The sequence below is a fragment of the Nocardia sp. NPDC059195 genome, from assembly GCF_042754695.1.
GTDB lineage: Bacteria > Actinomycetota > Actinomycetes > Mycobacteriales > Mycobacteriaceae > Nocardia.
The window spans coordinates 188,496-246,166 of the sequence record NZ_JBHZBG010000007.1; the positions used below are offsets into that span (position 1 = coordinate 188,496).

Consider the following 57,671-nt stretch of genomic DNA (forward strand, 5'->3'; position numbering starts at 1 on the left):
CATCAGCATGCGTCAGCCCTCCTTGTTCTCTGCCGGAGCCTCCGCCACTGCAGTGGCGGCGCGACCGACCTCGGTGCTGGTCGCGGTGGTGCCAGTGGCGCCGGACCGACGAGGGCGGCTCGGACGCTCGCGACGCGGGCGCTCCGGAGCAGCGGCGGCGGCGGTCAGTTCACGACGACCACCGACGATGTCACCCTTGTAGATCCAGACCTTCACACCGATGCGACCGAAGGTGGTCTTGGCCTCGTAGAGGCCGTAGTCGATGTCCGCACGCAGCGTGTGCAGCGGAACACGACCCTCACGGTAGAACTCCGAGCGCGACATTTCGGCGCCACCGAGGCGGCCCGAGCACTGCACGCGGATGCCCTTGACGTTCGGCGAACGCATGGCCGACTGAATGGCCTTACGCATCGCACGACGGAACGCCACACGGTTGGACAGCTGCTCGGCAACACCCTGAGCAACCAGCTGCGCATCCGACTCGGGGTTCTTGACCTCGAGGATGTTCAGCTGAACCTGCTTCTTGGTGAGCTTCTCCAGCTCGGCGCGGATGCGGTCGGCTTCCGCGCCACGACGACCGATCACGATGCCGGGACGCGCGGTGTGGATATCCACACGGACGCGATCACGGGTGCGCTCGATCTCGACCTTCGAGATGCCGGCCCGCTCCATGCCAGTGGCGAGGAGCTTGCGGATCTGAACGTCTTCCTTCACGTATTCCGCGTACTGCTTGTCCGCGTACCAACGCGACTTCCAGTCGGTGGTGATACCGAGGCGGAAGCCATGGGGGTTAATTTTCTGTCCCATTTACTTTGCCCCTCCCTTCCGGCGGCTACGAGTGGCAGCGCCGGTGGTGGGCACGCTCTCGACCTCGATGGTGATGTGGCTGGTGCGCTTGCGAATCCGGAACGCACGGCCCTGGGCCCGCGGCTGGAAACGCTTCATGGTGGCGCCCTCGTCGACAAAAGCAGTCGAGATGACCAGGGTGGCCGGGTTGAGGCCGAGGTTGTTCTCGGCGTTCGCCGCGGCCGAAGCCACGACCTTGGCCACGGGCTCGCTGGCAGCCTGCGGTGCGAACCGCAGGATGGCCAGCGCGTCCTCGACGCTCTTGCCGCGGACCATGTCCACGACGCGACGGGCCTTCATCGGGGTGCACCGAACGTGCTTGGCGGTGGCGCGTGCAGTCGGGTTCTGAATGGTCTCAGTCATCGCCGCTTGCTCTTCCGGTCGTCCTTGATGTGGCTGCGGAACGTCCTGGTCGGCGCGAATTCACCGAGCTTGTGACCGACCATGTTGTCCGAGATGAACACCGGGACGTGCTTGCGACCGTCGTGGACGGCGAAAGTGTGTCCGATGAAATCGGGGATGATGGTCGAGCGACGCGACCAGGTCTTGATGACCTGCTTCGTGCCCTTTTCGTTCTGCACGTCCACCTTCGCGAGGAGGTGGTCGTCGACGAACGGGCCCTTCTTGAGGCTGCGTGGCATTTCTTACCTCCTCCTTAGCGCTTCTTGCCGGTCTTGCGACGGCGAACGATGAGCTTGTCACTCGGGCGGTTGGGCTTGCGGGTGCGGCCCTCAGGCTGACCCCACGGGGAGACCGGGTGGCGACCACCGGAGGTCTTACCCTCACCACCACCGTGCGGGTGGTCGACCGGGTTCATGACGACACCACGGACGGTAGGACGACGGCCCTTCCAGCGCATACGGCCGGCCTTGCCCCAGTTGATGTTCGACTGCTCGGCGTTACCGACCTCGCCGACGGATGCGCGGCAGCGCACGTCGACACGGCGGATTTCACCCGAAGGCATACGAAGGGTCGCGTACGGCCCTTCCTTGCCGAGCAGCTGAATGCTCATTCCAGCGGAACGAGCCAGCTTGGCGCCGCCGCCCGGACGGAGCTCCACGTTGTGAATCGTGGTACCGGTCGGGATGTTGCGCAGCGGCAGGTTGTTACCCGGCTTGATGTCGGCCGTGGGGCCGGACTCGATCGGGCTGCCCTGCTTGATGCCCTTCGGCGCGATGATGTAGCGCTTCTCGCCGTCGGCAAAGTGCAGCAGTGCAATGTTGGCGGTGCGGTTGGGGTCGTACTCGATGTGAGCGACCTTGGCCGGGATGCCGTCCTTGTCCAGTCGACGGAAGTCGATGACGCGGTAGGCACGCTTGTGACCGCCACCGCGGTGACGCGTGGTGATGCGACCGTGCGCGTTACGACCACCGGACTTGGTGAGCGGGCGCAGCAGCGACTTCTCCGGCGTCGACCGGGTGATCTCGGCGAAGTCCGAGACGCTGGAGCCACGACGGCCCGGCGTTGTCGGCTTGTACTTACGGATTGCCATGAGTTCTTCTCGCTTTCTGGAGTCCCAGGCGCTTACGCGACCGGTCCTCCGAAGATCTCGATGGGCTTGCTATCGGCCGAGAGGGTCACGAGTGCGCGCTTGGTGTCCTTGCGCTTTCCGTAACCGAATTTGGTCCGCTTGCGCTTGCCCTGACGGTTGGCGGTATTGACGCTGGTGACCTTGACGCCGAAAACCTTCTCAACGGCGATCTTGATCTGCGTCTTGTTCGAGTCCGGGTGCACCAGGAAGGTGTAGGTGCCTTCCTCGATCAGCCCGTAGGACTTCTCCGAGATGACCGGCGCGAGCAGGATGTCGCGGGGGTCGGCGATGGTGGTCACTTGCTCTCCTCCTGGGCCGCCTCGGCGGGACCGTGAACGAACGCGTTCAGGGCCTCGACGCTGAACACCACGTCGTCGCTGTTGAGGACGTCGTAGGTGTTGAGCTGATCCGGGGCGATCGGCAGCACGTTCTCCAGGTTCGCCACGCTCTTCCACGCGGCGACGTCCTCGCGGCCGACGACGACCAGGAACTTCTTGCGGCCCGAGAGCTCGGCCAGGAAGTTCTTGGCAATCTTGGTCGACGGGTTCTGACCCGAGACCAGTTCGGTGATCACGTGGATGCGCTCGTTGCGGGCCCGGTCGGAGAGGGCACCGCGCAGGGCGGCCGCCTTCATCTTCTTGGGGGTCCGCTGGCTGTAGTCACGCGGCTGCGGGCCGTGGACAACGCCACCGCCGGCGAACTGCGGCGCACGGGTCGAGCCCTGACGGGCGCGGCCGGTGCCCTTCTGGCGGTACGGCTTCTTGCCACCACCACGGACCTCGCCACGAGTCTTCGTGGAGTGGGTACCCTGGCGAGCGGCGGCCAGCTGCGCGATGACGACCTGGTGCATCAGCGCGACGTTGGCGGTCACGTCGAAGATCTCCGAGGGGAGTTCGACGGTGCCTTCGGTCTTGCCGCCTGCGGCCTTAACGGTCAGCGTCAGGTTGGCCTTCTTGTCGAGGCTGGTCATGCGTGCGCACCACCCTTCACGGCGCTCTTGACGATCACGATGTTGCCCTTGCGGCCGGGGATAGCACCCTTGACCAGGAGCAAACCGTTCTCGGCATCGACCTTGTGAACCGAGAGGTTCTGCGTGGTGACGCGGTCGGAACCCATACGACCCGACATGCGCATGCCCTTGAACACGCGGCCGGGAGTGGCACAGCCACCGATGGAACCCGGGCGACGGTGCACAGCCTGCGCACCGTGCGAGGCGCCCTGGCCCTTGAAGCCGTGACGCTTCATGGTGCCGGCGAAGCCCTTGCCCTTGCTGATTCCGGTCACGTCGACGTAGGTGCCCTCTTCGAAGACATCAGCCGAGAGTTCCTGGCCGATCTCGAAGGTGGAGGCATCCGCGACGCGGATCTCGGTGACGTGGCGACGCGGGGTGACACCGGCCTTGGCGAACTGGCCGGAAGTCGGCTTGTTCACCTTGCGCGGGTCGATGGCGCCGAAAGCGATCTGCACGGCCGAATAGCCGTCGCGCTCCACGGTACGAATCTGGGTGACCACGTTCGGTCCCGCCTTGATGACGGTGACCGGGACGACGCGGTTCTTCTCGTCGAAGACCTGGGTCATGCCGAGCTTGGTGCCCAGGATGCCGGCTGCGGGCCGGTTCTTGTTGTCAGTCATTGTGTCTCGAGTCCCCGTCACTGAATGTTGACGTCGACGCTGGCCGGCAGGTCGATGCGCATGAGCGCGTCAACCGTCTTCGGCGTCGGGTCGAGGATGTCGATGAGGCGTTTGTGCGTGCGCATCTCGAAGTGTTCGCGCGAGTCCTTGTACTTGTGCGGCGAACGGATGACGCAGTAGATGTTCTTCTCGGTCGGCAACGGCACAGGCCCGACCACACGGGCGCCGGTGCGGGTCACCGTTTCCACGATCTTGCGCGCTGACGCGTCGATCGCCTCGTGGTCATAGGCCTTGAGCCTGATGCGGATCTTTTGTCCCGCCACGCTAAGTGTCCTTTTCTCCGCTTTCCTTCGTGGTCACAGGAGCTGGCTCCCGCACCACCCTCAATTTGCACAGCCCGAACACAGAAAGACGCCTCAGCGTGGTTTCCCACTAAAGACCCGCAACCAGGGCGCACCAAAAGGCACTACCTAGTCCTCGCCGCTGTTCATCTGTCATGGTTCTCCGGCCCACGCGGTCGGGCGTGTCGCCCTAACGCTTATTCTCCGACCCTGGTCAGTTGCTCACCATCGGCCGGAAGTGCGTGGTACCGAACGTATCCACACCGGCGAACCGGCGAGATACAAACTACTGCTCCCCTCGCCCAGGCCATCCGCTCCGAAGAGCGGGGATCCTGCGCAAGGCAACCCGAACAGTATGCACCATGCCGACGACGTCCTTCAAATCGGGGGCCATGAGGTATCGATCACGCCACCAAAGGGGCTACTACCTGGACCGCACCGCCGGCTGGGCTGTACCGAGCAATGGTAGCTGGCTCGTCGCCATGCCTGGTCACCGGAGGGTTCCCCGCTACCTTACTTTTGAGTAAGATAGCGGACATGACACAGGAAACCGCGACCTACCGCGGCTGGAAGAAGCTGCCCGACAACCGCATCGGACACGCGCTGTTCTCACTCGGCATGGTCGCCAAGGTCCCCTACTTCGGCACCGTGCTCCCCCAGGTGATTCGCCTCGAACCCGGCGTCTGCGAGGTGACCTCGCCGAAGTGGTTCGGCATCCACAATCACCTCGGCACCTTCCACGCGATCGCGGCCTGCAATCTCGCCGAGGTGGCGATGGGCATGCTCAGCGAGGCCACCGTTCCCACCACCCATCGCTGGATCCCCAAGTCGATGAACGTCCAGTACCTGGCCAAGGCGGAATCGAGCCTGCGCGCGGTCGCGAAACTCGACGAGATCCCCGACTTCGGCGCGATCACCACGGGCCAGGAACTGACCGTCCCCGTCTCGATCTACGACAAGGACGGCATCGAGGTCGTCCACGCCGACATCACCACCTGGGTGACGCCGCGCTGATTCCGCCGGGTAAACCGTTGCCTCGGTACGGCTCCCGAGCAGCCGGTGTTCGACACGCCCGGATACCAGCCCGCCACCGCGGGCTGCCTGTTCGATGGCGGAGACGCTGCGCGAGTTCCTGAGTGACTACCCGATCACAGGGTGCTTGCGTGGCGCGGACGCTGCCGATTGAATGCGGACGTGAGCGTTGCGCGGGAATTCGATATCTGTGTGGTCGGGCTCGGACCGGCCGGGCGCGGGTTGGCGCATCGGGCCGCGGTGGCCGGGCTGCGGGTCGCGGCGGTGGATCCTCGGCCTGAGCGACTGTTTCCCCCGACCTTTTCCTGCTGGGTGGACGAACTGCCGGAGTGGTTGCCCGCGAGTGCGATCGCGCAGCTGATCGCGGCGCCGACGGTGTGGACCAAGGGTGAGCATCGGATCGAGCGGCCCTATTGCGTGTTGTCGAAGGCTGGGTTGCACGCCGCGCTGGCGCTGGATGACGCGACCGTTTTCGCGGACCGGGCGCGGCGGGTGGATGCGCACGAGGTGGAGCTCGCGGACGGCACGGTGATCGCCGCGGGGGCGGTATTCGATACGCGGGGACTGCCGACGTTGGGCAAGCGCAGGGCCGCGTCGGCGCACGGGATCTTCGTGGACGCGCAGACCGCGGCACCGATGGTCGCCGAAGGCGAAGGGCTGCTGCTGGATTGGCGGCCGGAGAACGGAGCGGGTCCTGATGAGCCGCCGTCGTTCCTCTACGCGGTGCCGCTCGGGGACGGGACGGTGATCTTCGAGGAAACCAGCCTCGGGTTACGTGGCGGGATGCCGCAGCACGAGTTACGCAAGCGCACCTTGAACAGGCTCGCGGCCCACGGTATCCAGCTCACCGGCGGCGAACCGCACGAAGCCGCCCACTATCCCCTGGATCAGCCGCCCCCGAAGAAGGGGACCGCTGTGGCGGTGCCTTTCGGCTCACTCGGCGGGATGATGCACCCGTGCACGGGCTACAGCGTGGCCGACTCACTCGCGCTGGCCGACACCGCCGTCGCCGCGGTGCAGCGCGGCGAGAACCCGATCGAAGCCCTCTGGCCGTGGCGGGCCAGGGCCGTGTACTGGATGCGCATGCGTGGCCTGTGGGGTCTGGGCCGGCTCACCACCGACCAGTCCATCGCCATGTTCGACGCCTTCTTCACCGAATCCGCGCGCGGCCAGCGCGCGTTGCTCTCGGCCCATGACGACTACACCGCGCTCGGCGCGGCCCTGTTCAACACCGTCGCCCACACCTGGCCGTTCCGCTGGCGCTACGACCTCGTCGGTTGGACCAACCGCGACCGCTGGCTCGACTACCCCTTCGACCGCGCCGCAGCACTCGACGGGGAACCGGCGTAATCGTGCAATCGGCCTCGCATCAATCAGAAAACTGATTCTCGGAAGCCCGATTGCACGATTACGACAGTCGCTACGAGGACTCGGCGGCCTTCTTGTAGCCGACGATCGCCGGATAGGCGAAGACCGCGACCATCCCCACCGTCCACGCGACGGTCTTGAGCAGCGGTTCAGCGACCGGCCCACCGTAGGACAGCCCCTTCATCGCATCGATCGCGCAGCTCATCGGCTGATTCGCGACCACATCCTGCAACCAGGTCGGGTAGGCGAAGACCGGAACGAAGCCGGTGTTGAAGAACATCAGCAGCGTGTTGAGGATGCCGATCAGGCTGATCAGCATCACGCCCTCGGTGATCGTGGCCAGCGCCGTCACCATCACCGCGAACCCGATGCCGAACAGCACCGGAACCAGGACCAGCGCGATATTGGCGAACGGGTCCTCCATGAACAGGAACCCCAGCGGGACCGCGACCAGCAGCACGATCAATGTGGTGATCAGGATGCGCAGCATCTCGGCCAGCAGCCGACCGGTGAGCAGCGAAGCCTTGTTCAGCGGCATCGTATAGAACCGGCTGAGCAGTCCCGATGCCTTCTCCCGCTTGAATCCGAGCGCACTCACCACCGCGCCGGTCATGGCGGCGACCAGGGTGAGCAGCGCGGCCTGGCCGTAGATGCTGGGGGCACCGGTGGCCGCGGTGATCGAGTCACCGAGCACGATGCGGAACATCAGCAGGGTCACCGCCGGGTAGGCGATGGTCTGGATGGTCGTCGACGGGTCACGCAACCACACCATCAACAGCCGTTTGGTCTGGATGAGGCTGTGGGTGAACCACACCGACAGCGATCCCTCCGGCTTGGTACGCACCACCGGCAGATCGGCCGCGGCCTCCTCCACGGAGGCCTTCTCGATTGTTGTCATGATCGCCTCACACTCGCCCACACCGCCAGTGGGAGGAAGAAAACAGCCAGTCCGCCCAGCCACGCCAGCGACACCCACGTGCCGGCCCAGCTCAGGTGGCCCGCGGCCATATCGCTGAGCGTCTGGGCGAACTGGGAGATCGGCTGATTGCGCGCGAACGGGCGCACCCACGACGGGAAGCTGGCCTCTGGCACGAACCCGGTCGACATCATGCCGAAGATCAGAATCGGCAGGGTGAGGGCCTGGCTGAGCGCCTCGGGGTTCTTGGTCATGCTGCCGAGCGCGTCGGCGCCGAGCGTGAGCACCACGCCGACGGCCAGCGCGAATCCGCAGAACGCGAGCGCCTGCACCCAGCCGCCGGTGAACCGGAAACCGATCACATAGCCGTAGCCGACGGTCGCGATCAGCGAGACGATCGACCGCACCAGACCCGCGCAAATGCGCGACATCAGCGGAACCAGCGAACCGATCGGCATCGTCTGGAGCCGGGTACTCAACCCGGTGAGCGCTTCGAACGCCGCGAGCTGCGCGTTCGACATCATCGTCATGGCCATCGTCTGCAGCACGACGATCGGCATCACGTACTGCGCGTAGTCGATGCCCTGGACCTTCATCACGTACCGCAGGGGCAGGTAGAAGGCCACGGTGACCACGAGTGGGGTGAGCACCGCGACGATCAGCTCACCCTTGGTGGCCATGGTGCGCACGATGCGCCCGGTCAGCGCGCGCCACTGCGCGAAACTGCTCGGGTGCACAGCGGGAAGCTCGGCGAACAACGTGTTCGCCGCGGGGGTGGAGACGCTCACTAGTGGCCGCCCGAATGACCGGTGATCGAGAGGAACACGTCGTCGAGCGAGGGCCTGCGCAGGGCGATGTCGGCCAGGTCGATGCCCGCGTTGTCGAGCCTGCGCAGCGCCTCGGCGAGGGTGGCCGCGCCGTCGGGGGCGGGGATGGACAGCTTGTCGGCGCCGTCGATATCGGCGGCGACGGCGGCCGGGACCAGGTCGCCGAGGGCCTGCACGGTCGCCGGGAGGCGGCTCAGGTCCAGCGGGACGATCTCGCAGTAGCTGCCGCCGGTCTTCGCCTTGAGCTGGTCGGCGGTGCCTTCCGCGATGACGGTGCCCTTGTCGATGACGATGATGTTGTCGCTGAGCACGTCGGCCTCTTCGAGGTACTGCGTGGTGAGCAACACCGTGATGCCCTGATTCTTGAGCGCGGTCACCAGATCCCACACGCCCTGACGGCTGCGCGGGTCGAGACCGGTGGTCGGCTCGTCGAGGAACACCACCTCGGGCCGTACCACCAGCCCGCAGGCGATGTCGACGCGACGGCGCATGCCGCCGGAGTAGTTGCGCACGGCCCGTTTGCCCGCGCTCACCAGGTCGAACTCCTCGAGCAGCACCTCGGCGCGCTTGCGAGCGGCCGACTTGGTCAGGCCCATCAGCCGACCGAACAGCTCGAGGTTCTCCCGGCCGGTCAGGTTCTCGTCGAGCGCGGCGTACTGGCCGGTCATCATGATCGACCGGCGCACGGCCGCGGCGTCGGTGAGCACGTCGTGCCCGGCGACCACGGCGGTGCCGGAGTCGGGGCGCAGCAGCGTCGACAGGACTTTGACCATCGTGGTCTTGCCCGCACCATTGGGTCCGAGGATGCCCAGCACACTGGCCTTCTCGGCCTGGAAACTGATGCCCTGCAGGGCGTGCACGTCACCGAACGACTTGCGCACGTCGGACACCAGCACCGCGGGTTCACTGTCGCGCGACGCGACGCCACCTGCGGGCGAATCCACTGAGATCGAACTCGGCATCAACTCTCCACCATCGGCCGGGTGCGCACGGCCTGAACGAGACGAGCGCACGCGGAAAAAATCTTCCCGGTAAGTGATCCATACCGTTCGGCGCGATGTTACCGGTCCGGCGGTTTTCCCGGCCCGGGTCTGCGTTGATGCGCCCGGTTTGCCGGGCGTTCTTCGCCGAAGGCAGTGGGGTTGCTCACGTGGGCAGTGCAAGGGCAGTGCGCCGACCTTGTCGGCCGGGCTGTGCACCCATACGCTGACAGCGGGGAAACACTCGTCTCACCGGCCCGCGTGCGGGCGTGTTCGATCTGGGGAGGTGACCATGGTCGAGTCGGCTTCTACCGCCGCCGCGCCTACCGGTCGATCCGATGTGCTGACGGCATTCGATCCGCGCACCGGTGAACAGCTCGCGCAGTATCCCGTGCAGGGCACGGCCGAGGTCACCCGTGCGGTGCGCACCGCACGCGCCACCCAGAACTGGTGGGGGGAACTGACTTTCGGTGACCGCAAGCGCTTGCTGCTCGAATGGCGTCGCCAGATCGCCCGCAACGCAGGCGAGTTGGTGGAAATTCTGCGCAGCGAGACCGGCAAGCCGGAGGCCGACGCCACCCTGGAGGTGATGCTGGCGGTGGAGAATCTGGATTGGGCCGCCCGCAATGCCGAGCGCACCCTGGGCAGGCAACGCCTGTCCAGCGGCTGGTTGACCCGCAATCAGCATGCCTCCGTCGGCTATCTGCCGCTGGGCGTGATCGGGGTGCTCGGTGCGTGGAACAACCCGGTGTTCACGCCGATGGGTTCGATCGCCTACGCCATGGCCGCCGGTAATACGGTGGTGTTCAATCCGCACGAACTCAGCACCGGTGTCGGCACCTGGCTGGCCGACAGCTGGGCCGCGGTATCGCCCGAGCAGCCTGTGCTGCAAGCGGTTACCGGAAATTCGCGGACCGCTACCGCCCTGTGCAAGGCCGGGGTGAACAAGATCGCCTATGCCGGGCCGCAGGCGCGCGGACGCGAGGTGATCGCGCTGTGCGCCCAGACGCTGACGCCGGTGGTCGTGGAGAACAGCGGCAAGGGCAGCATGATCGTGCACGTCGACGCGGTGCTCGACGCGGCCGCGGAGGCGGCGGTGTTCGGCGCGATGGCCAACGCCGGGCAGAACTCCTCGGGCATCCAGCGCTGTTATGTCGCCGATTCGGTGTTCGACGACTTCCTGGCCACAGTGGCCGAGCGGGCGGCGAAGCTGCGTCCCGGCGCCGACAACCGCTCCTCCTACGGGCCGATGATCAATGCCACCCAGGTCGACGTGGTGCGCAAACAGGTCCGCGACGCGCTCGCCCGCGGCGGGCACGCGGTGCTCGGCGGGCTCGATTCGTTCCGCGACCCGTATGTGGAACCGATCTTGCTGGCCGAGGTTCCCGAGGACAGCATCGCGATCACCGGCGAAGGGATCGGCCCGGTGCTCGTGGTGAACCGGGTCGCCGACCTCGCCGACGCGGTCACCCGGGTGAACGCGGCGGGCAACGGCATCGCCGTCACCATCTTCACTCTCGATATCCCCAGCGCGGAGCTCATCGCCGAACAGATCGAAGTCGGTGTGGTGACGGTGAATTCGTCGACCGCGTTCACCGGCATCCCGGCCCTGCCGTTCGGCGGTGTCGGCGAATACGGCCAGGGACACAGCCACGGTCAGCAGGGTCTGCACGAATACAGCCGCACCATGTCGATCGCCCGCAGGCGCTACCGGGCGCCGATCCGGCTGTCCACCTTCGACCGTCGCCCGGGGCATTTACAGCTGGCGAAAGCGCTGTTCCGCCTACGCCACGGCCGCGGTTAGTTCCCGTCCGCCGAGCCGCTGCCGAGCAGCACCGCGTCGGTGAGGGCGGCCAGGCGCGCCAGTTGTTCGGGACGCGAGTCGAAGCGCAGCAACCGACCGACATCGATGATCTGGCCGACGGCGGCGTGCACGCGGAAGCGGGCTTCGATCGAGTCGCCGTCGAGCAGGTTCGCCCATTCGAGGATGTTCTGGCGCTGGATGGCGCGCAGGCGGTGCTGCTCGGCCTGCGGGAGGTTGCTGAACTCCGCGTAGTAGACCGGCATGATCTCGGGCGTCGCGAAGGTGAGCCGGGCGTGCTGGTCGGCGATGCGGCGGGCGGCGTCGGCGCGGTCCTCGCCCTCGGCCAGCGCTTCGCCGATCGCGACCGCGAGCCGGTCGGCGGTGCGATGGAAGGCTGCCGCGAGCAGATCGGCCTTGCTGTCGAAGTGGCGGTACACGCTCGAGGCATTGATGCCGACGGCGGCGCCGATCTCCTCGATGCCCGATTCGTGATACCCGTTGCGGCCGAAGATCCGGATCGCCTCGGTGAGTAGCTGTTCACGTTTCGAGGTGACCGGCAGGCCACGGGTCTGCTTGTCGGGCTCGGCCTCGGCGGGGGTCGGCGGCAGCTCGGCGCGCACGATCGCCCAGGCCATCTCGAGCTGCACCGCGAGCATGCGTCCGTGCGAGAGGGTGGTGCGGTGCGCGGCGATACTGGCCAGCGAACTCAACGCGCCGACCGCGAGCAGGATGACATCGTCGGCGCTCGCCGCCGGCCGCACCTCGGCGATGCGCGCGGCGACGTTCGCCTCGAGTTCGCGATAGAACGCGCGAATGCGCACCCGGTCCTCGCGCTCGAGGTAGCGGCGTTCCCAGCGGTAGAGCCCGGCCTCGCGGCGGATGTCGATATTGCGTTCGGCGACGGCGGTGAGCAGCGCGTCGAGCCGGGCCTCTGGGCTCAGCGACGGATCGTCGGCCGCTGCGGCGACATCGCGCAAACCCCGAGCACCCTCTTCGGCGGCGGCGACGAGCAGTGCGTATTTATTGGCGAAATGGCGGTACAGCGCCGGCCCGGAGATGCCGACCTCGGCGGCGATCTCGTCCACGCCGACCGGGTAGTAACCGCGCGCGCTGAACGCGCGGGCGGCGGCCCGCATGATCTGTATCTTGCGGTCCTTCGGCCTGCGGCGTACGACGCGGGCAGGTGCGGTCGTCGGCTCGCCGGCCTGTTCGGCCTCACTGCGATCGGCGACCATGCACTCACTTTCCGTTGCGCGAACCGGATTGGACCAGTCAACCTAAGTTAACCACAATTCGCAAACGGTGAGGGCAGGTCGAGGAAATGGAACCGCCCCGGCAGCGAAGTGCTCGCTACCGGGGCGGTTCGGGAGAAACTGGTGTCTAGAGGCCGAGCCCGCGAGCCAGCGTCGGCCACGACAGCTTCAGCTCGTCCTTCCAGTAGCCCCAGGAGTGGGTGCCGTTGGGGCGGAAGTTGAAGGTCGCCGGGATACCCAGCTCGTTGAGCCGGTTGGCCAGGTTGTGCGTGCAGTAGTTGGTGCCGGCCTCGATGATGCCACCGATGACGATCTGGTTGGCCAGGCCGAAGGCACCGGGCAGCGCGTACGGACCATCGAGGGTGTCGTACGGGCCGGGCAGGCCGTTGCCGGTGGAGACGTAGAGATCGACGCCCCGCAAACCTTCGGCATTGACGTAGGGGTCGTTCTTGACCCATTCCTCCGAGCCCTGCGGACCCCACATGTTCATGGTGTCGCCGCCGCCCCAGGTCTCGACCGTGACCTTCACGAACTCCGAACCGACGGGGTCGGAGGTCTGCGCGCAACCGCTGTACGCCGCGGCCGCCTGGTAGAGGCCGGGCTTGGCGATCGGCAGCGCGAGCACAGTGGTGCCCGAGGTGGACAGACCCGCGATGGCATTCACGCCGTTGGTGCCGAGCGCGCCGTCGACCAGCGGCGGCAGCTCCTCGGTGAAGAAGGTCTTCCACTTATTGCGCCCGAGGACCGGGTCGTCGGCGATCCAGTCGGTGTAGTAGCTCCACGAGCCACCGATCGGCTGGATGACGTTGACGTTCTTGTCGCCGAGGAACTCGAGTGCGTCGGTCTTGGCCACCCACGAGGCCGAATCCTCGCCGCCGCCCGCACCATTGAGCAGGTACAGGGTGGGGCGCGGGACCGAGGCGTCGGCGGGGCGCTGCACGTCGACGATGATGTTCTGGTCCATGGCCGCGGAGTACACGTGCAGTCGCAGACTGCGCGCGTCTTTCACCTCGGCCTTGACGATCTTGGAGCCGTCGTCGGAGACGGGGTTGGCGAGCAGGCTCTTGGAATCGATGATCGGGTCAGCTGATGCCGGGCTCGTGCCGATACCGGACATCAGTCCCGCCGCCACTGCCGTTGCCGCGATCATCGCCGCGGCCCTGGAGCCACGACGCCGGGTGGGCCGACGCATCAATTTCGCACCTTCGCTTCGTCTCGAATTCCGACTCGGTCCGTGCTCCCAACAGGGCACGAAGTTGCAACACGCCAGACCCTACGGGTTATCCGGTAGTTACAACAGGGGTAATCGTTACAACAGCGCGGTCACATCATGCCTCACCGGCACCGCTGATGTCATCGCGCCCCTGCGCACTGTGATTGCGCCCGTCGTGATGTCATCGCGCTCCGGCCGCACGGTCACCGGCGTCGAGCAACTCCGCCAGCCGTGGCCCGATCTCGGCCAGCGCCGACGGCGAAGTCATCTGATCATGCACCACCGCGACCGGCCGGTCGCGCACCGCGCCGTCGACATACGGGGCCCAATTCGCCGCCGCCGCCTCGTGTCCGAGCGCGCTGAAGTACTCGAGCCTGCCGCGGAACACCGCGGGCCGGTGCTCGGCGATCAACTCGGCCGAGCGCACCGCGCTGCGATAGATCCGGCGCACCCGTTCCGGAGTGAGCACGGCCATGTTGGCCGGGATGATCGCGTGCAGCGCGGCCAGTGCGTCCTCGCTGAGTTCGCGCACGCCCGCGGCGGGCAGCGCCGCGCTGATGTCGACGCCGAGTTCGGCGAGTGCGTCGCGGACCGCGGAGTGGAAATCGGGCACGTCGATATCGGGATGGGAATCGAGCATCGCCAGCAGCGACACCTGCTCCCCCGCCGCCTGGAGTTCGGTGGCGACGGCATGGGCGAGCACACCGCCGAGCGACCAGCCCATCAGCCGGTACGGCCCGTGCGGCTGCTGGGTCCTGATCTCGGCGGCGTAGCGGCGCGCCATCTCGGCGAGCGTGCCCGGCAGGTAGCCCGCCTCGCTCAGCGCGGGTGACTGCAGACCGAAGATCGGCCGCCGTGCCGGAATGTACTGCGCCAGACCGGCGTAGCACCAGGACAGCCCGTACATCGGGTGGATGCAGAACAGTGCGCCGCCCGCCTCGGTGCCGTGCGGTACCCGGTTGCGGATGGCCAGCAGGACACCGAGGGCGTCGTCGGATTCGAGGTCGGAGGTGAGGTCGTAGTCGCCGCCGGCGGACTGGGTGGCGTCGATCCGGGCGGCCAGCGCGGCGACGGTGGCGTCGGTGAAGAACCACTGCACCCGCACCTCCGCGCCGACCCTGGTGCGCAATCGGCTGATCGCCTTGGTGGCGACCAGGGAGTTGCCGCCGAGTTCGAAGAAGTCGTCGTCGAGGCCGACCTTGCCCGCGCCGAGCACCTCCGCGTAGACCTCGGCGACGGCACGTTGCAACGGCGTGGTCGGCGGGCGGTAGGCGCGAGTGGTGAAGGCGGGGACGGGTAGGGCCTTACGGTCGAGCTTGCCGCTGGCGTTGAGCGGCAAGGACTTCAGCGTCACCAGGCTCGCCGGAACCATGTACGACGGCAGCGCCGCCCTGGCATGGGCGAGCAATGCCGATTGATCGAAACCGGCAGTGGTGGCGCCGCTTTCGATCGAGTAGCCCTCGGGGCGAGCCGACGCTCGAGTTTCCTCGAGCGGCGCCTCGGCAGGCACCACATAGCCGACCAGACGGTCACCCGTCGGGCCGTGCACCAGCGCGACCGCGGCGTGCCGGACGCTGTGGTGGTCGCGCAGGACGGCCTCGACTTCACCGAGCTCGATGCGCTGACCGCGCAACTTCACCTGGAAGTCACTGCGGCCCAGGTATTCCAGGCTCTCGTCGGCTGTCCAGCGCACGACGTCGCCGGTGCGATAGAGCCTGCCGCCACCGGGATGGGCGACGAAGCGTTCGGCGGTGAGCGTGGGCGCACCGAGGTAGCCACGGGCCAGCTGCACGCCTTCCAGGTACAACTCCCCCACCGTGCCGGGCGGGACCGGCCGCAGTTGACGATCCAGCACATGGACGCGCGTATTGGCGACCGGTACGCCGATCGGAATACCCACGGCAGGCCCGGCTTCGACCGGCGCCGCGGTCACCACGGTGGCCTCGGCGGGCCCGTACCAGTTGACCAGCGACGCCGCGGGTAGCACCTGAGCGAACCGGCGGGCGGTCGAGGACGACAGCGCCTCGCCCGCCGCGAATACCCGCCGCAGCGAGGGGAATTCGCCGCTGCCGCGATCGGCGAGGAAAGCATCGAGCATCGACGGCACGAAATGCACGGTGGTGACGGCGCGTTCGGTGATCACCTCGGCCAGGTAGGCCGGGTCACGGTGACCGTCGGGGGCGGCGATCACCACGGTGGCGCCGGTGTGCAACGGCCACAACAACTCCCAGGTGGAGATGTCGAAGGTGACCGGGGTCTTGTGCAGGACCACGTCGCCGGGGCCGTGCGGGTAGGTGCGCTGTGCCCAGCGGAACTGGTTGACCAGCTGACGATGGGTGAGCATGACACCCTTGGGCGTTCCGGTGGACCCGGAGGTGTGGATGACGTAGGCGAGATTGTCCGCCTTCGGCATCGCGAGATCCGCCACTTCGCCACTGACAGCGTCGATCTCGATGATCGGCGGGCCCGAGGTGGAGGTGAATCCGGCGGTGGCGAGCACACAGATCGGGGCCGCCGCGGCCAGCACCCGCTCGGTCCGTTCGGCCGGATGGTCCGGGTCGACCGGAACGTACGCCGCCCCGGTCCGCAGCACCGCGTAGATCGCGGTCACCAGATCGATTCCGCGCCGCATGGCGACGGCGACCAGCGTCTCCGGCCCGGCGCCACGTGCGCGAAGACCGGCGGCGAGCTGGCGCACCCGTTCGTCGAATTCCGTGTAGGTGTAGTTGGTTTCACCGTCGACCAGCGCGGTGGCGTGCGGGGTGCGCTTGACCTGCGCGTCGAACAATGACAGCAGGGTGGCCTCGTCGAGCAGTTCGGGCGCGTCGGTGGCATTGACCGTCGCCAGGGTCGCGCGCTCCTCCGCGAGCAGCACATCTATCTCGGCGATCCTGGCCTGCGGGCTGGCGGTGAATCTCGCCAGCAACATCGAAAAGCGTTGCGCCATGGCATTCGCGGTGTCCTCGCCGAACACATCGCGCAGGTACTTCACCGATACCCGGAGCTGGCCGTCGGCGACAACCTGCACGGTGAGCGGGTAGTGGGTGCCGTTGGCGGCGTCCATCCCGGTGACAGCGGCCGATCCGGACGCGGCCTGCGCGAGCCCCGCGCGGTCGACCGGGAACGACTCGAAGACGACGAGCGAATCGAACAGCGCGTCGATACCGGCGATCTCCTGGATCTCACCGAGACCCAGATAGTGATGATCGAGCAGCGCGGCCTGCTCGTCTTGCAGCCTGCGCAGCAGCTCGGCGACGGTATCGCCGGGACGCAACCGCACCCGGACGGGAATCGCGTTGAGGAACAGCCCGACCATCCGCTCCACACCGTCGAGCTCGGCCGGCCTGCCCGAGACGGTGGCGCCGAACACCACGTCGTCGCGATCCACCAGCCGGGCGATGAGCAGACCCCACGCCGCCTGGACCACGGTGTTCACCGTGACGCCGAGGCTCGCGGCGAGCTCGCTCAGTGCGGTGGTGTCGGCGGGTGAGAGGGCGAAGCCGGTTTCACCTGTGCCCGTGGCGATCTCGCGGCCCTGATCGACGGGCGCGAGCGGAGTGGGCTCGGCCAGGCCGGTGAGCGCGGTGCGCCATGCCGTCCTGGCGGCTTCGAGATCCTGATCGACGAGCCAGGCCAGGTAGTCGCGGTAGGGCGCGACCTTCGGCAACCGCCTGCTCCGACCGCCGACCACGTACGCGGTGAGCAGTTCCTGCAACAGCAGCGGCGTCGACCAGCCGTCGATCAGGATGTGGTGGCTGGTGACCAGCAGATGCGCGGTCCCGGCGGTGCGTACCAGGGTGAACCGCAGCAGCGGCGCGGCGGCCATGTCGAAGTGCGCGCCCAGATCGGCGGCACGAATGCGCTGGTAGGCGGCATCGTCGGCATCGATGACCTGCCACGGCACGTCGATGTCGTCGAGCACCACCTGCAGCGGGGTGCCCGCGGCATCGGTGGCGAACGCGACGCGCAGGTTGTCGTGCCGGTCGAGCACGGCCTGCGCCGCCTCGTGCAGTCGCTCGGCGTCCACGGACAGGTCGAGATCGAGGACGAACTGGGTGATGTAGGGGTCGACCGAGTTCTCCGCGAGCAGCGCGTGGAACAGCATCCCCGACTGCAGCGGGGTTACCGGCCACACGTCACCGATCAGCGGGTAGCGGCGGGCCAGTCGCGTCAGCTCGGTCTGACCGAGCCGCACGAGCGGGAAGTCCGACGGCGTGAATCCACCCGCACCGGGCCGTAATCCGTGTTCGGCGAGTCCGCCGAGCGCGCGGATCCAGTGTTCGGCAAAGGTTTTGACCGCGTCCGCGGTGAGTACGGCGGTGGCGTAATCGAATCGGGCGACCAGCCCGTCATCGGTGGCGTCGACGGTGAGTGCCAGCGCCAGGTCGTCGGCGGCGACATCGGTGTGCACCCGCGCCGGGCGCAGGTCGCGCAGGCGCACCGCGAATCGGCCGCGGTCCAGCGTGCGGACGCTGTCGGAGGTCTCGGCGTCGAGGTAGCGGAGCAGACCGAAACCGGCGCCGTGGGCGGGGACCGCGCGGCGCAGTTCCTTGATCTGGGCCAGGGCCGCCCCCGCGGCGGGACCGCCGACGAGCGCGTCGGCGACGTCGACCCCGTCCAGGCGCAGTGCCAGCGGGTAGTCGGTGGTGAACCCGCCGACCACGTTCTCGGCATCGGGCCGACCGAGCAGGCGCTGGTCGGCGCGCAGCCGCACCACCGTGCCGATCACCCGTGCCGCGGCGGTGTCGGCCGCGGTGTGCAGGGCCAGCGCGGCGGCGGTGAGCAGCACCTCGTCGACGGTGGCGCGGTAGGCCTCGGCGACCGTGCGCACCGCGGTGGTGCCCTCACCGGTGATGCTCAGTGAGACCCGGTTGCGCTGGTGCAGATCGGCGGATTCACCTGCCCTGGACCGGATCGCGCGGTGCCAGTACTCGCGTTCCCCGCGCGCCGCGGCCGTGGCCGGATACTCGGCGAGTCGACGGACCAGGTCGCCGAGTCCGGCATCGGGCGCGGCGGGTGCGGCGTGGCGGCCGCGGCTCCACGCCGTGGTGAGCTGGTCGACAACGGCGCGCCACGAATTCTCGTCGAGGACAAGGGCATTCGCGACGACGACCAGGGTGGTCGAGCTACCGGCGTCGCCGGTGAGCACGAAGTGGATATTGCGGCCCTCGTCCGGGTCGAGCGCGGCGGCCGCCGCGGCGACGATGTCGTCGACGGGCAGCGAGGACTCCCCGTCCTCGGAGTCGAGCCTGCGGAAGGCGCGGCCGGTGCGTTCGTCGACCGGCGGGATACGCAACACCGGGGTATCGCCGGTGCGGTCGAGCAGCGCCCACAGCATCGGATGCTGGTTCATCACCGTGGCCGCGACGGCCGCCACGGCCTCGTCCGGGCAGTCGGCAGGCACCTCGAGCAGCACCGCCCGGGGTTCCACCGCGGTCTCGCCCGCTTCGATGAGCGCAGCGGCGGTCGCGGTGAGCGGGAGCGAGGCGGACGGGACGCTCGGTTCGACGGTGACTTCGGCGCGTTCGGCGAGCGCGGCGACGGTGCGCGCGTCGAACAGGTCACGCGGTCGCAGGGCGACTCCGGCCGAGGTGGCCCGTGATACCACCTGGATGGCGGTGATGCTGTCGCCGCCGAGGGCGAAGAAGTCGTCGTCGAGTCCGACCCGGTCGTGGCCGAGGACGTCGGCGATCACCCGTGCGATGGTCTTCTCGGCGAGGGTGCGTGGCGGGCGGTATTCGCCGCGGACAGCCGCCGGGTCCGGCAGCGCGCGCCGATCCAGCTTGCCGACGGGGGTCAGCGGAATCTCGTCGAGGACGATGATCGCGGCGGGCACCATATAGTCGGGCAGCACCTGTGCGGCGAGCGCGGTGAGCGCGGCGGTGTCGAGATCTCTGCCCTGATCGGCCAGCACATAGGACACCAGCATGGTCGAGCCGGTGCCGTTGTCGCGGCCGAGCGTGGTGACCCAGGCGACGCCGGGTGCGGCGGCCAGCACGGCGTCGATCTCACCGAGTTCGATCCGCAGACCACGGATCTTGACCTGGAAGTCGTTGCGGCCCACGAACTCCAGGACATCGCCACGCCGGCGAACGAGGTCGCCGGTGCGGTAGAGACGAGCGCCTGCGGACCCGAACGAGCCGGCCGAGCCCGAACCCACAGCGGAGAGTGACCCGGCGGCCACGGAGCCGAAGGGGTCGGCGATGAAGCGTGACGCGGTGAGAGCGGGGCGTCGGTGGTAGCCACGGGCGAGCTGGATGCCGCCGAGGTAGAGCTCGCCGGTGACGCCTTCGGGGACCGGGCGCAGGCGTTCGTCGAGGATCAGGGCGCGGATGCCGCGGATCGGCCCGCCCATGTGGCCGGTGTCGCCGGGGTGCAGCGCGTCGCTGATGGCGGTCATGACGGTGGTTTCGGTGGGCCCGTAACCGTTGTGGAAGTGCCGCTGGGGCAGCGTATTCCAGCGCGCGACCAGCTCGGCGGGTACGTGTTCGCCGCCGACGATCAGGGCGCGCAGACCGGGGACGCCGTCGGGGTCGAGGGTGGCCAGTACCGAAGGCGTCAGGAAGGTATGGGTGACGCCCTCGGTGCGGATCAGCTCGGCGAGTTCGGTACCGCCGACGAATCCGGCGGGCGCTACCACGAGAGTGCCCGCGCCACCGATGGCGAGCAGCAGTTCCAGCATGGACGCGTCGAACGATGGTGAGGCGAAAGCCAGTGCGCGCGTAGCGGAGTCGAGGCGGTAGCGCTGCTTCTGCTCGGCGCAGAAGTTGGCGAGTCCGGCGTGGGTGACGACGACACCCTTGGGCAGTCCGGTCGAGCCGGAGGTGTAGATCATGTACGCGGCATTGCCGGTGTTCGACGGGGCGAATAGTTCGATTTCGCGCAGGCCGACGGTCGCGCACCCGGCGATCTCGGCGGTGAACGCCCGGTCGTCGAGCGCGACCCAGCCGCCGTCGCCGGGCAGCGCGGGCAATCCGGCGAGTTCGGCGGCCAGGGTGATGCCGAAGACAGCGCCAGAGTCGCTGACCATGTGACTGATCCGCTCGGCGGGGTAGCCGGGGTCGATCGGCACGATCACCGCGCCGGTGCGCGCGATCGCCCACACCGCGAGCACCGATTCGACCGATCGCCGAATCGCCACGGCGACAGCGACTTCCGGACCGGCGCCACGGGCGATGAGACCGCGGGCCAGCTGGTTGGCGGCGGCGTCGAGCTCGGTGTAGGTGAAGCCGCGACCGTCGCCGCGCAGGGCGATGCCGGTCGGATTCGCGCGTACCGCGTCGTCCATCAACTGCGCGAGCGTGCGTTCCGGCTCGGCCGCCGGGCCCGCGAACGTGGTTTGCGCGAGGAATTCGGCGGGGTCGAGCAGGTCGATATCGCCGACGGCGAGGTCGGGGTCGGCGGCCACGGCGGTGAGCAGACGGACGAACCGCCGACCGAAGCTCCGCACGGTGTTCGCATCGAACAAGTCTGTCGCGTAACTGAATTCGGCGTGCATACCGCCGTTGTCCTGCTGTTCCCGCACGGTGAGCAACAGGTCGAACTTGGCCTCGGCGGTGCGGGCATCCAGTGCGCCGACCGTGATCCCCGGCAGTTCGAACGCGACCGGGGCGAGGTTCTCGAACGACAGGGCCACCTGGAACAGCGGATGCCTGCCCGCCGACCTCGCGGGCTGGATCGCGTCGACCACCCGCTCGAACGGGACGTCGGCGTGGGCGAAGGCGCGCAGATCGGTGTCGCGGGTCTGCGTCAGCAGCGCGGTGAACGGCTCGCTCTCGGTGATCCGGCTGCGCAGCACCAGGGTGTTGACGAACATGCCGACCAGATCGTCGAGTTCACGGGCACCGCGGCCCGCGATCGGGGTGCCGATGGCGACGTCGTCGGTGCCGCTGAGCCTGGCGAGCAGCACCGCGAGCGCGGCCTGCACGACCATGAACACCGTGACGCCCTGTGTGCGGGCCAGTCCGGCGAGCTCGGCGTGCAGTGCGGCATCGATCTCGAAGGTGCTGGTGGCACCGGCGAAGGACTGCATCGCCGGGCGTGGACGGTCGGCGGGCAGCGCGATTTCCTCGGGCAGACCGGCGAGCTCGTCGTGCCAGTAGGCCAGCTGTGCGGCCGCCGTGGAGGCTGGGTCGGCTTCGTCGCCGAGTGAGCCCCGTTGCCACACCGCGTAATCGGCGTATTGCAGCGGCAGCGGCGACCAAGCGGGCGGCGCGCCTGCCGTGCGCGCGGTGTAGGCGAGGACGAGGTCGCGGGTGAGCGGCCCCATGGAGAAGCCGTCCGCGCTGATGTGGTGGGCGACGAAGACAATGACGTGGTCGTCGGCGCCGACGCGCAGCAGTCGCACCCGGACGGGAGGTTCGGCGGTGACGTCGAATCCGATGGCGACGATGCCGCGCACCTCGTCGAGGATGTCCTCGGGGGCAAGGTCGACGGGCGTCAGGTCGACCCGCATCCCGTCGGGTGCCAGCACATCCTGGAACGGCATATCCGCACGAGCTCCGCGATCGGCGGAGCCCTCGAATTCTCGGTCATTCGAGCCGACGATCCCGGTCGACGAGGCGGAGCCCGCCGGGACCGCCGAACTCGCGCGCGACCGGGTAGCGGTCCCTGCGCCGCTGACCACCGGGTAGCGGGTGCGCAGTACCTCATGGCGGGCGAACAGGTCGGCGACGGCCAGGCGCAGAGCGCGCAGGTCGAGGGCGCCGGTGAGGCGGATCGCGGCCGGGATGTTGTAGACGGTGGCATCGGGATCGAGCCGGTTGAGCAACCACATCCGCTGCTGTGCCAGCGACAACGGCACCCGCTCCGGGCGCGGTCCGGCGAGCAGCCGCGGCGTGGTGGCCTCGTCCGATCGGTGCACGCGCAGTGCGAGATCGGCCACCGTCGGCGCCTCGAACAGCAACCGGACGCCGACCGCGCGATCGAGCGCCGTCCCGATCCGGGCCGCCGCCCTGGTGGCGAGCAGCGAGTTACCGCCGAGGGCGAAGAAGTCGTCATCGGCGCCGATGGAGGCGACACCGAGGATCTCACCGTAGACCTCCGCGACCAGCTGTTCGGTGGGGGTCGCCGGGGCACGGAAGGTAGCGGCCTCGAATACCGGCGCGGGCAACACCTTTCGATCCAGCTTGCCGTTGATGGTGTAGGGCAGCTCGTCGAGAACAACGAAGGCGTCGGGCACCAGATACGTCGGCAGCTTGTCGCGCAGCACGGACTTCAGCTGTGCGACATCGAGATCCGCGCCGACCACATAGGCGACGAGCCGATCACCGAAGTGAGCGTCGGTGCGGGCCAGCACCGCGGCCTGAGTCACCCCGGGCAACCCGAGAAGGACCGCTTCCACCTCACCGGGCTCGACCCGGAACCCACGGATCTTCACTTGGAAGTCACTGCGGCCCAGATAGATCAGCTCGCCCACGCCGCGCGCATGACCAGGCTCGCCCGGTATCGGAGCGACTGCGGCGAACCCTGTCGCTTCGATCGCGGGACCACCCGTGGTGCGGGCGACGAGGTCGCCCGTGCGGTACATGCGCGCGCCGGGCTCGAAGGGGTCGGCGACGAAGCGTTCGGCGGTCAGGGCCGCCTTGCGGAGGTAGCCGCGAGCCAGCTGGACGCCACCGAGGTAGAGCTCGCCCCTGATACCGGGAGCGACGGGACGTAGGCGCTCGTCGAGGACGTACACGCGGCTGTTCCACTCGGGTGCGCCGATCGGCACGGTCAGCACATCCGCGGTGGTGACACGGTGGTCGGTGATCGAGACGGCGGCCTCGGTGGGGCCGTACAGGTTGTCGATCCTGGTGCCGGGCAACGCCTTCAGCAGACGCTGAGCCAGTGCGGCGGGCAGGGATTCACCGATCGCGAGAATGCGGGTCAGCGGGGAGCCATGCGACTCCCAGTAGCCCGACAGTGCGTCGAGCAGGGACGGCACGGCGGTCAGGGTGGTCACGCCCGCATCGGTGATGAGAGCGTCCAGGTAGGCCGGGTCGCGGTGGCCGTCGGGGGCGGCGATCACCAGGCGACCACCACAGACGGCGGCGGACCAGAATTCCCATACCGACAGGTCGAAGGTGGCGGGTGTCTTGAGCAGGAAGACATCGGCCGCGGTCGTCCCGAATTCGCCACGTAGCCACTGCAACTGGTTGATCACCGCCGCGTGCGGTACCGCCACGCCCTTGGGGCGACCGGTGGAACCCGAGGTGAAGATGACGTAGGCGGTGTTCTCCGGGTGCAGCGGTGCGCGGCGGTCGGCATCGGTGATCGGGCTGGGGTCGGCGGAGGCGATCACCGGGTGGTCGACCCGCACCACGGGCGCGGCATCGGTGCGGAAGCCGTTGGTGAGTACACAGATCGGGGCGGCCGTGTGGAGGATGTAGTCGGTACGATCGGCGGGCTGATCGGGGTCGATGGGCACGTAGGCACCGCCCGACCTGGTCACCGCGTACATGGCGACCACGAGATCGATCGACCGCGGCAGGGCGAGCGCGACCAGCGACTCCGGGCCGACCCCGATCGAGATCAGGTGGCGCGCGAGCCTGTTCACCCGTGAATCGAACTCGGCGTAGGTGAGTTCGAGGCGACCCTCTGGCAGGTCGGCGACGAGCGCGACGGTCTCGGGGCGAGCGACCAGCGGCAGCTCGGCGAGTGTGCCACCGGGAACAGCGAGATCGGCCGCACCGCTGACATTTTCGGATGCTCGCTCGGCGGCGGTACGCAGGTCGACGTCGCCGACCACCACGGCGGGTTCGCGCACTACCGCGTCGAGCAGCAGCGTCAACCGGTCGGCGAAGGCCGTCACGGTCGCTGCGTCGAAGAGATCGGTGGCGTAGGTGAAGAAGCCCTCGATGCCGGTGGGCGCGCCGTCCGCGTCGTAACCGTCGCCGACAATCAGGTGCAGATCGAATTGCGACACCGCGAGTTCCGCGGTGACCGGCGCGATCCGCAAGCCGGGCAGCTCCAGTTCGGCACGGTCCACGTTCTGGAAGGACAGACCCACCTGGAACAGCGGATGTCGCGCGGTGGAGCGCGGCGGATCGAGCACCTCGACCAGCCGCTCGAACGGAATGTCAGCGGCGGCGAACGCGGCGAGATCGCTCGTGCGCTGGGCGGCGAGCAGATCGGCGAAGGTGGCGCCACCGTCGTAGCGGGTGCGCAAGACGACGGTGTTGACGAACATGCCGATCAGATCGTCGAGTTCGCGCTCACCACGCCCGGCGACGGGAGTACCCACCGCCACCTCGGTGGTGCCGGAGAGCCGAGCCAGCAGCACGGCGAAAGCGGTGTGCAACACCATGAATACGGTCGCGCCACCAGCACGCGCGATCCGGGCGAGCGCGGCGTGCGTATCGGCATCGATGCGCACCGGCACCCGCCCACCCGCGAGGGAGGCGACAGCGGGACGCGGGTAGTCGGCGGGCAGTTCCAGCAAGTCCGGCAGATCCGCGAGTTCGGCACGCCAGAACGAGAGCTGTCGGGCAGCCGCCGAATCCGTCTCGTCCTCGGTGCCCAGCCGATCCAACTGCCACAGCGCGTAGTCGGCGTACTGCACCGGCAGCGCTGCCCAGTCCGGGGCATGACCGGCGGCCCGAGCGAGATAGGCGGTGGTCACATCGCGCACCAGCGGCGCCATCGAGGAGGCGTCGGCGGCGATGTGGTGCACCACCACGGCGAGCACGTACTCAGTGGGCGCGTCCGGCTCGATCCCGGTGACGTCGAGCAGCTGGACCCGCAGCGGCACCTCGGTCGTCACATCGAACGCTGTCGACGCGAGCGCCGTCACCTGCTCGATCAGCCCGGTCACCACGGCCGACGGCCCATCGAGCGGCGCCACTGCCGAAGGCTGGTCCAGGTCGATCCCCGCCGAGCGGCCCGGACCGATCCTGCGCACAACGAGATCGAGGTCGACTTCCTCGACCGGCAGGATCTGCTGGATCGGGCCGTCGGCGGTGTCGGGGTAGATCGTGCGCAGGACCTCGTGGCGGGCCAGCACGTCGCGCAGGGCGGTGGTCAGGGCCGCGACGTCGAGGGTGCCGGTCAGGCGTAGCGCGAAGGGCAGGTTGTAGGCGGCCGCTCCGTCGTCGGCGCCCTGGTCGAAGCGGTTGAGGAACCACATGCGGCGCTGGGCGGGCGAGAGTGGCAGCTCGCTGGGACGAGGCAGGGTGCCCAGACCGCTGGTCGGTTCCGGCACCGCATCGGGGTCGAGGACTGCGGCGAGTCCGGCGACGGTGGAAGTTTCGAAGACGGTGCGTACGGCGACGCGCCCACCGGTGGCGGCACCGAGACGGGCGACCAGGCGGGTGGCGATCAGGGAGTTGCCGCCCAGCGCGAAGAAGTCGTCGTCGGCGCCGATGTCGTTGCGGCCGAGCACTTCCCCGAACAGATCGGCGACCAGCCGCTCCTGCGCGGTGCTCGGTGCGCGGAACGCCCGTGCGGTGAAGCTAGGTGCGGGTAGCGCCTTGCGGTCGAGCTTGCCGCTGGCGTTGAGCGGCAGCTCACCGAGCACGGTGATCGACGCCGGAACCATATAGACCGGAAGGGTTTTCGAGGCCACCGCCTGCAACCGAGCCGGCTCGGCGGGGTAGCCAGGGGCGGGCACCACGTAGGCGACCAACTGGTCGCCCAGTTCGGTCGAGACGACCAATGCCACTGCCTGGCTGACGGATTCGTGCGCCAACAGCGCGGTCTCGATCTCGCCGAGCTCGATCCGCTGACCACGGAACTTCACCTGGAAGTCGATGCGTCCCAGGTAGTCGAGCCGGTGGGGCGCGTTCGAGGTAGGCCGGCGCCACACCACCAGGTCGCCGGTGCGATACATGCGCGCGCCCATCGCGGGGCCGGATCCGGCACCCCTGGCTGACCCGCTGCCGATGACCGACGCGAACGGATCGGCGACGAATCGATCGGCGGTCAGGCCTGGTCGCGCGACGTAACCACGGGCGAGCTGATCGCCCGCGAGATAGAGCTCTCCCGCGATGCCGGGGGGCACCGGCCGCAGCCGCTCGTCGAGGACGTAGACGCGAGAGTTCCACTGCGGCAGCCCGATCGGCACCGAACGCTCGCCCGGTCGCGCGGGCCAGTAGGTCACCGAGACAGCGGCTTCGGTCGGGCCGTACAGGTTGTGCAACCTGGCCGAGCTGATCGCGGCCATGGCGTCGACGGTCTCCGCGGGGAGCGCCTCGCCGATGACGAAGATCTCGCGCAGCGACTCCAGGCCCGCGTGGCCCTCGGACCCGGAGTCCGCGGCTGCCTGCGCGGCGAACATCGTGAGCATCGACGGGACGAAGTCGGTGACGGTGACCTTGTGCTTGCCGATCAGATCGATCAGGTAGGCGGGGTCACGGTGGCCGTCGGGCGTGGCGAGCACCAGTTTCGCGCCGACGCGCAGCGGCATGAAGTAGCCCCACAGCGACACGTCGAAGGTGGTCGCGGTCTTCTGCAGGTACACATCACCCAGTGCGAGCGGGTATTTCGCCAGCATCCACACCAGCTGGTTGTGGATGGCGGTATGCGAGATCGCGACACCCTTGGGCTTGCCGGTGGAACCCGAGGTGAAGATGACGTAGGCCGGGTGGTCGGGGTGCAGCGGGGCGCGCAGTTCCGAGGGAAGGACCGGATCACCCGATACGCCGGCGACATCGAGTTCGTCGAGCAACAGCAACGAGGTGCCGGGCGCGACACCGATGGCGTCGGCGCGGGTGCTCAACACGCACGCGGGCCGGGCGGTGTCGAGGATGTAGGCGATGCGCTCGGCCGGATGATCGGGATCGAGCGGCACGTAGGCGCCACCCGCGGCGAGCACCGCGTACATGCCGATCACCAATTCGGGCGAACGCCGGATAGCCAGGCCGACAAGGCTTTCCGGGCCGACGCCCTTCTCGATCAGCAGCCGGGCGAGGGTATTCACGCGCTCATCGAACTGCCGGTAGGTGAGCTCGGTGTCCGCGTAGACCAGCGCGGTGGCATCCGGATGCGTCTGCACCGCACGGCGATACGCGTCGAGCATCGGTTCCGGCGGCACCGGATGACCGGTCTCGTTCCAGCTCACCAGGGTCTGCGCCCGCTCGGCCTCGGTGACCAGGTCGATCTCGGCGATGGCGAGATCGGCGTCGGCGGTGACCGCGTCGAGCAGGCGGGTGAACCGGGCCGCCAGGGTTTCGATGGTGTCGGCATCGAACAGATCGGTGGCGTAGTTGAACGACGCGGCCATCGGTTCGGCCGGATCGGCGCCGGGCACGATCGTGAGCTGCAGGTCGAAACGTGCTACCGCACCATCGAATTCGACAACGGTGGCGTCCAGGCCGGGTAGGCGCAGGCTCGGCAGGTCGAGGTTCTGGAAGAACAGGGCAACCTGGAACAGCGGGTGATGGGCCTGCGAGCGAACCGGATCGAGCAGTTCGACCAGGCGCTCGAACGGCAGATCCGCGTGGGCGAAGGCGGCGAGGTCGGCGCGTTTGGTCGCGCGCAGCAGTTCGGCGAAGCTCGCACGCGGGTCGAGGTGCGAACGCAGCACCAGCGTGTTGACGAACATGCCGATCAGGTCGTCGAGTTCACGGGCTCCGCGCCCGGCCACTGGGGTGCCGATGGCGATGTCTTCGGTGTGCGCGACGCGGCCGAGCAGCACCGCGAAAGCTGCGTGCACGACCATGAATTCGGAGGTGCCGCTGCGCTGGGCGAGCCCGGCGAGCGCGGAGTGCACCGAAGCCGGGATCTGGAAGCCGAATTCGGCACCGCGGCCGGTGAATACGGGCGGGCGCGGGCGATCGGTCGGCAGGTCGAGCCGGTCGGGCAGACCGGCGAGCGCGCTACGCCAGTGCGCGATCTGGTCGGCGGCAACCGAATCCGGGTCGTTCTCGGAACCGAGCAGCTCGCGATGCCACAGCGTGTAGTCGGCGTACTGCACCGGCAGCGCCTGCCATCTGGGCCGCGAACGGTTGCGGCGAGCGAGGTAGGCACCGAGCAGGTCACGCAGCAGCGGCGCGACCGAAGCACCGTCGGCGGTGATGTGGTGCAAGGCCACGGCCAGCACATGATCGTGCGGGCCGAGCTCGCCCAGCGCCACCCGGAACGGCACACCGGCGGCGACATCGAACCCGGTACCGGCGAATTCGGCCAGCCACAGCGGTAATTCGTCCTCGGTGAGCGAGTCGACCAGCACATCGGGGACAGCCTCGGCCATCGGGAGGACGACCTGGTGGCCGACACCGTCGACCACGGCGCCGTCATCGCCGGAGCGCGCGGCACGCTCGTCGCCGGTGTAGACCGGGTACCACGTGCGCAGGGATTCATGCCGGCCCACCAGGTCCGACAGCGCCGCGTGCAGTGCGCGCGCGTCGAACGGTCCGGACAGGCGCAGCGCGAACGGGATCGTCTCGGCAGTGGAACTCGGATCGAACTGGTTGAGGAACCACATCCGCTGCTGTGCCGGCGAGAGCGGGATCAGCTCGGGACGGCCGCGAGGGACCAGCGGTGCGTGCCCGCCCGCACCCTTCAGCGGCTCGAGCAGCACGGCAAGTCCTGCGACAGTGGGACTTTCGAAGACGTGACCCGCGGGCACCCGCGCCGAGAGCTCCGCCCCGAGGCGCGCCGCCGCCCGCGTGGCGAGCAGCGAATTGCCGCCGAGGGCGAAGAAGTCGTCATCGGCACCCACCGGGTTGGTCGGCGTGAGCAACTCGGTGAAGATGTGCGCCACAAGCTCTTCCATCGCACCCGAGGGCGCCCGGAATTCCTCGGCACGCAGGGTCGGTGCGGGCAGCGCGGCCCGATCGAGTTTGCCGACCGGCGTCAACGGAATGGTGTCGAGCACGGTCAGCGCGGTCGGCACCATATGCGCGGGCAGACCGGCCCTGGCGTGCTCGAACAGCTGGTCGGTGTCGATTCGCGCGCCGGGTGCGGCGTGCACATACGCGGCGAGAATCGTTGTGCCGTTGTCGAGTTCGTGCCCCACGGTCACCGCGAAGTCGACAGTGCCGTGCTCGGTCAGCACGGTGTCGATCTCACCCAGCTCGATCCGGAAGCCACGCACCTTCACCTGGAAGTCGTTGCGCCCCACGAACTCGATCGCACCGTCTACCCGGCGACGCACCAGGTCGCCGGTGCGGTACATCCGCCCATCGCCCCCGGCGAACGGATCGACGACAAAGCGCGACGCGGTCAAACCAGGCTGACGGTGATAGCCACGCGCCAACCCGTTACCGGCGATATACAGCTCGCCGATCATCCCGTCGGGGACCCGGACCAAGCGCTCGTCGAGCACGTACTCGGTCACCCCACGCAGCGGCGCCCCGATGTTCATCGTGTCGCCGACCACCAGCGGCGCGCTGATATTCGTCACGATGGTGGTCTCGGTCGGCCCGTAACAGTCGTGGAACCGGCGTGCATCCGTGGCCCAGCGCCGGATCAGGTCCGGCGGGCACGCCTCGCCACCGGTCGTGACCACGGCCAGCGCGTCCAGCCCGACCGGATCGAGCGAGGCCAGCGCGGCGGTGGTGATGAACATGTGCGTGACGGCTTCCCGACGCAGCACCTCGGCCAGCTCGGCGCCGCCGAGAATGCCCGCGGGCACGAGCACCATCGTGGCCCCGGCACCCACCGCCATCAGCAATTCGAGGACGGCCGCGTCGAACGAGGGCGACGCGAAATGCAGGGTGCGCGAGGTCGGCTCGATCGCGTAGTGCGCGCGCTGCTCGGCGCAATACCCGGCCAGCCCGGCGTGGGTCACCACAACGCCCTTGGGCAGGCCGGTGGATCCCGAGGTGTACACCACGTAGGCGGGGTGCTGTAGCCGCAGCGGGCGCACCCGGTCGGCGAAGGTCACCGGATCACCGGGCTGATCGTCGGTGGCGCGACGCACGGCGTCGTCGTCGAGGCACAACCAATCGAGCGCACCGGGCAATCGGTCCACCGCCGCACCGACCGCGACGCCGAGCACCGCACCGGAATCGCCCAGCATGTGACTCACTCGCGCGGGCGGGTAGTTCGGGTCGACCGGCAGGAAAGCCGCGCCGGTCTTGGTCACCGCCCACATCGCCAGCACCGATTCCGGCGAACGCGGAATGCCGACGGCCACCACGTCCTCGGGCCCGACACCACGGGCGATCAGCAGCCGGGCCAACCGGTTGGACCGTTCGTCGAGCTCGGCATAGGTCCAATGCACCGGCGCGGACACGCCGTCGTCCCACGACAGCGCGAGGCCGCCGGGGTTGGATTCCACCGCCACGGACAGCAGTTGCGGCAGCGACTTTCCGCGCTGCCGGGCTCGGGCGCCGGACGCCCTGTTCGCCCGGGTCACGACAGGTCCATCCGATCGTCGGAGTCGACTTGCCGTTGCCCGGTCATGCACACCTCGTACCGATATCGACGCGCACTGCCACGTTCGCGCACCGCGCGCGGACCAGTCAGTGTTCGTTCCACCTATCCATCCATCCCGATCACCGTGCGCCGCTCGTGCGGCTGCCCGGCGTTGCCGATCATCTCACTGAGCGCGACAATCCTCGCACCTGTCCCGTCTCCGGGTTCGGCGACGGCCACCGCGGACTCGGTGAACACGTGGCTCACCTCGTCCGCACCCCCCTGGTCTGCCCCCATCACCAGCGTCGCGCCCGCGATCGCGGCCGCGACGATCTCGAGCACGCCCGCCACCGAATCCGGTCGGCCCGCCGCTCGCGTGCGTGATTCGAAGTTGAGCCCGGTGCGCTCGGCGACCTGCTCGGCCGCGGTCGCCAGCTCGTCGTAGCTCAGCGTGCGGCCACCGCCGACGAAGGCCACGTCGTCACCGCGCAGGGCGCGGGTGCGGTGGGCGTAGCCGATCGGGCGCGGTGATTCCGCGGCCAGTTCGGCGCGCAACGCCGGATCGGCGAGGTCGTACCAGTCCAGGCCGTCGGGTGCGTCGAGGATGTCGATGGTCAGGCCCAGTTTCACCTCGAGGCTGCCCGGCAGGCCCGCGTCCATCGTCATCAGCGGCACCACCGCGGCACCGGCCTTGAGCACCGCCCAGGTCGCGATCGCCGCGTCCACCCCGCGGTCGAGGCGGATCGCGACTCCGGTGCCGGGCCCGGCGCCGCGGGCGATCAGCGAGCGCGCCAATTGCGAGGAGCGGGCGTCGAATTCGGCGTACACGATCTCGGATTCACCCAGATCGAGAGCGGGCGCGTCCGGGTCCTCCTCCACCGCCGAGGCCAGTTCCTGCGCCAGCGCGGCACCGTTGGCCGACGGTGCGGGCGCATAGGCCGCGGCGGTCAGTTCGCGTTCGCGTTCGCTGGCGTCGCGCAGGTCGATATCGCCGACTCGCACCGCGGGATCGGCGACGACCGCGGTGACGATCTCGGTGAGCCCGCGTGCGAAGGCCGCGACGGTGTGCTCGTCGAAAAGGTCGGTGGCGTAGGTGAACACGACGCCGATCTCGTCGGGTTCGCCGGTCGTGGACAGGCGCGGTTCGACATTGACCTGGAGGTCGAACTTGGCCGGCCGGGCCGCGAGGTCCATCGCCTCGATGGTGAGGCCGGGCAGGCGCAGCACCGGCGTCTCGTTGTTGTGGAACGAGAGCACCACCTGGAACAGCGGGTTGTGCGACACGGTGCCGGTCGGGGCCACCTCCTCCACCACGCGCTCGAACGGCAGGTCGGCGTTGGCAAACGCGGCGAGGCCGACTTCGCGGGCGGCGCTGACCAATTCGTCGAATCCGTGTCGCGGGTCGACTTCGGTGCGCAAGGTCAAGGTGTTGACGAACATGCCGACCAGGTCGTCGAGTTCGGGTTCGCCGCGACCTGCGATCGGGGTGCCGATCGCGATATCGGTGCTGCCGGAGATCCGGGCGAGCAGCACGGCCAGTGCCGCGTGCACGACCATGAACAGCGACGCGTTGTGCCTGCGGGCGATCTCGGCGAGGCCGACGTGCACGTCGGCGGGCAGAGTGGTGCTCACGTCGGCGCCGCGCAGCGAGGCGTGCGAGGGGCGCGGATGGTCGTGCGGGAGTTCGACCGCGCCGACCTGGCCGGACAGGGTGTGCCGCCAGAATCCCAGCTGCCGCGCGGCGGTGGAATTCTCATCCGATTCCGAACCGAGTACCTCGCGCTGCCACAGCGCGTAGTCGGCGTACTGCACGGGCAGTGGCGCCCAGGCGGGTGAGCGGCCTTCGACGCGGGCCCGGTAGGCGATCACGAGGTCACGGGCCAGCGGAGCGAGGGAGGCACCGTCGGCGATGATGTGCTGCACCACCACGGCGAGCACATACTCTTCCTCCGCGAGCGGGTCGTCGGCGGGAGACGTGAACAGCCCGGCGCGCAGGGGAACTCGCTCAGCGACGTCGAAACCGCCCGCGAGCAGGCGGATTACCCGCTCACGCGGATCGTCGCACTCCTCGAGCGCGAGGCCGGTCGGCAACACCGCGCTCACGGGCAGGATCTCCTGGTACGGAACGGCTTCGGCGTCGTCGGCCGGGAAGCGGGTACGCAGCGCCTCGTGCCGTTCGAGCACATCGGCGACGGCGTAGCGCAACGCCGAGGTGTCGAGCGCGCCGCGCAGCCGCAGGACCAGCGGGATGTTGTACGCCGGTGAGTCGGGGTCGATGCGGTTGAGCAGCCACATCCGCTGCTGCGCGGGCGAGAGCGGAATGACGCCACGATCCTGCGCCGGGATCAGCGGCGGTCGTGGCGCGGCCACCGAGCCCGGGCGCACGCGGGCGGCGAGCGAGCTCACGGTCGGCGCCTCGAACAGGTCACGCACCACCAGATCGGTGCTGAGCGCATGGTCGATGCGGGCGACGGCCCTGGTGGCAAGCAGCGAGTTGCCGCCGCGGTCGAAGAAGTTGTCGTCCAGGCCGATCTCGGGCACGCCGAGCAGGGTCGCGAACACCTCGGCGACGCTGAGTTCGATGGGCGTGGTCGGCGCGCGGAAAGTGGTGGCGGCGGTGAACTCCGGTGCGGGCAGTGCGGCCCGGTCGAGTTTGCCGTTGGTGGTCATCGGCAGTTCGGGAACCACCACGACGGCGTCGGGAACCATGTAGCCGGTGAGGAATTCGGCGACCGCGGCACGCACTTCCAGCGGGTCGAGAGCGGTGGCCGCGGCGTCTTCGCCGGTGGACTCCGCACCGCCGTCGCCCCGTCCGAAGCGTGCCCCAACCGGGCCCTTCGCCCCGGCGACATCGTCCACGGCACCTGTCGCCGCGACGACGTAGGCGATCAGGCGGTCACCGGCGTGCTCGTCGGCGCGCACGATGACCGCGGACTGCCCGACGCCGGGGACGCGGAGCAGGGCGGCCTCGATCTCGCCCGGTTCGACACGGAAACCACGCAATTGGACCTGCTGGTCGCCGCGGCCACCGTATTCGAGGGTGGGGGTGCCCCGGAAACCGATCCAGCGGCCGAGGTCGCCGGAGCGGTAGCGGCGGGCGCCCGGCTCGCCGAACGGGTCGGCGACGAAGCGGGTGGCGGTGAGACCCGGCTTGCCGAGGTAGCCGCGCGAGAGTTGGTTGCCCGCGATGTAGAGCTCACCGGCGACGCCGAAGGGCACCGGGCGCAGCCGGTCGTCGAGGACGACCACCGACAAGCCCGGCAGCGCGCGGCCGATGAGGCTGCCGGGTAGTTCGGCGGCATTGTCACGCGGCGCTACCTCCGCGTCCGCGTGGTCGGAGTTCGCACCACTTCCCGCCCGGTCGGCCACGATGTCCGCGGTCCGCGAGGTCAGCACCTGATGGGAGACATGGACGGTCGTCTCGGTGATGCCGTACATGTTGACGAGTTCCGGTGCGCCCGCGCCGTTTCCGTAGCGGTCGTACCAGCGGTTGAGCTTGCGGGGGTCTAAAGCCTCGCCACCGAAGACCACGTAACGCAACGGTAGCGGCGTGGCGCCCGCGGCCTGCGCGGCGCGGTCGGCCTCGTCGAGTTGGGCGAAGGCGGTGGGGGTTTGACTCAGCACCGTCACGTGTTCACGGGCCAGCAGTTCGCGGAATTCGATCGGCGAACGGGAGGTGAGATGGTCGACGACGACCACCGACGAGCCACCGGCCAGCGCGCACCACAGTTCCCAGATCGAGAAGTCGAAGGCGAAGGAGTGGAACACCGTCCACACATCGTCCTCGTCGAAGGAGAACAACATCTGGGTGTTGGCGAACAGCTCGAGCACATTGCGATGGGTCACGCCGACGCCCTTGGGCAGACCGGTGGAACCCGAGGTGTAGATGACGTAGGCGAGGTGATCCGGACGCAGCGGGGCGCGGCGTTCGCCGGAATGCAGGGGGGCATCGGTGTAGACGGGTTGCTCGTCGAGCAACACCACGGGCAGGCCCGCGAGAGGCGGCAGCAGTTCGCTCTCCGCCGAGGTTGTCAGCAGCACAGCGGGTTTCGCGTCAGCGACGATGTAGTCGAGGCGCTGCGCGGGGTAGCTGGAGTCGATCGGCAGATAGCCCGCACCTGACAGGAGCACCGCGAGCAAGGCGACCGGTAGCTCCTCGGTGCGCGCAACAGCAACGGCGACCAGGGTTTCCGGGCCCGCGCCCTGCGCGATGAGCGCGCGGGCGAGAGCCGATGCCCGGCCGAGGAGGCCGGCGAAAGTGAGGGACCGCTCCCCCGCCCTGATCGCGATCGCCTCGGGCCGCTGTCGCGCCTGGGCGGTGATCAGGTCGGCGAGCGTCACCTCTGGCACCGAGATGCCGGGCGAAGTGCCTTCGCGCAGCACGAGTTCACGCTCGCCGGGGGCGAGCACGTCGATATCGCCGACCGGCTTCGCCGGCTCGGCCACCACCGCGGCGAGGACCCGCGTCCAGCGGTCGGCGAAGTCGGCGACCGTGGCACGGTCGAAAAGGTCGGTGGCATAGACGAAAGTGGCCGCCATGCCCTGCGGTGCGCCGTCGGCGCCGATGTGTTCGGCGAGCTCCACCTGCAGGTCGAACTTCGCCAGCGGCACCGTGAAGTCGGCGGCGGACACGGCGAGGCCGGGCAGCGCGAGATCGGTGCGGGCCAGGTTCTGGAAGGTCAGCATCACCTGGAACAGCGGGTGCCGTGCGGTCGAACGCACCGGTTCCAGCAGATCGACGAGCCGCTCGAACGGCACGTCGGCGTGCCCGAAGGCCGCGAGATCACGGGATCTGACCTCGGTGAGCAACTCGGCGAAGTTCGCCGCCGGATTCACCTCGGTGCGCAGGACCAGCGTGTTGACGAACATGCCGATCAGGTCGTCGAGTGCCTGTTCACCACGACCGGCGACCGGGGTACCGATCGCGATGTCGCGGGTGCCGGAGAGCCGGGCCAGCAGCATGGCCAGCGCGGTGTGCACAACCATGAACAGGGTGGCGTTGTGCTCGCGGGCCAGCGCGGACAGACCGGCGTGCACCGAGGCGGGCACCTGAACGCTCAGCGACCCGCCTGTCCGGTTCGACACGGCGGGACGCGGCCGGTCGGTGGGCAGTTCGAGCTGTTCGGGCAGGCCGGACAGAGTCTTTCGCCAGAAGGCCACTTGCGCGGCGAGCAGCGAATCCGGGTCGTTCTCGGCGCCGAGCAGTTCGCGCTGCCACAGCGTGTAGTCGACGTACTGCACCGGCAGCGGCGGCCACTGCGGCGCGCCGCCACCGCGGCGTTCGGCGTAGGCGGTGAGCAGATCCCTGGTCAGCGGCGCGAAGGAGAATCCGTCGGCGGCGATGTGGTGCACCACGCAGACCACGACGTGCTCGTTGTCCGAGATCGCCAGCACCCGCACCCGCACCGGCGGACCGGCGGTCACGTCGAAGCCGGTCAGCGCCGCGGCCCCGATCGCCTCGGTGAGCCCGTCCTCCGCCACCTCGACGACCTCGAACTCGGGCACCGCGGCAGGGTCGCCCGCCGCCAGCACCAGCTGGTGGCCTTCACCGTCGAGCACCGCGCCGTGCCCCGCGGAACCGACGCCGTCGGATACCGGATAGACCGTGCGGAGCACTTCGTGGCGCGCGATCAGGTCGTCGATCGCGGCGCGCAGGGCGGGCAGGTCGAGGCGGCCGGAGAGGCGGACCGCGACCGGGATGTTGTCCACGGCCGAGGCAGGATCGAAGCGGTTGAGGAACCACATCCGCTGCTGGGCATAGGACAACGGCACCAGCTCGGGGCGCGCACGCGCCGTCAGCGGGAGCGCGTGCGCCGTCAGCCGTTGCTGCTCGGCCCGATTGGCGAGTGCGGCGACGGTCGGCGCTTCGAAGACCGCTTGCACCGGTACCCGCACGTCCAGCGCGGCACCGATGCGCGCGACCGCCTGGGCCGCGAGTAGCGAGTCGCCACCCAGTTCGAAGAAGTCGTCGTCGGCGCCGACCCGGCCCGCGCCGTCACTCAGCAACAGCGCGGCGAACACATCGGCGACCACCTGTTCGGCCGGGGTGGCGGGCGCGCGGAAGCCGCGCGCGGTGATCACCGGCGTCGGCAGCGCGGCACGATCGAGCTTGCCGACCGAGGTCAGCGGCAGCGCGTCGAGGACCATGATGACCGACGGAATCATGTACGCGGGCAACGATTCCGCGAGGAACTCCGCCACTGCCCCGGTGTCGACCGGCTGGCCGGCGCGCGGCAGCACATAGGCGACCAGCGCCGTCGCGCCCGATTGCATCGTCTTGCCGAGCGTCACCGCGTAATCGAGGTCGGGGTGGGCGGTGAGCGCGTTGTCGATCTCGCCGAGCTCGATCCGGAACCCGCGCACCTTCACCTGGAAGTCGGTGCGGCCCAGGTATTCCAGCGTGCCGTCGTGTTCGAATCGGCGCACCAGGTCGCCGGTGCGGTACAGCCTGCCCGGGCCGAACGGCGAGGCGACGAAACGTTCCGAAGTGAGTCCTGGCCTGCCGAGATACCCCTGTGCGAGCGCGGGGCCGGACAGGTACAGCTCGCCGACCACCCCGGCGGGCACCGGGCGCAACCGCGCGTCGAGCACGTACAAGCCCATGCCGGGCACCGCGTTGCCGATGGTGATCGGCGCGTGCGCCCGCAGCGCCGCGGTGCTGGTGGCCAGGATCGTGGCCTCGGTGGGCCCGTACCCGTTGTAGAACGCACGCCCACCGGTTGCCCAGCGGCCGACCAGCTCCGGACCGAACCGGTCGCCCGCGACGATCACGGTCGCCAGATCCGGCAGCCCGGCCGGGTCGACCGACTCGAGCGCGCCCGGGGTGATCAGCAGGTGGGTGATGCGTTCGCGGCGCAGCAGGTCCGACAGTTCGAAACCGCCGAACACCCGCGGCGGCGAGATCACCAGCGTCGCACCGACACCGAATGGCAGCAGCAGCTCGAGCACCGACACATCGAAATTCGGTGAGCAAACATGCAGCACATGCGAATCAGGCTCGACGCCATAGTGTTCGCGCTCGGCGGCGACCAGCGTGGCCAGCCCGGCATGGGTCACCACGACGCCCTTGGGCTTGCCGGTGGAGCCCGAGGTGTAGATGACGTAGGCGGGATGCAGTTCGTCGATCGGGCGGACCCGGTCGGCGTAGCTCACCGCGTGCGCGGGCCGCACGGCGATGCGTTCGGCGACCACGGGGTCATCGAGTTCGATCCAGTACGCGGTGGTGCCGAGGCAGGCGCGATGGGCCGCGGTGGTCAGGCCGATGGTCGCGCCGGAGTCGGCCACGATATGGGCGATCCGGTCGGCCGGGTAGGCCGGGTCGACCGGCACATACGCGGCGCCGGTCTTGGCGATCGCCCACACCGCGAGCACGGATTCGATCGAGCGGGCGATCGCGATCGCGACGACATCGCCCGCGCCCATGCCACGGTCGATGAGTTCACGTGCCAGGCGCGAGGACTGCTCGTCGAGCTCGCGATAAGTGAGGTTCTGTTCCGCGCCGGGCATCCCGGTCGGGTTGTAACGCAGCGCGATCGAATCGGCCGCGGACTCGACGGCGGCCGTGAGCAGCTGACCGAACAACGGTGCACCGGGAGCACGTCGGCGGCCGGTACGGCCCGTGCGGCGGGGGGTTTCCACAGACCAATACACCTCTCGCGTCCGGCGGCCGAGTCGGACACAGCATAGCCACACCTATATAGCTACTGCCGACCGTCGCCGAGGTGTGCGCCACGACACACCAACTCTATCGCAACAGGATCGTAATGCCCATGGAGTCCGTTACGGACGTGTATCGCCGGATCCGTCCACACCCGCGACGACCTGCGCAATTACCGGTCCGGACGTGGCTATCGACACAGCGTCGAGCAGCTGCTGGTGGGTGGCATCGACCGGGTGGTCAGCAATGATCCCGCTGACGAACGGCCGCCATCGCGAGGCGCCGTCCCCCAGCTTTTGGGGGGTCCGCATGGCGGTGAAATAGGTGAGATCGCCCTCGAATCGGGCGTGTTCGAGCTCGGTGAGTAACGCCACCGAGTGCAGCGCGCCGCGGTACATGCCGACGAATTGCGCGCGCGAGATCGGCGCGTCGCCCGCCAGCGCGGCGTGCAGCGATTCCAGTGCCGCATCGCCCAGTTCGGTGAGCTGGTCGGGTAGCTGATGCTCGGGTAAGCCGAGTTCGACCAGCACATGCCGCAATTCGGTACCGAAATCGGCCAGTGCGGCGCCGGGGAGGCTGTCGAGCATCGTCAGCGACGCCACTGTCTCACCCTCGGCTTGCAGGCGGGTCGCGACCGCCTGCGCGAGCACACCGCCGAGGGACCAGCCGAGCAGCTGATAGGGGCCGTGCGGTTGGACGCCACGGATTTCGGCCAGGTAACGGTCGACCAGTTCGCCGGCTGATGTGGGCCGGAATTCCGGGTCGCTCAGCGCGGGTGACTGGATGCCGACAACGGGCTGGTCGTCGGGCAGATGCGGCACGAGGCCGGCGTAGGCCCATGCCAGGCCGGAGACCGGGTGCAGGCAGATCAGCGGCGGGCGGGTGCCGCGGCGGGCGATCGGGAGGACGACCGCGAGTGCGGCTTCGAGGTCGGTGTCGGTGGCCGGGCCGTCGCTGATTCTCGTTGCGAGACCGGCGACGGTCGGGTCGGCGAAGAACGCGGCGACGGTGAGTTCGACGCCGGTGTGTTCGCGTAGGTGGTGCACGACACGGGTGGCCAGCAGCGAATTGCCGCCGAGAGCGAAGAAGTCGTCGTCGAGGCCGGGGGTTCGCGCGCCGAGAACCTCGGTGAAGAAGGCGGCTACGGCGATCTCGTGCGCTGTCTCGGGTGCGCGGTAGCGGCGCGGTTCGAGTACCGGCTCCGGGAGTGCGGCTCTGTCGAGTTTGCCGTTCGCGTTCAGCGGGAGGTGGTCGAGGACGACGAAGGCGGAGGGCACCATGTAGGACGGGAGTACCTGCGCCACTGCGGCTTTGGCATCCGCGGCGGTCAGCGTTGTGTCGGGCGCGGGGACAACGTAGGCGACCAACCGGTCGCCGAGTCGCGGATCCGTCGTGGCGAGGACCGCTGCCTGGGCGATCCGCGGTGCGGCGAGTAAGGCAGCTTCGATCTCGCCGAGTTCGATGCGGAAACCGCGGATCTTCACCTGGAAGTCGGTGCGACCGCGGTATTCGAGTTCGCCATCGGCGGTCCAGGCGACGAGGTCACCGGTGCGGTACATGCGTGCGCCGCCGTGTTCTCGGCCATCGGGGTTCGGAGCCACGGAGTCGTATGGCCCCGCAACGGGCTCGTCGGCCGATGCGCCGAACCCGGCGAAGGGGTCGGCGACGAAGCGGTCCGCGGTGAGGTCGGGGCGGGCGAAGTACCCGCGAGCGAGCTGCGCGCCCGCGAGGTACAGCTCACCCGCGACACCTACCGGAACCGGGCGCAGCCGGGCGTCGAGAACGTAGACGCGGCTGTTCCATTCGGGTCGGCCGATCGGAACCGTGGTCCGATCGGCGGTGGTGACGCGGTGGTCGGTGATGGAGACCGCGGCCTCGGTGGGGCCGTACAGGTTGTGCAGTGCCGCCGAGGTTGTCGCCAGGAAACGCTGGGCGGTCGCGGCGGGGAGGGCCTCGCCGATGGCGAGGACGCGGCGCAGCGAATTCGGCAGAGCGCCTGCGGATTCGGTGATCAGCGCATCGAGCATCGAAGGCACTACATGCAAGGTTGTCACCGAGTGCGCGGCGAGCACGCGGAGCAGGTAGGCCGGGTCACGGTGGCCGTCGGGGGCGGTGATCACCAGGCGGCCACCGCAGATCGCGGCCGACCAGAATTCCCAGACCGAGAGGTCGAACGTGGCGGCGGTCTTCAACAGGACCGAGTCGTCGCGGCCGAGACCGAAAGCGGCTGTCTTCCACAGCAACTGGTTGACGATCGCGCCGTGCGAGACCGCCACACCCTTCGGCTTGCCGGTGGAGCCGGAGGTGAAGATGATGTACGCCGTGCTCTCCGGGCGCAGCACGCCGATCCGCTCGCTCGCCGCGATCGGCGCGGTCGAGACCGCGGACACGTCGATGGTGTCGACGACGATCACCGGCACCGACGCGCCGGTCACGCCATTGTGCGCGAAACCGTCGCGTACGGTGGTCAGGACACCTGCGGGGGCGGCCGTGTCGAGGACGTGCGCGATACGGTCGGCCGGTTGATCCGGGTCGACCGGAACGTAGGCGGCTCCGGCCTGGGTCACCGCATACATCGCGACGACCAGGTCGGTGGAACGTCGCATCGCCAGGGCAACGCGGTCCTCGACTCCCACGCCCTGCGTGATCAGGTGTCGCGCGAGCTGATTCACGCGAGCGGCGAGATCACGGTAGGTGAGCTGTGCGCCCTCGGCGTCGATCAGCGCGAGGCCATCCGGATTTGCCGCCGCGGTATCGGCGAACAGCGAGGCCAGCGTCGCGGACGGGCAGGGGTAGTCGGTCGCGTTCCAGTCGTGCAGGATTCGTTGCCGCTCGGCATCGGAGAGCAGGTCGAGCTCGTCGACGGGGCGCTCGGGCGCGGTGGCGATCGCGGTGAGAACCCGGGCGAACCGATCCGCGTAGGCCTGGGCGGTCGACGCGTCGAAAAGGTCGGTGGCATAGGTGAATACGCCGCTGATCCCCTGCGCGACTCCGGCACTGTCGTAGGCATCGGCGACGATGGCGTGCAGATCGAACTGGGATACCGCCAGGTCCACGTCGACGCCCTCGACCGCGGTCTCGCCGAGTTCGAGGCCGGTGCGGCTGAGGTTCTGGAAGGACAAGCCGACCTGGAACAGTGGATGACGGGCCGTGGAGCGGGCGGGGTTGATCGCCTCGACGAGTCGCTCGAACGGGAGGTCCGCGTTCGCGAACACCTGCAGGTCGGTATCACGTTGGCGGGCAAGGAGTTCGGTGAACGACTCGCCGGCGGCGAGGGTGGTTCGAAAGACCAGGGTGTTGACGAACATGCCGATCAGGTCGTCGAGCGCGGCCTCGCCGCGGCCGGCGATGGGAGTACCGACGGCCAGATCGTCGGTACCCGCCAGCCTCGCCAGGGTCACCGCGAGGGCGGTGTGCACGACCATGAACAGCGTCGCACCATGCTTGCGCGCCAAAGCCAGTAGGGCGCGGTGGGTTTCGGCGCCGACCTCGATCGGGACGCGACCACCGGCGAAGGACTGCACGGCGGGACGCGGCCGGTCGGCGGGCAGGTCGAGCTGGTCGGGCAGCCCGGCCAGCGCATCACGCCAGTAGGTGAGCTGGGCCGAGGCCAGCGACTGCGGGTCGTCCTCGCTGCCGAGCAGGGCCCGCTGCCACAGCGCGTAGTCGGCGTACTGCACGGCCAGTGGCGCCCACTCCGGCGCGCTGCCCGCCGAGCGTGCCGCATAGGCGAGCATGAGGTCCCTGGTCAGCGGCGTGAGCGAAGAACCGTCACCGGCGATGTGGTGCACGACCACCGCGAGCACCGATTCGTCGGCGTCGAGCTCGAACAGCGCGACCCGCAACGGCACCTGGCCACGCACATCGAATCCCGACGAACCGAACTCGCGCATGGCGGCGGTGAGCTGATCGGGCGCGATCGAGCGCACCTCGAGCCGCGGCGTCGCCTCGGTCTCGGCCAGGATCTGCTGGATCGGGCCGTCGTCGGTCTCGGGATAGATCGTGCGCAAGGTCTCGTGCCGGGCGACGAGGTCGGCCACGGCCGCGCGCAGCGCCTCGACATCGATGGCGCCGTGCAGCCGCACCGCCATCGGGATGTTGTAGGCGACCGATCCCGGGTCGAACTGGTTGAGGAACCACATCCGCTGCTGGGCCAGCGACAGCGGGATCCGCGCGGGCCGCTCCCCCGCCGTCAGCGCGGGACGGGCACCCGCGCCGGCGGATTCGGCGAGTCGCCGTGCCAGTGATGCCACCGTCGACGCCTCGAACAGCAGCCGGACTCCGAAGTCGGTGTCCAGTGCGGCGCCGAGGCGGGCGGCGACCTGGGTGGCCATCAGCGAGTTGCCGCCGAGGGCGAAGAAGTCGTCGTCGAGGCCGAGCTGGGTGTCGCCGAGGCCGAGTACCTGAACAAAGGTGCCCGCCACGATCTGCTCGACCGGTGTGGTGGGAGCACGGAATTCGGCATGTTCGAGGATCGGCGCGGGGAGCGCCCTTCGGTCGAGTTTGCCGACCGGGGTGAGCGGGATGGTGTCGAGCTCCATCAGCACGGTCGGCACCATGTGCGCGGGCAGACTGCGCTCCGCGAAGGCGGTGAGTGCGGCGGTATCGATGATCGCACCAGGCGCCGCATGCATGTAGGACACCAGAATGGTTGCGCCGCTGTCGAGTTCGTGGCCGACGGTGACAGCGAAGTCGAGACTTTCGTGCGCCGATAGCACCGCGTCGATCTCGCCGAGTTCGATCCGGAAACCACGGATCTTGACCTGGAAGTCGTTGCGGCCCACATAGTCCAGCGCACCGTCGGCGGTCCAGCGGGCCAAGTCGCCGGTGCGGTAGAGGCGAGAACCGGCCGGGTCGAACGGATTCGCGATATATCGCGAGGAGGTGAGGCCGGGGCGGGCGTGGTAGCCGCGGGTCAGCTGGGCGCCGGTGATGTAGAGCTCGCCGGTGACGCCGGGCGGAACGGGGCCGAGCCGGTCGTCGAGAACATATTCGGCCACGCCGTTGATCGGGCCGCCGATGGTCATCGGGTCACCCGGTTTCAGCGGCACACTGATGTTGGTGACGATGGTCGTCTCGGTGGGCCCGTACACATTGCGGAATTCGCGCAGGGTCCCGTCGGCGAGCGGAATCGCCCAGCGCCGCACCAGATCCGGCGGAACAGCCTCAGCACCGACCGCCACCACCCGGAAGTCGTCGAGCCCGTCCGGGTCGATCGAGGCCAGCGCGGCCGGCGTGATGAAAACGTGGCTCACCCGCTCGCGCCGCAGCAGGGCGGCCAGATCGTCGCCGCCGTACACGCTCGGGTCGACGATCACCATCGTGGCGCCCGCGCCGATCGCCAGCAGCAGCTCGAGCAGCGAGGCGTCGAACGAGGGTGAGGCGAAGTGCAGAGTGCGCGAGCCGGATTCGACACCGAGGTGCCGCTGCTGTTCCGCGCTGAATCCAGCGAGCCCGGCCTGGGTCACCGCGACACCCTTGGGCAGGCCGGTGGAGCCGGAGGTGTAGATGAGGTAGGCGAGGTCCTCGGCTCGAACCGGACGAAGCCGGTCTGCCGAGGTGATCGCCTCGCCGGAGAGATCGTCGAACGGCTGGCCGGCGTCGAGTTCGAGCCATTCCACCTGTGTGGGGAGGCCACCGGCGACAGCCGCGACGGTCAGTCCGAAGACCGCGCCGGAGTCGGAGACCATGTGGGCTACGCGGTCCGCGGGGTAGTTCGGGTCGACGGGGACGAAGCCCGCACCTGTTTTGGTGACGGCCCAGATCGCAAGGACCGACTCGATCGAACGCGGGATTCCGATGGCCACCAGGTCGCCCGCGCCGATGCCGCGGCCGATCAGCAGGCGGGCGATGCGGTTGGAGCGGGCGTCGAGTTCGGCGTAGGTGAGGCTGCCGATGGTGTGGGTGGCGTCGGCGAGGACGACCGCGAGACCGTCGGGGTTGGTCTCGACCGCGGTGGCCAGCAGCTGCGCCAACGCGGTAACGCGCGGGCGACGTGTACGTACCGGTCGGGTTCTCGCCGGTCGTGTCATAGCTGTTCCACCTCACCCATCACCGAAACTTGTTGTCCCGCAGCGGGCCCCGAGCACGGGGCTCAAGCCACCGGAGCGCGCAGATCGCCGAGTACCAGCACTACCCCGGCCGCTCCCGGGTTGCCCGGTGCGGCATCGTCGGCGATCAGCGCCTGCAGATCGCCGAGCTCGGCGGTGTCGACCGCCTCGATCCCCGCCTGATCACCGAACAAGTGGGTTACCCACTCCTCGGCCAATGCCGCCGACAATCCGATGCCAGCACCAGCGGCGATCCCTGTGTCCGAGGGCCCATTCGGAGCCCGGACCGCCGACGCGCCTGCGACGCCGACGGCAGACACCTGCGCCGACAACGCATCCGCACCACCCGCCGACCGCACAGCCGCAGGCCTGCCAGCCGACAACCGACCGTCCGCGACACTGGGCACCAGCACCATCGACGCACCCGCAACACCCGCGGCGACCGGCTCGACCAGCGCGGCGAAGGTGTCGACAGCGCCATAGCCGAAGGTTCGCGCTTCGAAGGTCAGGTCGGTGTCGGCGCGCACCTGCGCACCCGCCGTGGCGAGTTCGTCGTAGCTGCGGGTGCCGTCGGCGCCGGCGAAGGCCGGATCGCCGCCACGCAGGGCGCGGGTGCGATCGGCGTAGGTGACCGGGCGGGCGGACTGGGTGGACAGTTCGGTCTTGATCGCCGGGTCGTCGAGTGAGATCCAGTCGACCCCGCGGGGTTCGCCGACGGTGATACCCAGCTTCGCGGCGGGGTCGGCAGGCAGCTCGGCGCCGGTCACCGGGACCACGGTCGCGCCTGCCTTGAGGATCGCCCAGACCGCCGTTGCCCAGTCGATGCCGCGCGAAAGATCAACGGCCACCGCGTCTCCTGGTCCGAAACCCCGGCCGATCAGCAGGCGGGCCAGGCGGGCGGAGCGGGCGTCGAGCTGGTCATAGGTCAGCGCGTCGTCGCCCCAGACGAGGGCAGGGCCGTCGGGGTCGTCTTCAGCGGCGGCGGTGAAGGCCTGCGCGAGCGTGGTGCCGCCCGACGGGGTGCTCGGCGCGGGCGCCTGTGCCGCGCCGGCGAGCAGCCGGGCACGTTCGGACTCGTCGAGGATGTCGATATCGCCGATGCGGATCTGCGGGTCGGCGGCGACGGCGGTGAGGATGCGGGCGAAGCGGGCGCCGATGCTGCGCACGGTGGCCTCGTCGAACAGGTCGGTGGCGTAGTTGAACAGGGTGACCAGCTCGTCGGGATCACCGGCGGCGGTGAAGCGCGGTTCGACGTCCACCTGCAGGTCGAACTTGGCCGCGACCGCGGTTTCCAGCGCGTTCACGGTGAGGCCGGGCAGTTCGAGCGCGGCCGCCTCGTTGTTGCTGAAGGTGAGCGCCACCTGGAACAGCGGGCTCTGAGCACTGCCCCGACCCGGCGCGACGACCTCGGCGACCCGCTCGAACGGCAGGTCGGCATTGGCGAACGCGCCGAGATCGGTCTCGCGGGCCACGTCGACGGCCTCGTCGAAGGAACCGGCCGGATCGAGTGTGGTGCGCAGCGTCAAGGTGTTGACGAACATGCCGACCAGCTCGTCGAGCGCCCGCTCACCCCGCCCCGCGACAGCGGTGCCGATGGCGATGTCGGAGGTGCCCGACAAGCGGCCGAGCAACACGGCCAGCGCCGCGTGCACGACCATGAACAGCGACGACTTATGTTCGCGCGCAAGGTGATTGAGCGCTGCATGCACCTCGGCGGGCAGGCGCAGCTCGGCGGTGGCACCGCGCAGGGTCGGCACCGCCGGACGCGGGCGATCCTGCGGCAGCTCCACAAGCGGTGGCACGTCGGCCAACTGGTTGCGCCAATAGTCGAGCTGAACGGCGGCAGGCGATTCCGGCTGCTCGTCGTCCCCGACGGCCGCCCGCTGCCACAGCGCGAAGTCCGCGTACTGGACTTCCAGCGGCGCCCACGCCGGGCTCTGCTGCGCGGCACGGGCCACGTAAGCGGTCATCAGATCGCGCGCGAGCGGTGCCAGCGAGGCGCCGTCGGCCGAGATGTGGTGCACCACAACAACAAGCAGCCAGTCGGCCGAGCTGCCGTCGGTGAGCAACCGCGCGCGCAGCGGAACCTCACGCGTCACGTCGAAGCCCGCGCCTGCCAGTTCGGCCGCACGAGTGAGGATGTCGGTGGTCGTCTCAATCTGGAGCCCACCGGGCAGCGCATCGGCCGCGGAGAGGACCACCTGGACAGGCATCCCATCGGCCACCACGACGCCACCCGCTGCGGCGTCACCACCGACTGGTCCACGACCGGCGTCACCGGATGTGACACCGTCGATCCCAGCGCTACCGCGTGCGGGCTCGTCTCGCCCGGAACCCGCGGAGACGGCGACGCCGTCCGAGGATGCGCCGCCATCGGCCACGGCCACGCCTTCAGCATCGACGTCGACTCGACCGGCGCCACCCCGGGAAACGGCGTCACCGGCCACCGGGAAGAAGGTGCGCAGGGACTCGTGGCGGCCGAGCACGTCGATAACCGCGGCGTCGAGCGCGGTCACGTCGAGCTCGCCGGTGAGGCGGATCGCGAAGGGGATGTTGTAGGAGCCCGAGGTCGGGTCGACCTGGTTGACCACCCACATGCGCTGCTGTGCCAGCGACAGCGGAATCCGTTGCGGGCGTTCGGTAGCGACCAGCGGCGGCCGTGCGGCGGCACCGCTCGCACCACCGATGCGCGCGGCCAGGGCCGACACGGTGGGTGTCTCGAACAGGTCGCGGATGGCGAGGTCGGCGTCGAGCGCCTCGTTGATGCGGGCGATCGCGCGGGTGGCGAGCAGCGAGTTGCCACCGAGGGCGAAGTAGTCGTCGTCGGCGCCGACCCGGGCCATGCCGAGCAGTTCCGCGAAGACCCCCGCGACGATCTCCTCGGCGGGGGTGCCGGGCGCACGGAACTCGCCCGCGGTGAAGGCCGGGGCCGGGAGCGCCTTGCGGTCGAGCTTGCCGCTCGGGTTCAGCGGGAAGCTGTCGAGCACCGTGACGACGGTCGGAACCATGTAGGAGGGCAGCGATTCCGCGACGGCCGTCCGCAGTGCCGCGGGGTCGGGCTGTTCGCCGGGGCGCGCCACCACGTACGCGACCAGATGCTGACCCGATGCGGTGTCGAGCACCAAAGCCACGGACTGGCTGACCACGTCCTGCGCGAGCAGGGCGGTCTCGATCTCGCCGAGCTCGATGCGCTGACCGCGGAACTTCACCTGGAAGTCGGTGCGGCCCAGGTATTCCAGCGCGGGCCCGGCCGACGATCCACCCCAGCGGACGAGGTCACCGGAGCGGTACATCCGCGCGCCGGGCTCGAAGGGGTTGGCGACGAACCGATCCGCGGTCAGACCGGGGCGGGCGACATAGCCGCGCGCGAGCTGGTCACCGGCCAGGTACAACTCGCCCACCACTCCGGCGGGCACCGCGCGCAGCCGCGAATCCAATACGTAGACACGGGTATTCCATTCCGGCACGCCCATCGGCACCGAACCGCGATCGGAATCGCTTGCGGGCCAACGCGTCACGGTGACAGCAGCTTCGGTAGGTCCGTACAGGTTGTGCACCCGCGCCGTGCAGACGCGGGCCACGTCGGCCACGGTCTCGGTGGGCAGCGCCTCACCGGCGGCGAACACCGCGCGCAGACTCGGAATCGAACCGGCGCTGGTGTGCGCGGCGAACACCGAGAGCATCGACGGAACGAAGTCGGTGAGCGTGACACCCTGCGCCGCGATGGTTTCGGCGAGGTACACCGGATCGCGGTGTCCGTCGTGGGTCGACACGACCAGCTTCGCGCCGGTCCGCAGCGGCAGGAAGTAACCCCACAGCGACACGTCGAAGGTGGCTGGCGTCTTCTGCAGGTACACATCCGACGGGCCGATCCCGTACTCGGCGCCCATGTACGCCATCTGGTTGACGATCGCCGCGTGCGACACCGCCACACCCTTGGGCCGCCCCGTGGAACCGGAGGTGAAGATGACGTAGGCCGGATTCCCGGGCCGAACCAGCTCGGTCAACTCGACCGGCGCGGCCGAGAACTCCTCGAGCGCAACGGAATCCACCAGGATCACCGGCACACCAGTGGGCACCTCGATCGCATCCGCGGTGGTGCTCAGGACAGCGGCGGGCGCGGCGGTATCGAGAATGTGCGCGATGCGATCGGCCGGATGATCCGGGTCGATCGGCACATACGCCCCACCGGCGGTCACGATCGCGTACATCCCGACCACCAGGTCGAGCGAGCGCCGAACGGCGAGCCCGACCAGGGATTCCGGCCCGACGCCCTGTGTGATCAGCAGACGGGCGAGCCGGTTGACCCGCTCGTCGAACTCCCGATAGGTCAGCTCGGCGCCCTCATAGGCGAGGGCGACGGCATCGGGATATTCGGCCACGGCACGCCGATAGCCATCGAGCAGCAGTTCCGGCGCGAGGTCGTGGCGAGTGTCGTTCCACTGCACCAGAATTCGGTCCAGCTCGGCAGGCTCCAGGAGCTCGATCGCACCGAGCGGCTCGGCCGGTGCGGCGACGATCCCGGCCAGCAGCCGCTGGAACCGATCGGCGATCCCGGCAATCGTGTCCGCGTCGAACAGATCGGTGGCATAGGTCAGCCCGACCGCGATGCCGTGCGGCGCACCGTGGCGATCGGTGTCCTCCACCATCTCGAACTGCAGGTCGAACTTGGCGAACGGCATGGTCAGCTCGACGCCCGCGACGGTCAGTCCGGGCAGTTCGAGTGCGGTGCGTGCCATGTTCTGGAAGGCGAGCATCACCTGGAACAGCGGATGCCGGGCGGTCGAACGGGCCGGGTCGAGCAGCTCGACCAATCGCTCGAACGGCACGTCGGCGTGGCCGAACGCCGCGACATCGACCGCGCGGGTCTGGGCGAGCAGCTCGTCGAAACCGGCTGCCGGGTCGACCTCGGTGCGCAGCACCAGCGTGTTGACGAACATGCCGATCAGGTCGTCGAGCGCGGCGTCACCACGACCGGCGACAGGAGTGCCGATGGCGATATCGGTGCTGCCGGACAGCCTGGCCAGCAGTGCCGACAGCGCCGCGTGCACCACCATGAACAGCGTCGAATTGTGCGTGCGCGCAAGCTGATCCAGCCCGGCATGCACCTGCGCCGGAATCCGGAAGTCCAGGCTCGCACCACGGTAGGAGGCGGTCGCGGGTCGCGGCCGGTCGATCGGCAGCTCGAGCTGGTCGGGCACACCGGCGAGCTGGGTGCGCCAGAAGTCGATCTGCTGGGTCAGGATCGACTCCGGGTCGTCCTCGGTGCCGAGCACCGCACGCTGCCAGAGCGTGAAATCGGCGTACTGAACGGCCAATTCGGGCCAGCCCGGCGCGCTACCCGCGCTGCGCTGGACGTAGGCGGTCATCAGGTCGCGAGTGAGCGGGCCCATCGACACACCGTCGCCGGCAATATGGTGCATCACGCAGACCAGCACGTGCTCGGTCGCGCTCAGCCGCAGTAGGCGCAGCCGCAGCGGCGGGGCGACGGTGACGTCGAAGCCCGCGCCGACGGTCTCGGTGACCAGGGCGGCGATCGCGTCCTCGCCTGCGTCGTCCGCCGCGAGGGTGGGCACGGCGCGCGGGTCCGACAGCGGCAGCACCAGCTGCGTGCCGACCCCGTCGACCGGCGGGTACATCGTGCGCAGCACCTCATGGCGCGCCACCAGGTCAGTGACCGCGACACGCAACGCCTCGACATCGAGCGCACCCGACAGGCGCACCGCGATCGGCATGTTGTTCACGGCACTGGCCGGGTCGAACTGGTTGAGGAACCACATCCGCTGCTGGGCGAACGACAGCGGGATCGAATCGGGGCGCTGCTGCGCGACCAGTTCCTGACCCGAACCGGTGCCGATATGGCGCTCCACGCGTTCGGCCAACCCGGAGACCGTACTGACCTCGAACAGCAACTGCACCGGCACGCGGGTGTCGAGTGCGGCCCCGATGCGCGTGGCTGCCTGCGCGGCCAGCAGCGAGTTACCGCCGAGCTCGAAGAAGTCGTCGTCGGCGCCGACCCGGATCTCCTCCGGCGCACCGGCGGTCAGCAACTCGGCGAAGACACCGGCCACCACCTGCTGCACCGGGGTAGCGGGCGCACGGAACTCGCGCACCGCGAAGACGGGTTCGGGCAACGCCTTTCGATCCAGCTTGCCCACCGGCGTCAGCGGGATCCGGTCCAAGACCATGATCGCGGCCGGAATCATGTAGCCGGGCAACGATTCCGCGAGGAACGCGTCGAGCGCGGCCACATCGACGGTGGCACCGGAACGAGCCATCACGTACGAAACCAGCGCTGTCACACCGGAAGGCAGGGTCTTGCCGAGGGTGGCCGCGAAGTCGATGTCGGGGTGCGCGGTAAGCGCGTTGTCGATCTCGCCGAGCTCGATCCGGAAGCCACGGATCTTCACCTGGAAGTCCGAGCGCCCCATGTACTCGATGACACCGTCACCTGATTCGCTGCGCCGCACCAGGTCTCCGGTGCGGTACAGGCGCGCGTTCGCGTCACCGGATTCGGTGCCGAAGGGGCTGGCGACGAAACGTTCCGCGGTGAGCGCGGGCCGGTTCAGATAACCCTGTGCCAGTGCGGGACCCGACAGGTACAGCTCGCCGATCACGCCCGATGGCACCGGCCGCAGCCGCGAATCCAGCACGAACGCACCGACACCGGCGATCGCGGCACCGATCGTCACCGGCGCGGCCGGATCCATCGGCGGGGTGCTGGTGGCCAGGATGGTGGCCTCGGTGGGGCCGTAGCCGTTGTAGAACTCACGCTCGCCGACAGCCCAGCGACCGACCAGTTCCGGGCCGAACTTGTCGCCGGCGACGACCACTACCCGCAGGTCGTCCAGGTCGGTCGGATCGACCGATTCCAGCGCGCCCGGGGTGATGAGCATGTGCGAAACCTGTTCGCGGCGCAGCAGATCCGCAAGCTCGAAGCCACCGAACACACCGGGAGGCGCGATCACCAGGGTGGCGCCCGCGGAGAAGGTGAGCAGCAACTCCAGCACCGACACGTCGAAGTTCGGCGAACACACGTGCAGCACGCGCGAGTCGGCGGCGACGCGATAGTGCGCGCGCTCGGCGGCGACCAGACCGGCCAGACCGGTGTGGGTCACCACGACGCCCTTGGGCTTGCCGGTGGAACCCGAGGTGTAGATGACGTAGGCCGGGTGCCGCTCGTCGAGGGTGCGGATCCGGTCGGTGTAGGAGATCGGGTGCGCGGGCTGGGCCGCGATGTGGGTGTCCGTCTCGGCGTCGTCGAGCTCGAGCCAGGTCAGCGCCGTACCGAGCACCTCGCGATGAGTGGCGGTGGTGAGCCCGAGCACCGCGCCGGAGTCGGACACGATGTGGGCGATGCGGTCGGCCGGGTAGTTCGGGTCGACCGGAACGTAGGCGGCGCCGGTCTTGGCGATCGCCCACACGGCGAGCACCGACTCGATACCGCGGGCGATGCCGATGGCGACCACGTGGCCCGGGCCGATGCCGCGGGCGATGAGCGCGCGGGCCAACTGTGAGGACTGCTGGTCGAACTCGGAGTAGGTGAGCTGACGCTGATCGGCGGGGTCACCGGATGGGTTGAACCGAACCGCGACCCGATCGGCGGCCGATTCGACGGCCCCCGTCAGCAACTGCCCGAATGTCGGACTGCTCGATCGGCGACGGCGGTTACCGCGGGCAGAACGACGGGCAGTTTCCATTCGGGTTCATTCACCTCTCATCGAGCCTGTACGCGCGCGGCGATCCCGCACCGTGCAGATCGAGCCATCATATAGACCGGCTACACATCAGCCGAGTCAGCGTGCCCCCAGGGCTCGGGGCCAGAAGGAGTATCGGACCGGCCCGCGAACGTGTTGCCGCTTCAACAGCAAAGTGACGGGGTTCATAAGAACCACCGTCACTCGCTCTACGGAGAAAGCTCCGCGCTCACCCCGCTCAGTGCGCGGAAGGGCCCCACTCCAGCGGCACGCCCTTGGCTGCGAGGTACGGAATCGGGTCCATCTTGCCGCCGGCCTGATCCCAGATCTCGAGGTGTAGGTGCGGGCCGGTGGACTGGCCGCGGTTGCCGACGGTCGCGATGACCTGGCCCGCGTTCACCCGCTGACCCTCACTGACCAGCATTTCGTTGACGTGGCCGTAGACCCCGGTGGTGCCGTCGTCGTGCAGCACCCGCACCCACAGGCCGAAGCCCGACGCCGGGCCCGCCTCGATCACGGTGCCGTTGGACACGGACTTGATCGGGGCGCCGATCGAGTCGGCGAAGTCGAGGCCGTAGTGCATGGCACCCCAGCGGGCGCCGTAGCCGGAGCTGATCGGGCCCGCGACCGGGCGCGCGGACTGCGGCGGCGCGACCTGGTGCTGGATGCCCTGGAGGATGTCCTCGACCTGCGACAGCGGGCCGGCGATCTCGGGGGGCAGGTTGCCGATGCCGAACGGCGCGGCCACGGGGGCGGCGATCGGCGCGGCGACCGCGTCCACCGGCGCGGGGGTCTCGACGTGCGCGGAGACCTGCTGCGCGGCGACGAGGGCGACATCCTGGCGGGCCGACTCGGGGACGACCGATTCCTTGACGCTGTCGTCGTGGGTCGGCAGCAGCGGCGCGGCGAAGGCCAGCGCCGGGGCGATCTGGGCAGTGACCCCGACCAGCGCACCCGCGGCGACCGCGGCGCTGGCGGCGACCCGCACACGATCCGAACGCGACGATTCGGCGCGGTGCCTGCTCCTGCTCGGGCTCCGGCCATCCGCGTTCGCAAGCAGAGCCTGCACGGAGATGGATTCGGGACCCACACGGTGCTGCGACAAGATCTCGTCCTAGCGTCCGACAACAAGGAAACGAAACCGGTCTGCGACCGGCCCGGAGACCACTTGCGCGATCCCCACTGCCGATCCGTGTGTAACGGTTCGGCATACGTTGTGACGGGAACTCTACCCCGCCGTGACCATTCCGCAACCTTCCGCCACGAAATCGCAGGTAGATGACGTGCCGCACAGTAACAATCACTGTGTCCAACCGGTCACACGCGCTGTCACCGGGCCTGAACACGGCCCCGACCGACCAGACTCGACCCATGGTGATCGAGACCCTGACTGCCCCCATCGTCGCCGCGCCCATGGCGGGCGGCCCGTCCACACCCGAGTTGGTGGTCGCCGTGGCGGCCGCGGGCGGGTTCGGGCAGCTCGCCGCCGGCTACCTCGGCACCGAGGCGGTGGCAGCGCAGATCGAGGCGACGAGGGCGGCCACCGCGGCGCCGTTCGGCGTGAATCTGTTCGCGCCGGGAGTGGTGGCCGATCCGGCCGTCTACGCGACCTACCTCGCCGAACTCGGCGCCGAGTTCCCGCTCGGCACCCCCGAGCACGACACCGACGGATGGGCCGACAAGCTCGATCTCCTCATCGCCGATCCGGTCGCGGTGGTCTCGACGACCTTCGGCTGCCCCACCGCGGTGGAGGTGGACCGGCTGCACGCGGTCGGCTCGGAGGTGTGGGTGACGGTCACCTCACCCGACGAGGCCCTGATCGCCGTCGACGCGGGCGCCGACGTGTTGATCGCCCAGGGCGCCGAGGCGGGCGGGCATCGCGCGAGCTTCCTCGACGACCCCGCCGACGATCCGACCGACCCGCCCGGCCTGCTGACCCTGCTCCAGTTGCTCACCGCGGTCACCTCCCGTCCGCTCGTCGCGGCGGGCGGGATCGCCACGGGCGCCGGGGTGGCCGGGGTGCTCGCGGCCGGTGCGTCGGCGGCGCAGATCGGCACCGCGCTGCTGCGCTGCCCGGAAGCAGGCACCAACGCCGTGCATCGCGGTGCGATCGGCACGCCGCAACCGACGATGCTCACGCGTGCGTTCACCGGACGTCGCGCCCGTGGGATCCGCAACCGCTTCCTCGTCGAACACACCGCCGACGCGCCGGCCGCCTACCCCGAAATTCATTACGCCACAGCCCCGTTGCGGGCCGCCGCACGGGCAGGCGGCAACACCGACGAAGTGAATCTGTGGGCGGGGCAAGCTCATTCACTGAGCACCGGGCAACCGGCAAGCGAACTGGTGACCGACCTGGCCGCCGACGCGAAAAGCGCACTCCGAAAAGCACTTTCGGAACGAATCCAGGGTTATTGACAACGGATATCGTTTAGACTCGGTCCTGGCATCGCATCCCGCCGACCACCCCCAAGCAGGAGGAGAGCGCCATGTCCCTCGATGTTCCCGCCGCATTACTCGAACGCGCCGAACAGGGCGATATCGACGACGCCGAATTCGTCGAATGTGTCCGTATCTCGCTGCCGTACGCATGGGAGGTGGTGAGCCGGGTCGCGGACGACCTGCGCACCGGCACCGATGAATACGCCGACAACCGGGTGCCGCCGCCGGACGAGGTGGCCCGCGGACAGCTGCTGCGCGCCTTAGCCTCCGATGCCATCCGCGGCGGCCTGGAACGGCATTTCGGCGTGAAGCTGGCCTTCCAGAACTGCCATCGGGTCGCGGCGTTCCCGCTGTCGGCCGTCGGCGGGGAAACCTACACCCGCTACATCAGCCCCCGCGCCCAGCTCCTGAACCAGAGCCCGGAACTGCGTAACTGCTGATCAACGAAGAAGGCGGGCGCGGAAGCAATTCCACGCCCGCCTTTTTTGCTCCTCCTACTACGTCATCGCGGCCCGCCCGATTCTGGACTGACTGGAGGGTGCGACGAAGGAGTACCCGGAGGGAGGGAAGAATCGGGGCCCGAAGGGCCGCGACTCGAGCGCGCCAGCGCTCCAACTACACCGTGATGACGTCGAGTTCGCCCTCGGCGTACTGGGCGCGCAGGCGCTTCTTGTCGAACTTGCCGACGCTGGTCTTCGGGACCTCGGCGATGAAGGTCCAGCGCTCGGGCAGCTGCCACTTGGCGAACTTGTCGGCCAGGAAGTCGCGCAGTTCGGCGGCCTCGGCGGCGGCGCCTTCGGCGAGCACGATGGCGACCAGCGGGCGCTCGTCCCACTTCTCGTCGGGCACACCGATGACCGCGGCCTCGGCGACGGCCGGGTGGCCCATCACCGAGTTCTCCAGGTCCACCGAGGAGATCCACTCGCCACCGGACTTGATGACGTCCTTGGAACGGTCGACCAGGGTGAGGTAGCCGTTGGGGCTGATCTTGCCGACATCGCCGGTACGCAGCCAGCCGTCGTCGAACTTGTCCGGGTCGATCTCCGCGCCGGTGGGCGAGTAGTAGGAGCCGGTGATCCACGCGCCGCGGACCTCGAGCTCACCGAGCGACTCGCCGTCGTTCGGGACGACCTTGCCGTCGTCGCCGACCAGCCGGGCCTCGACGTTGGCCGGGAAACGGCCCTGGGTGTAGCGGTACTCCCAGGCCTCGTCATCGCTGACACCGGCGGGCGCGTGCGCGACGCTGCCCAGCGGGGAGGTCTCGGTCATGCCCCACGCGTGCAGAATGCGCACGCCGTGCTTCTCCTCGAACGCGCGCATCATCGCGGGCGGCACGGCGGAACCACCGACGACAGCGGTGCGCAGGTGCGAGATGTCCTGCGGTGCGGCGGAAAGCGCGGCCAGCACGCCACCCCAGATGGTGGGCACCGCGGCGGCGAAGGTCGGCTTCTCGGCGGCCATCATCTCCAGCAGCGGGGCGGGCTGCAGGAAGCGGTCCGGCATCAGGATGTTGGCGCCCGACATCAGCGCCGCGTACGGCAGGCCCCACGCGTTGGCGTGGAACAGCGGCACGATCGCCAGCACGTAGTCCGAGCCCTGGAAACCCATGCCGTTGGGCGAGTTCACCTGCATGGCGTGCAGCCAGTTGGAGCGGTGCGAGTAGACGACGCCCTTGGGGTCGCCGGTGGTGCCGGAGGTGTAACACATCGCGGCGGCCGAACGCTCGTCGATGACCGGGAAGTCGAAGTCGGCGGACTGGGCGTCGAGCAGCTCGCGGTAGGAGTGCACGGTGACGCCCTCGGGCGCGGTGAGCGCGGCGGCATCGCCGTTGACGACGATCACGTGCTTGACGGTCTTCAGATTCGGCAGGTACTGCGCGAACAGCGGCAGCAGCGTGCCGTCGACGAGCACGACCTTGTCCTCGGCGTGGTTGGCGACGAAGACCAGCTGCTCAGGGAACAGGCGGATGTTGAGCGCGTGCAGCACCGAGCCCATCGCGGGCACCGCGATGTAGGCGACCATGTGCTCGTTGTTGTTCCACATGAAGGTGCCGACGCGGTCGCCCTCGTCGATGCCGAGCCCACGCAGCGCATTGGCCAGGCGGGCGGAATCCGCACCCAGCTCGCGGTAGGTCATGGTGCGAACACCGTCACCGGTCCATGTGGACACAGTCGAATCGCCCTGGAAAGTCGCGGCATAGTTGAGCAGTTTGGCCAGTGATAGCTGGTCGTCCTGCATGGTGCTCAGCATCGGTGCTCCTTCAAGTCCCTGCCGTGGCATGAGCCACGTCACAACGGATGCTACCGAAAGGTTTGAACCTCGCAATCGTTTCCTCCGACAACATTCCTGCAGGTCGGCTGGTCATCGGGAACCAGGTGGCTCCGCGTGCGGGGGCTGACCATCGGGGCCACTATGGTGCGACGGCACGCCGGGACCGGCATGTTCGGCGTTGTGTACCGCGTCGACGACCAGGCTGCGGACGTGATCGTTGTCGAGGCTGTAGTAGATCGTGGTTCCCTCGCGACGGGTGCGCACGAGCCTGGCCATGCGCAGTTTCGCCAGATGCTGGGACACCGAAGGGCCCGGCTTGCCGACCCGGCTCGCCAGTTCGTTCACCGAGAGTTCTTGATCGGCCAGCGCCCAGAGCACCTGGACCCTGGTCGGGTCGGCCAGCATTCGGAACACCTCGACCACCAACCCCACTTGATCCTCGGCCAGGGGCGAACGAGCATCTGCATTCATGCGCAGATAATAGATCGCCGACGGTGGGTGACGCCACGATGGATCCGCTCAGCGCAA

The 57,671-nt window shown here is 69.0% G+C and carries 27 protein-coding genes and 1 pseudogene (2 of these 28 cut by a window edge); 5 read left to right on the forward strand and 23 right to left on the reverse strand.

From position 1 onward, the window contains the following. The 9 genes in view from rplP to rpsJ are tightly spaced (at most 32 nt apart) and all read right to left on the reverse strand, a layout consistent with a single transcriptional unit that may run on beyond the window. Window positions 1-9, reverse strand: the 5' end (the start) of a protein-coding gene (gene rplP, locus ACFXKN_RS12450) for a 50S ribosomal protein L16 (protein ID WP_378953649.1). Its footprint begins 408 nt before the window's first position; only the first 9 of its 417 coding nucleotides appear in the window; it begins with the start codon at window positions 7-9; its stop codon lies beyond the left edge, outside the window. A 3-nt stretch (window positions 10-12) separates the two neighbouring features. Continuing rightward, on the reverse strand, window positions 13-807 hold the full coding sequence (gene rpsC / locus ACFXKN_RS12455) for a 30S ribosomal protein S3 (protein ID WP_266296840.1): 795 nt from the start codon (window positions 805-807) through the stop codon (window positions 13-15). Continuing rightward, complete coding sequence (gene rplV / locus ACFXKN_RS12460; protein WP_378953646.1) at window positions 808-1,209, reverse strand: 50S ribosomal protein L22; 402 nt, start codon at window positions 1,207-1,209, stop codon at window positions 808-810. Continuing rightward, complete coding sequence (gene rpsS, locus ACFXKN_RS12465) at window positions 1,206-1,487, reverse strand: 30S ribosomal protein S19 (RefSeq protein ID WP_378953644.1); 282 nt, start codon at window positions 1,485-1,487, stop codon at window positions 1,206-1,208. The genes rplV and rpsS overlap by 4 nt, the downstream gene beginning before the upstream one ends. A 14-nt stretch (window positions 1,488-1,501) precedes the next feature. Then, window positions 1,502-2,338 (reverse strand): 50S ribosomal protein L2, encoded by an 837-nt coding sequence (rplB, locus tag ACFXKN_RS12470; protein WP_378953642.1) that lies wholly within the window; start codon window positions 2,336-2,338, stop codon window positions 1,502-1,504. Window positions 2,339-2,370: 32 nt separating this feature from the next. Beyond that, the gene (gene rplW, locus ACFXKN_RS12475; protein ID WP_378953639.1) at window positions 2,371-2,676 is read right to left on the reverse strand and encodes a 50S ribosomal protein L23; all 306 of its coding nucleotides are present in this window, start codon (window positions 2,674-2,676) and stop codon (window positions 2,371-2,373) included. Next, window positions 2,673-3,347, reverse strand: coding sequence for a 50S ribosomal protein L4 (gene rplD, locus ACFXKN_RS12480; protein ID WP_378953637.1), 675 nt, complete (start codon window positions 3,345-3,347; stop codon window positions 2,673-2,675). Before rplD ends, rplW begins: the two co-directional genes overlap by 4 nt. Then, entirely contained in the window at window positions 3,344-4,009 is a 666-nt protein-coding gene (gene rplC / locus ACFXKN_RS12485) for a 50S ribosomal protein L3 (RefSeq protein ID WP_378953635.1), read from the reverse strand. The genes rplD and rplC overlap by 4 nt, the downstream gene beginning before the upstream one ends. Before the next feature lie 17 nt (window positions 4,010-4,026). Next, complete coding sequence (gene rpsJ / locus ACFXKN_RS12490) at window positions 4,027-4,332, reverse strand: 30S ribosomal protein S10 (RefSeq protein WP_040804197.1); 306 nt, start codon at window positions 4,330-4,332, stop codon at window positions 4,027-4,029. 555 nt (window positions 4,333-4,887) lie between these two features. Between rpsJ and ACFXKN_RS12495 the strand changes: the two genes are divergently transcribed. After that, window positions 4,888-5,364: a hotdog fold domain-containing protein gene (locus tag ACFXKN_RS12495; protein WP_378953633.1), complete on the forward strand. Its 477-nt coding sequence runs from the start codon at window positions 4,888-4,890 to the stop codon at window positions 5,362-5,364. 180 nt (window positions 5,365-5,544) lie between these two features. Further along, a complete protein-coding gene (locus ACFXKN_RS12500) occupies window positions 5,545-6,732 on the forward strand; it encodes a lycopene cyclase family protein (RefSeq protein ID WP_378953630.1) in 1,188 nt (395 codons plus the stop codon). Between the two features lie 70 nt (window positions 6,733-6,802). Here ACFXKN_RS12500 and ACFXKN_RS12505 read toward each other — a convergent pair whose 3' ends face one another. From ACFXKN_RS12505 to ACFXKN_RS12515, 3 genes are read right to left on the reverse strand one after another with little or no spacing between them, the layout of a single operon-like run. Beyond that, complete coding sequence (locus ACFXKN_RS12505) at window positions 6,803-7,648, reverse strand: ABC transporter permease (RefSeq protein WP_378953628.1); 846 nt, start codon at window positions 7,646-7,648, stop codon at window positions 6,803-6,805. Beyond that, on the reverse strand, window positions 7,645-8,454 hold the full coding sequence (locus ACFXKN_RS12510; protein WP_378953626.1) for an ABC transporter permease: 810 nt from the start codon (window positions 8,452-8,454) through the stop codon (window positions 7,645-7,647). Before ACFXKN_RS12510 ends, ACFXKN_RS12505 begins: the two co-directional genes overlap by 4 nt. Next, window positions 8,454-9,455, reverse strand: a complete 1,002-nt coding sequence (locus ACFXKN_RS12515; RefSeq protein WP_378953624.1) for an ATP-binding cassette domain-containing protein — start codon at window positions 9,453-9,455, stop codon at window positions 8,454-8,456. The genes ACFXKN_RS12510 and ACFXKN_RS12515 overlap by 1 nt, the downstream gene beginning before the upstream one ends. A 310-nt stretch (window positions 9,456-9,765) precedes the next feature. Here ACFXKN_RS12515 and ACFXKN_RS12520 point away from each other — a divergent pair, with 310 nt between their 5' ends. Further along, complete coding sequence (locus ACFXKN_RS12520; RefSeq protein ID WP_379432991.1) at window positions 9,766-11,277, forward strand: aldehyde dehydrogenase family protein; 1,512 nt, start codon at window positions 9,766-9,768, stop codon at window positions 11,275-11,277. On the opposite strand, the gene ACFXKN_RS12525 is transcribed toward ACFXKN_RS12520, so the two are convergent. From ACFXKN_RS12525 to ACFXKN_RS12560, 8 genes and pseudogenes are all read right to left on the reverse strand, one after another. Then, window positions 11,274-12,512 carry a TetR/AcrR family transcriptional regulator gene (locus ACFXKN_RS12525; protein ID WP_378953620.1) on the reverse strand — a complete coding sequence of 413 codons (1,239 nt, stop codon included), beginning with the start codon at window positions 12,510-12,512 and terminating at the stop codon, window positions 11,274-11,276. The genes ACFXKN_RS12520 and ACFXKN_RS12525 overlap by 4 nt on opposite strands. 145 nt (window positions 12,513-12,657) lie before the next feature. After that, a complete protein-coding gene (locus ACFXKN_RS12530; RefSeq protein ID WP_378954243.1) occupies window positions 12,658-13,680 on the reverse strand; it encodes an alpha/beta hydrolase in 1,023 nt (340 codons plus the stop codon). Window positions 13,681-13,924: 244 nt separating this feature from the next. Continuing rightward, window positions 13,925-31,027: an amino acid adenylation domain-containing protein gene (locus ACFXKN_RS12535; protein ID WP_379432992.1), complete on the reverse strand. Its 17,103-nt coding sequence runs from the start codon at window positions 31,025-31,027 to the stop codon at window positions 13,925-13,927. Further along, window positions 31,024-31,149, reverse strand: coding sequence for a hypothetical protein (locus tag ACFXKN_RS12540; protein WP_378953616.1), 126 nt, complete (start codon window positions 31,147-31,149; stop codon window positions 31,024-31,026). The genes ACFXKN_RS12535 and ACFXKN_RS12540 overlap by 4 nt, the downstream gene beginning before the upstream one ends. Then, window positions 31,150-38,664 carry an amino acid adenylation domain-containing protein gene (locus ACFXKN_RS12545; protein WP_379432993.1) on the reverse strand — a complete coding sequence of 2,505 codons (7,515 nt, stop codon included), beginning with the start codon at window positions 38,662-38,664 and terminating at the stop codon, window positions 31,150-31,152. A 141-nt stretch (window positions 38,665-38,805) separates the two neighbouring features. Beyond that, window positions 38,806-44,688 (reverse strand): annotated as a pseudogene (locus ACFXKN_RS12550) (amino acid adenylation domain-containing protein); the annotation flags it as partial. Between the two features lie 89 nt (window positions 44,689-44,777). After that, window positions 44,778-52,433 (reverse strand): amino acid adenylation domain-containing protein, encoded by a 7,656-nt coding sequence (locus ACFXKN_RS12555; protein ID WP_378953612.1) that lies wholly within the window; start codon window positions 52,431-52,433, stop codon window positions 44,778-44,780. Between the two features lie 235 nt (window positions 52,434-52,668). Continuing rightward, window positions 52,669-53,418, reverse strand: a complete 750-nt coding sequence (locus ACFXKN_RS12560; RefSeq protein ID WP_379432994.1) for a M23 family metallopeptidase — start codon at window positions 53,416-53,418, stop codon at window positions 52,669-52,671. 383 nt (window positions 53,419-53,801) lie between these two features. Here ACFXKN_RS12560 and ACFXKN_RS12565 point away from each other — a divergent pair, with 383 nt between their 5' ends. Beyond that, window positions 53,802-54,848 (forward strand): NAD(P)H-dependent flavin oxidoreductase, encoded by a 1,047-nt coding sequence (locus ACFXKN_RS12565; protein ID WP_378953608.1) that lies wholly within the window; start codon window positions 53,802-53,804, stop codon window positions 54,846-54,848. A 71-nt stretch (window positions 54,849-54,919) separates the two neighbouring features. Then, complete coding sequence (locus ACFXKN_RS12570; RefSeq protein WP_378915780.1) at window positions 54,920-55,312, forward strand: SCO5389 family protein; 393 nt, start codon at window positions 54,920-54,922, stop codon at window positions 55,310-55,312. A 175-nt stretch (window positions 55,313-55,487) separates the two neighbouring features. On the opposite strand, the gene ACFXKN_RS12575 is transcribed toward ACFXKN_RS12570, so the two are convergent. From ACFXKN_RS12575 to ACFXKN_RS12585, 3 genes are all read right to left on the reverse strand, one after another. Then, on the reverse strand, window positions 55,488-57,122 hold the full coding sequence (locus tag ACFXKN_RS12575) for a long-chain fatty acid--CoA ligase (protein WP_378953606.1): 1,635 nt from the start codon (window positions 57,120-57,122) through the stop codon (window positions 55,488-55,490). 111 nt (window positions 57,123-57,233) lie between these two features. Continuing rightward, on the reverse strand, window positions 57,234-57,614 hold the full coding sequence (locus tag ACFXKN_RS12580) for an ArsR/SmtB family transcription factor (RefSeq protein WP_378953604.1): 381 nt from the start codon (window positions 57,612-57,614) through the stop codon (window positions 57,234-57,236). 48 nt (window positions 57,615-57,662) lie between these two features. Beyond that, a protein-coding gene (locus tag ACFXKN_RS12585; RefSeq protein WP_378953601.1) for a TetR/AcrR family transcriptional regulator crosses the window boundary here: on the reverse strand, window positions 57,663-57,671 show its final stretch. Its footprint extends 591 nt past the window's final position; the window shows 9 of its 600 coding nt (coding positions 592-600); its start codon lies off the right edge, out of view; its stop codon occupies window positions 57,663-57,665.

Excerpts from the sequence above, each read along its gene's own strand:
- ACFXKN_RS12495 (WP_378953633.1), top strand. The coding sequence starts at position 4,888 with ATGACACAGGAAACCGCGACCTACCGCGGCTGGAAGAAGCTGCCCGAC.
- ACFXKN_RS12515 (WP_378953624.1), bottom strand. The coding sequence starts at position 9,455 with ATGCCGAGTTCGATCTCAGTGGATTCGCCCGCAGGTGGCGTCGCGTCG.
- ACFXKN_RS12530 (WP_378954243.1), bottom strand. The coding sequence starts at position 13,680 with ATGATCGCGGCAACGGCAGTGGCGGCGGGACTGATGTCCGGTATCGGC.
- rpsC (WP_266296840.1), bottom strand. The coding sequence starts at position 807 with ATGGGACAGAAAATTAACCCCCATGGCTTCCGCCTCGGTATCACCACC.
- ACFXKN_RS12505 (WP_378953628.1), bottom strand. The coding sequence starts at position 7,648 with ATGACAACAATCGAGAAGGCCTCCGTGGAGGAGGCCGCGGCCGATCTG.
- rpsS (WP_378953644.1), bottom strand. The coding sequence starts at position 1,487 with ATGCCACGCAGCCTCAAGAAGGGCCCGTTCGTCGACGACCACCTCCTC.
- rplB (WP_378953642.1), bottom strand. The coding sequence starts at position 2,338 with ATGGCAATCCGTAAGTACAAGCCGACAACGCCGGGCCGTCGTGGCTCC.
- rplC (WP_378953635.1), bottom strand. The coding sequence starts at position 4,009 with ATGACTGACAACAAGAACCGGCCCGCAGCCGGCATCCTGGGCACCAAG.
- ACFXKN_RS12520 (WP_379432991.1), top strand. The coding sequence starts at position 9,766 with ATGGTCGAGTCGGCTTCTACCGCCGCCGCGCCTACCGGTCGATCCGAT.
- rplV (WP_378953646.1), bottom strand. The coding sequence starts at position 1,209 with ATGACTGAGACCATTCAGAACCCGACTGCACGCGCCACCGCCAAGCAC.
- ACFXKN_RS12565 (WP_378953608.1), top strand. The coding sequence starts at position 53,802 with ATGGTGATCGAGACCCTGACTGCCCCCATCGTCGCCGCGCCCATGGCG.
- ACFXKN_RS12580 (WP_378953604.1), bottom strand. The coding sequence starts at position 57,614 with ATGAATGCAGATGCTCGTTCGCCCCTGGCCGAGGATCAAGTGGGGTTG.
- ACFXKN_RS12525 (WP_378953620.1), bottom strand. The coding sequence starts at position 12,512 with ATGGTCGCCGATCGCAGTGAGGCCGAACAGGCCGGCGAGCCGACGACC.
- ACFXKN_RS12570 (WP_378915780.1), top strand. The coding sequence starts at position 54,920 with ATGTCCCTCGATGTTCCCGCCGCATTACTCGAACGCGCCGAACAGGGC.
- rplD (WP_378953637.1), bottom strand. The coding sequence starts at position 3,347 with ATGACCAGCCTCGACAAGAAGGCCAACCTGACGCTGACCGTTAAGGCC.
- ACFXKN_RS12575 (WP_378953606.1), bottom strand. The coding sequence starts at position 57,122 with ATGCTGAGCACCATGCAGGACGACCAGCTATCACTGGCCAAACTGCTC.
- ACFXKN_RS12555 (WP_378953612.1), bottom strand. The coding sequence starts at position 52,433 with ATGGAAACTGCCCGTCGTTCTGCCCGCGGTAACCGCCGTCGCCGATCG.